We start from the raw sequence: 57,671 nt of genomic DNA, 5'->3' as shown, positions 1-57,671 counted from the left end.
TGAGCCGCTGCACTATACACGCCTGCACGCCCCAGTGGAAGACTCATGCGGTATATGCCACCCAGTCGAGTGAATAGCCATCTCGTCCACCGATGTTGGCGAGTAGCGTCGATCACGCCATCCAAGAACAACGTTGGCGCAAACCACGCTGTGCGTTCCTGCGCGAATGCCGCAGTGCGGTGACAGCAACTCACAACAGAGCCCCCCGGAGCGAACATGGCAATTCAGCAAGGCGCCACGGATACCTGGACCAAGTCCTCGTATTCCACGGGCAACGGCGCGTGTGTCGAGGTCAGGTCCCCCCTCGTGCGGAGCCTGGCCGTGCGTGACTCGAAGGTGCAGGACGGCCCGGTACTGGCCTTCCCCGCCGACTCGTGGAACGCGTTCGTGGCAGAGGTGAGCCGAGGGTCCTTCGACCTCGACTGATGCCTCTACCGTCTCGACAACTTCATAAGCACCACCGATGAGCCCTCTCGACTGACCGCCGTCTCAGCCGAGAGGGTTCGGTCTGCCGCCGGGCAACCGGCCGGACCGACTCCCGCCCCTCCGCCCGACTCCCACCAACCGCCCGCCCAACTCCCGCCACCCCTCCGACGAATCCTCAACGCCACTTCGTCCGCGCACGGTTCTCCACATCTGACGCTATGTCAGCTAGACCGGACGCATGACAGACGACGCGGCGCACACGGATGAAACGCGCAGTTCCCTCTACGCGGAACTCGCAGCCGTCGGCCCCTACGGAGCCGACCTCGGGCACGCCCTCATCACCATGGTCGAGCCCCACCCGGGCCGGGAGCGGGAGTACAACCGCTGGTACGAGGACGACCACTACATAGCCGGCGCGATGGCGATGCCCTGGATGTACGCGGGCCGCCGCTGGGTCGCCACACGGGATCTGCAACTGCTGCGCTACCCCGAGAAGTCCGCCGTCGCCGTACCGGTGACCGCGGGCTGCTATATCTCGACGTACTGGATCACCGCCGGCCGCTACGCCGACCACATGCGCTGGACCGTCGGCATCAACAAACGGCTGAACCGCGACCACCGGGTCTTCCAGGACCGCACGCACGTCTTCACGGCCTTCCAGGACCACCTGGCGACCGTCTACCGTGACGGCGCCCACGGCCCGCGTGATGTGCACGCCCTCGACCACCCCTATGCCGGGCTCGTCGTCGAGGTCGTCGACACGGACTCCCCTGAAAAACTGGCGCCTCTGCTCACCTGGTTGTGCGAGGACCACCTGCCGAAGCGGCTGGCGGACTCGGCCGCCGCCATGGTGACCGTGTTCGCGCCGACGCCCCTCCCCCTGGACCGGATGTCCTACGTCAAGCAGGTCGAGGGGGTGGGGACCCGGCTGACGTTGCTGTGGTTCCTCCAGAGCGACCCCCGTGACGTCTGGGACGACCGGTTCACGGACCTGGACACCGCGGTCACCGCCTCCGGCCTCGGCGAGGTCACCCTCGTCGCGCCCTTCATCCCCACCGTCCCGGGAACGGACCGCTACGTGGACGAACTGCGTTGAAACGCGGTGCACCGTACCGCCGTGCCTGTCGTGCCCGCCATGCCTGTCGTGCACGTCGTGCCTGTCGAGCCCGTCGGACACGGCGACACCGGCCACGTCCGGCGGGTCCGCACGGTCACGCCCGCAGATAGGCGAGCACGGCCAGCACCCGGCGGTGGGTTTCGTCCGCCGGGGGCAGGTCCAGCTTGGTGAGGATGCTGCCGATGTGCTTGCCGACGGCCGCGTCCGAGACCACCAGGGCCCGGGCGATCGCCCCGTTCGACCTGCCCTCCGCGACCAGGGCCAGCACCTCCCGTTCCCTCGGGGTGAGCCGCTCCAGCGGATCGCGGCGCCGGCGCAACAACTGCCGTACGACTTCGGGGTCGACGACGGTGCCGCCGTCCGCGACCTCGCCGAGCGCGTCGACGAACTCCTCCACCTGGCCGACCCGGTCCTTGAGCAGGTAGCCGACCCCGGTTCCGTCCCCCGAGTCCAGCAACTCGGCCGCGTAGGCGCGCTGCACGTACTGGCTCAGCACCAACACCGGCAACGTCGGCCGCTGTTCGCGCAGCCGCACCGCCGCGTGCAGGCCCTCGTCCTGGAAACCGGGCGGCATCCGCACGTCCGTCACCACGATGTCGGGTCCGTGCTCGGCGACCGCGGCGAGCAGTGCCCCGGCGTCGCCGACGGCCGCAACGACCTCGTGCCCGCAGCGGTTGAGCAGGCCGATGAGCCCCTCCCGCAGCAGCACACTGTCCTCGGCCAGCACTACGCGGAGCGGTCGGCCGCCTCGCTCAACTCGCAAGGAATCTCCACACTCAGCAGGGTCGGTCCGCCCGGCGGACTGGACAGGGAGAGTCTGCCATCGAGGACGGAGACCCGGTCGGCGAGTCCGGTCAGCCCGCTGCCGCCCTCCGCGTCCGCGCCGCCGCACCCGTCGTCGTGTACCCGCAGCAGCAGCCGTCCGCCGTCGTGTCCCCCGCTGACCCGCGCGCGCCGCGCACCGCTGTGCTTGCCGACGTTGGCGAGGGCCTCACAGACCACGAAGTACGCCGCCGCCTCCACCGCTTGGGGCAGCCGGCCGGGCAACCGCAGGTCCACGTCCACCGGCACCGCGCTGCGGTCGGCGGCGTCGGCGACCGCCGCCTCGAGGCCGAAGTCCGCGAGCACCTTGGGGTGGATGCCGTGGACGAGTTCGCGCAGTTCGGCGAGGGCCTTGCCCGCTTCGTCGTGCGCCTTGGCGAGCTGGTCGGCGAGCGGTCCGGGCGGGGCGTCCAGCCGCGCCAGGCCCAGCGCCATCGTCAGGGCCACCAGCCGCTGTTGGGCGCCGTCGTGCAGGTCTCGTTCGATGCGGCGCCGCTCGGCCTCGAAGGCGTCGACCAACCGGACGCGGGAGCGGGTGAGTTCGACGACCCTCCTCCTCAAGTCCCCCTCCCGGGAGATGATCAGGAAGCGAGTCAGCCGGGCCCGGGCGCCCGCCGCGAAACCCAGGACGTACAAGCCCAGCCCCAGCAGGAGCAACCCGAGTACGGCGCAACCGAACGCGGCCGGCCAGGTGGTGACCAGCCACAGCTTGAGCACCTTCGCCTCCCGGCCGTCGCCGACGGTGGCCATCAGCAGCGGGGTGGCGACCACCGACACCGGCAGCAGCAGGGCCCCGGTGACGACGAGCGCCTCCAGCGGCCACAGCAGCAGCGCCAGCAGCATCGCGTAGCCGAGTTCCTGCCACGTCGCCTGCTCACCCACACGGGTGGTGAACCAGCTCCGCAGCCCCGGCTCGGCCGGCACGCCATGCCCGTGCGGCACCGGGTCGCGGTCGGCCAGCCGCAGCCGCCACCGCTCCACCGACGCCACCGGCAGACCGACGAGCGCCGTGACCGCGAGCAGCGGCAGACCGACCAGCACCACCGCCAGGACGCCGCCGACGGCCACCAGGGACACGATCCCCACCAGCACGGCGACACCGGTCACCACACCCGTCAGCAGATACGCCACCGAGCGCCACGGCCACGGCGACAGCAGGTAACCCGGGCCGGACAAGGCCTGCCACACATTCCGAGGTCGCATGCGGATCACCGTAGAAGGCCCCTCGAACCGCCGCCATCCGCCCAGACGGTGGTCCGGGGGTATGCCTGGCCCTACCCCAAGTCTCCGTTCCGCCGCACTGCGCCGACGCACCGTCGCGCGATTTCGTTGAGTCGCCAACCGCGACCGACCCACCGACCTCAACGAACAAGGACACAGGGACACATGAGTGACAACGCGATCCACCTGCGCTCCGTGAGCAGACAGTACGGGTCCGGCGACGGCCCGGTGACCGCACTGGACCGGGTCACGCTGGGCTTCCCCCGAGGCACCTTCACGGCCGTCATGGGCCCCTCCGGCTCCGGAAAGTCGACCCTGCTGCAGTGCTCCGCCGGCCTCGACCGCCCCACCTCGGGCTCGGTCACGGTCGGCGACACCGAGCTGACCGAGCTGAGCGAGAGAAGGCTGACCCTGCTGCGCCGGGAGCGCATCGGTTTCGTGTTCCAGGCGTTCAACCTGCTGCCGTCGCTGACCGCCGAGCAGAACGTGGCCCTCCCGCTGCGCCTGGCCGGCCGGCGCCCCGGGAAGAGCCGGGTGCGGGAGGTGCTGCGGCAGGTCGGCCTCGACGGGCGGGAAGGACACCGGCCCTCGGAGATGTCCGGCGGACAACAGCAGCGTGTCGCCCTGGCCCGCGCACTGATCACCCGCCCCGAGGTCCTCTTCGCCGACGAGCCGACCGGCGCCCTCGACTCGGGGACCGGTCGCCAGGTGCTCTCGCTGCTCCGCGGCATGGTCGACGCCGAAGGGCAGACGATCGTCATGGTGACCCACGACCCGGTGGCCGCCTCCTACGCGGACCGCGTCGTCCTCCTGGTCGACGGACGCCTGGGCGGCGAGCTCATCGGGGCCTCCGCCAGTGACATCGCCGCCCGGCTGACCAAGCTGGAGGCCGTGCCGTGCTGAGCGTCGCCCTGCGCACCCTGCGCACGCGCTGGGTCACCTTCGTCGGCAGCTTCGTCGCGCTCGCCCTCGGCGTCTCCCTGATCGCCGTCATGGGCCTGGCCCTCGCCTCCTCGTTCGACGCGCCCGAGCGGAAGCCGGAGCGGTTCTCCGCGGCCCCGGTCGTCGTGAAAGGCGCGGACACACTGCGGGTGCCCACCAGCATCGGGGACCGCACCAAGAAGCTGGCGCAGCCGCGTCCGGTACCGGCGAAGACCGTCGCCGCCCTGCGGGAACTCGGCGCGGTCACCGAGGACCGGTCCTTCGCGGTACGGGCCGAGGGCGCATCCGGCGACCTGGTCGGCCACCCGTGGTCGACGGCCGCGTTCGCACCGTACGAACTGAGCGCCGGCCGCGCTCCGCGAGCCGCCGACGAGGTCGTCGTCACCGGCGACCGGACGGCCGAGGGCCGGCGGCTCCGCACCGGCTTCGGCACCGTGACGGTGGTCGGCGTCGTGCGCGACCTCGGCTTCGAGAACGCCGTCTTCTTCACCGACGCGCGCGCCGAGCAACTGTCGCCGCTCAGCACCCAGCTCGTCGTGGACGCCGACGCCACGAGGGTGCGCCAGGCGGTGGGCGACGGTTCCGGTGTCAGCGTCCTCACCGGGAGCGAGCGCCGGCTCGCGGACGCCGATCCCGACCGGGACAGCGAGGCCCTCGTCGCGATGAACGCCATGTTCGGGACTGCGGGCGGCGTCACCGGCTTCGTGTCGGTGTTCGTGGTGGCCTCGACGTTCTCCTTCGCGGTCGCCCAGCGGCGCCGGGAGTTCGGGCTGCTGCGCACCGCGGGCGCGACCCCGGGGCAGATCCGGCGCATGGTCCTCGCGGAGGCGCTGTTCGTCGGTGTGCTCGCCTCGGCCGCGGGCTGTGTGCTCGGCGACTACGCCGCGCCGTACCTCGCCGAGTGGGTCGTCGAGGGCGGCCTGGCACCGAGCTGGTTCACCATCGGCGACTATGACTGGCCGTACCACATGGCCTTCTGGACAGGACTGCTGGTGGCGCTGTGCGGGGTGGTGGCCGCGTCCTGGCGGGCCGGGAAGACCGGGCCCACCCAGGCGCTGCGCGAGGCGTCCGTGGACAGCAGGACGATGACGTGGGGCCGCGGGCTGTTCGGCGGGGTGTTGTTGCTCACCGCCGCCGTGACGCTGGTGCCGGCCCTGGTCACCGAGCCCGGCGACCTGCTGCACCGCAAGACCTACACCAGCCGACCGATGCTGCTGATCACCGCGGTCGCGCTGCTCTCGCCGATCCTGGTACGCCCGCTGACCCGGCTGATCGCCTGGCTGCCCGCCCAACTGCCCGGCGCCGGCGGCATGCTGGTGCGTGAGAACGCCGCAGCGGGCGTCCGCCGCACCGCCTCCGTCGCGGCTCCCGTCCTGGTCACGATCGCCCTGGCGGGCTCCCTGCTCGGGGCCACCGCGACGCTGAACGAGGCGAAGGCCACCGAGGTTCGCGAGCAGACCGCCGCCGACTTCGTCGTATCCCCGGCGGGCGATTCGGGTTTCGACGAGGCCACGGTGCGGCGTCTGCGCGAGGTGCCCGGCGCCGAGGTCTCCGCCACGTCGTCGAGCGCTGTCTACGTCCTCGAGGAGGGGGTGGCGCTCATCAGGTCCGACGCCCGCGCCGCGGATCCGAAGCTGCTCGCGGACACCGTGCGACTGCCGGTGACGGCCGGCCGGGTCGAGGATCTCGACGACGACTCGATCATCGTCAACGAGGAGTGGGAGACGGACACCGTCGGACAGCGGGTGGACGTGTGGCTCGGCGACGGCAGGAAGAAGTCGCTGCGGATCGCCGCGGTAATGGCCGTCGGCACCGGCGACAACGGCGTGTACGTCACCCCGGCCAACGCGCCGCACGCACCCGTCGACCGCATCGACGTCAGAGTCGGGGACGGCGCGAACGCGACCGCCGTGGCCGCCGCGCTGCGCAAGGCGGTGCAGACTCCCGGCGGGCGGGTGCTCACCAAGGACGAGTGGGTCCGGGCCAGTTACCCCGAGACCAACGGGAGCACCCGGCTCGGCTTCATGCTGGTCCTCGGCATCGCCCTCCTGCACACCGGCATCTCGCTCGCCAACACCCTGGTGATGGCGACCTCCGACCGGGTGCGCGACCTGGCGGTGCTGCGGCTGGCCGGTGCGACGACCTGGCAGGCGCTGCGGGTGGTCGCCGCCGAGGCTCTGACGGTCGTGGTGGTCGGCGGGGTGCTGGGGCTGCTGGTGGCGGGGCTCAACCTGCTCGGCATGTGGGGGGCGCTCGCTTCGCTGTCACTGTGGTCGCCGATCGTGGTGCCGTGGGCGACGGTCGGCTGGGTGCTGGGCGCGTGCGCGGTCGTCGCGGTGGTGTCGGCGGTGGGCCCGGCCGGGGTGGCTCTGCGGCGCACGGGCGTCGGTGTGGCGGGCGTCCGGGAGTGACCCGATGTTTTCGGCCCCGCGGGTTCCACCCCCGGACCGCACAGGGCCGGTACCGGCCTTCGGTCCCGTCCTCAACGGACGGGTGGTGGTGCGGAGTCGGCGAAAACCGACCGCGCGGACGCTACCGTGGATCTTTGCGGCAGCGGATCCCCGGGACTCGCCCTCGTCCCCGCACTTCCCACTTCCGCTCGACAGCCATATTCTGACGCTCCGTCAGAAGTACCCGCCAACGCCACCCCAACCGACCGTCCGGAGGCACGCGATGTCACTGCTGGCAGGGAAGACCGTCATCGTCTCCGGGGTCGGTGCCGGGCTCGGCCGGCAGGTCGTCGAGGCGGTGCTGCGCGACGGGGGCAACGCGGTGCTCGGGGCGCGCACGGAGGCGAACCTCGCCAAGACGGTCGCCGAGCTCGACCCGGACGGCGAGCACACGGCGTTCAAGGGGACCGACATCACCAACGAACGGCACTGCGACGCACTCGCGCAGTTCGCGTGGGAGCGGTTCGGGCGGATCGACGCGGTGATCCATGTTGCGGCCTGGGACAGCTACTTCGGCGGCCTGGAGGACGCGGACTTCGCCACCTGGCAGTCGGTCCTGGACGTCAACCTGCTGGGCACGCTGCGGATGACACGTGCCTGCCTGCCCGCCCTCAAGGAACGCGGCGGCTCCGTCGTCATCATCGGCACCCAGTCGTCGGTGGCAGCGCCGACCCAGGTGCAGCAGGCCGCGTACGCCGCGTCCAAGGGCGCGCTGACCTCCGCGATGTACTCGCTGGCACGCGAACTCGGCCCGCAGCGGATACGTGTCAACACCGTGCTGCCGGGCTGGATGTGGGGACCGCCGGTCGAGGCGTACGTACGGTTCACCGCGCACAGCGAGGGCGTCCCGGAGGAGGACGTCCTCAAGCGCCTCACCGACCGGATGGCACTGCCGGAGCTGGCCACGGACCGCGATGTGGCGGACGCCGTGGTGTTCCTGGCCTCCGACCGGGCCCGGGCGATCACCGGTCAGTCGCTGCTGGTGAACGCGGGCGAACTGATGCGCTGACCCGGCACGAGCGGCGGGGTGAGGGGTGGGCGACTCGGTGAACCGAGCGGCGACACGGCGAACCGAGGGGTGCCTCGATGAACCGAGGGGTGCCGCGGTGAACCGAGCGGCGATTCGGTGACCGAGGGATGCCTCGATGAACCGCTGGGCAGGCTCAGGCAGTCGACCCCGCTTTCCGGCCGTACGGGACCCGCATCCCGTCCGGCCCGATCCATCGGATGTATCCATCTGACGAAGTGCTCGCTCATGGTGTGCGCGTGGCCACGTTCGCGACAACCGCACGTATGGTCAAGAGCGAGTAAAATTGTTCTGACTTCTGATCTGTGTTCATATCCATGACCAAGAAAGGTCTTGACCGGCCGGTCTGACCGGCGGTTCAATCCCCCAAGTCCCCCGCTCCCGCACGGGGGCGCCGCCCAAATGTGCGTACTGGCGAAGTGCAGCCCGGTATCTGCAGGTTCAGAAGGCGGACCCCTGGAGGGGGCACATGAACGGTCTCGACTGGGCCGTCCTGATCGCGTACTTCGGTGTGATGACGGCGATCGGCATCTGGTCCCACAAGCGCGTGGACAACGTCAGCGACTTCTTCACCGCCGGCGGCAAGATGCCCTGGTGGCTCTCCGGCATCTCGCACCACATGTCGGGCTACAGCGCGGTGATGTTCACAGGCTACGCCGGCATCGCCTACACCTACGGCGTCACGTCCTACGTCACCTGGGCGCTGCCGATCGCCATCGGCATCCTCATCGGCGCCAAGCTGTTCGCGCCACGCCTGAACCGGCTGCGTTCACGGCTGCACGTGGCCTCGCCCCTCGAGTATCTGAAAGACCGTTATAACGTGCCGACTCAGCAGGCCTTGGCCTGGTCCGGCATCCTGCTGAAGATCGTGGACGTCGGTGCGAAGTGGGCCGCGATCGCCACCCTGCTCACCGTCTTCACCGGCGTCAGCCTCACCCAGGGCATCCTCATCACCGGTGGCATCACCGCGATCTACTGCACCATCGGCGGCCTGTGGGCGGACGCGCTCACCGAACTGGGCCAGTTCGTCATCCAGTTGCTGGCCGGTATCGCCATGCTGGTCATCGCGCTGAACGAGATCTCCAAGCAGGGCGGTCTCTCGCAGGCGCTGGACTCGCCGAAGCTGGACGGGCACTCGGACGGGTTCGCGGGCCCCTACCTGACGGTCTTCTTCATCGCGTACCTGTTCATCAAGCTCTTCGAGTACAACGGCGGCATGTGGAACCAGGCCCAGCGCTACATGGCCACGCCCAGCGCCAAGGAGGCCTCCCGCTCGGCCCTGCTGTCGGCGGTGTTGTGGTTCGTCTGGCCGATCATCCTCTTCATCCCGATGTGGCTGTCGCCGCTGCTGGTGAAGGCCGAGAAGCCGGACGGGTCCGACGCGTACGGGCTGATGACCGAACAGCTGCTGCCGCACGGGCTGCTGGGCCTGGTCGTGGTCGGCTTCTTCTCGCACACGATGGCCATGTGCTCCTCCGACGCCAACGCGATCGCCGCCGTGTTCACGCGGGACGTGGTGCCGGTGCTGTCGAAGGCGGCGCGGGGGTGGAACACCCGGACCGGGCTGATTGCGGGGCGGGTGACGACGGTCGTCTTCCTGGGTCTGTCGATGGCGGTGGCGACACAGGTCAACTCGCCGACGTTCAAGGACATCATCACGGTCGTCATCAAGTGGGTCGCCGGCCTGATGGGCCCGATCGCGATCCCGTTCATCCTGGGTCTGCTGCGACCGTTCCGAAAGTCCGGCCCCACCGCGGCTCTGACCAGCTGGGGCGCCGGTCTGCTGGCGTTCTTCTTCATCAACTACAACCTGGACTTCTCCCAGCGCACGGATGTGAAGCTGGAGTACCAGGTCGCCCTGCCGATGGCCATCTCCCTCGTCCTGTTCATCCTGATCGGCCTGATCAAGCCGGAGGACACCCCCGAGCGGGACGCGATCATCGAGAAGATCAACACGGACGACGACGGGGCGATGGCCGCGGCCATCCCGTCGCCGGCCGGCACCGTGGACGGCGGGACCGTCGGAACGGGGACCGGAACCGGTAGCTCGGTCAAGGACTGACGGCAGGCCGGGGGGTGGGGCGGGCAGGGCGGTTCGCCCCCCTCACCCTCGCGGATACCGAGCCAGCCACCCCGGAGAGGACGCACCCGGCCCGTGCAGGGCCGGGCCCTGGGTCATCTCCATGGCGTAGTCGTCCGCCAGCAGCAGCACCGTCGCCCGGCCCTCCAGCTCCGCCAGCCAGGCGGGCGGCAGGGCCGTCTCGCCGTGCAGGGCTCCCAGCAGGGCACCCGTCAGGGCTCCCGTGGCGGCGGAGGGCCCGCCGTGGTTGACCGCGAGCACCATCCCGTGCCGGACGTCCTCGCTCACCAGCCCGCAGTACACCGCCACCGCCAGGGCCCCCTCCGCCGTGCCCGCGCCGGCCAGCTCCTGCACGCGGGACGCGGTGGGCATGCCCTGCCGCACCGCCCCGAGGGCGTGCTGCAGCGCGTCCGCGACGGGCTGCTGCCCCGGTCGCTGCCCGAGCATCGCCAGCGCCCGCTGCACCGCCGCGTCCAGACTCTCCCCGCGCGCCAGCCCGTGCAGGATCACCGCGTACGCCCCCGCCGCGAGGTACGCCGTCGGATGCCCGTGCGTCTGCGCGGTCCCCTCCACGGCCAACTGCATCACCAGCTGCGGCTCCCACCCCACGAGCAGCCCGAGGGGCGCCGCCCGCACCACGGGCTCGCCCCCGGACTCGCAGGGGTTCTTGGGCGCGTCCAGAGTGCCCATCACACCGTCGGAGAGCCCCTGCAGACAGGCCGGGTCCGGGTCGCGGCGCGCGTACAGCCACTCCTCGCGGGCCAGCCACCCGTCGTCCTTGCGGCGCTCGTCGGGACCCCAGTCGGTCTGGGTGGCCGACCAGCGGCGGTAGGCGCGGTGCAGATCGGTCGGCGGGTGCCAGGCGCCGGTGTCGCGCCGCACCTGCGCCCGGATCAGCCCGTCGACGGTGAACAGCGTCATCTGGGTGAGGTGAGTGACGGCACCGCGCCTGCCGTAGGCGGGAGCGAGATCGGTGAGCCCCCCGGCACCGCACTGCTCCCGGATCGCCTCCAGGGACAGCCCGTTCAGGGGTGCGCCTAGCGCGTCGCCGAGGGCCGCGCCGAGCAGCGTCCCACGCACCCGGCTGCGGAAGTCCTGTTGTTCGGCACGCCCCCAGACGGCACTCGCCGCAGCAGCCACCACGCCACCCTCCTCCCGCCCGTTGTCCGGCACCTACCGCACCCGCGGCGCTCACCGGCGCCCACGGCCTCCATCAGCACCGCACACCGGCGCACACCGGCGTCGTCCGTCCAGCACTGTAATCGAACAGAGTCGATGGGTTGAGAGCCGCGGAACGGTATCCCACAGGTCGGCCGGGCATCACACCCGCACAGCCGTGAGCAGTCGTTACGGCGGTTCGCCGAGAGCGGTTCGAGACGGGAACGTGACGACCCGGTGTCCGGCCGGGCCCATTATCGACGGATGAGTCGTGCTGTCTCCGCCGCCCTCGCGGCCGTCCTGGCGACCACCCTGTCGGGGGCGGCGTCGGCAGCCCCGGCACCCGGGGACGACGGTGCCCTGCGCATCGAGGCCCCGGACGTCTACTACACGCAGATGTCGGACCCCACACGGGCCGCGATACCGCTCGCGGTCGACACCGGCGGTGTCGCCGTCCCGTCCGTCGTCCTCACCGTGGACGCCTCCGACGTACGGGGAAAGGTCCGCCTGCACCCGAAGGGGTCCTGTGCCCAGGGGAGCGGTGACGTCATCACGTGTCGTCTCGGCCCGAGCCGGCTCCGCGACGGACTGGTCGACCTGGAGGTCTTCGGGGCCGACAAGGCGGCCGCGCCCGGTACGCGCGGCACCCTCCGGCTCACCGCTGTCGCCTCCGACGGCAGACGGGCCGAGGCCGAGACGGTGATGGTCGCGGGCACCCCGGAGCTGTGGGACAAGAAGATCGCCATCAAGGGCGCCGCGGCGGGCAGACCCGTAGAGCTCTGGACGGGTGTCCTCAACCGCGGACCGATCGCGGCGACCGGCTTCGGCATCGTGGTGTCCACGGACGCCCGTCTCCGGCTCGCCCGCGCCTACCGCAACTGCCGCTACACCGCGACGGACCCGACCCGCGCGTACTGCTACTTCGACAGGCGCATCGAGCCCGGCCGGGCGTTCGCGTTCACCGGGCCCTTCCGGGTGAGCGGCGGGCAGTCGCTGACCAAAGCCCTGGTGTACACCCAGCTCTTCGCGCCGGGGCAGGACGCCGGACCGTACTTCGACGAGCGCCGGTTCACCGTCCGCGGCAGCGGTCCCCCGCTGGCCCTGACCCCGACCTCGCCCAAGGGCTTCACCGGGCGCTCCGACGTGGTGAGCATCGAAACGGATCAGAAGGTGGACGTCCAGGCGGTCGGAGGCGATCTGCGCGGCAAACCGGGCGATGTCGTCCGGATCGACGTGGGTGTGCGCAACACCGGCCCCGGAAGCATCGAGAGCAGGTACCTCCGCTACGAGATCATCCCGCCCGGGGGCACGACGCTGATCCCGCCGCAGAAGCCGTCACCGGACCCGGACGGCGAGTTGGAGTACAACCCCTGGGTGTGCCAACCGTGGCGTGCGGGCGAGAAGCGCTACACCTGCTGGACCAAGAATCTGCCGCCCGGCGCGGAGGCGGTCCAGACGCTGGGTTTCCGCATCGACGAGACCGGCTCCGGGGATCCGGGCCGGGTGGCCGTCGTCCTCAAGAAGCCGTATGCGCAGCGCGACCCCGACGAGGACGACAACGTGGCGCTGATCACGGTGAACGGCGACGCCGCCGAGGACGGAGCCGGTCCCCTGGGGCTCGGTCTGACGACGGGCCTGACGGCGGCGGGTGTACTCGCCCTGGCAGCGGCGACCCCGTACGGCATCCGCCGCCTTCGCGGACGCGCCGGCCGATGAAGATCTTGGTGGGGGCTGTCCGGCGGGAGGGACATGACGGGTTTCGGGTTTCCACCCCGCGATGCGCGGCTTCCTCGGCAGGACCGCATGATCCGGGGCACGCTCAACGGTCGTCGAGCAGCCCGGCGTCGTGGGCGAGTACGGCGGCCTGGACGCGGTTGGCGCAGCCGGTTCGGGTGAGGATCCGGCTGATGTGCGCCTTGACCGTGCCGGCACTGAGATACAGCCGATCCGCGATCTCGGCGTTGGACAGCCCTGCCCCCAGCAGCCGCAGCACATCCCGTTCGGCCGGGGTCAGTTCTTCGGTCCTGCGCAGCGCGGCCTCGGTGTCCCGACCGGACTGTACGTGCCGTTCGAGCAGTTGCCGGGTGATGCTGGGCGCCAGGACCGGTTCGCCCTTCGCGGCGAGCTGCACGGCGCGGATCAGCTCGGTGGGCCCGGTGTCCTTCAGCAGGAAGCCGCTCGCCCCGGCCCGCAGGGCGCGCGTCACACGCGCCTCCTCGCCGAACGCCGTCAGCATCACGACGCAGGTGCGGGGCGAGATACGGGCGATGTCCTCGGCGGCCGCGATTCCGTCCCTGACCGGCATCTGGATGTCGAGCAGGGCGACATCGATGTCCTGGGCACGGCACGCCGCGGCGGCCTCCCGGCCGTCGCCCGCCTCGGCGACGACCTTGATGTCCTCGGCGTTCTCCAGGATCAGCCGGATGCCCACGCGCATCAGCGCCTCGTCGTCGGCAACCAGAACTCGGATCATCGGCTCATCTTAGAGCCGCCTCCGCCAGCAACACGACGAGGAAGAACACCGTCGGCAGGACCACGAGCACTGCTACGCAGCCCGATCCGAGGACGCGCGGCCAGGTCAGGATCTCGTCGGGCAGTGGGGCTCGTGCTCCCCTTTGTTGCATGGCGCCGAGCTGAGGGCGGGCTGGGTCCGGAACGGGTTCGGCAGAGGTCCCCGGCGGAGCGGAGGCCTCCGGGGAGCGGTTCCCGCGGACCGGCAGCCAGGCCGCCATGCGGAATCCACCGTCGGTCAGGGTGCCCGCCTCGAACGTGCCGCCGAGCAACGAGATCCGCTCCTGGCATCCGGCCAGCCCGCTGTGGCTCCCCCCGTGGGAGCGGCCCCCCGCGGGGGGCGGCGCATTGGTGACGGACACCTCGATCCCACTGCCCGAGTCCCTGACCTCCACTCTCGTGGGCGCACCGGACGCGTGCTTGAGCACGTTCGTCAGCCCTTCACGGACCACCCGGTGGATCGCCTGACGCGTACGGAGCCCCAGCTCGGCCGTGTCGGGGACGGACCAGTCCAGCTCGACCGCGCTGCCCGTCCGCCGGGATTCCATCACCAGAGCGGTGATGTCCGTAAGCGTTCCTCGCTCCTCCCCGGCAACCGTGTCCGTCGGGTCAGTCATGTCCTTCAGGTCCTCGCGCCGCAGGACGCTGAGGATCTCGCGGAGTTCCTCCATGGCCGTACCGGTGGTCGTGCGCAGCAGCTCGGCCTGTTCGACGAGGGCGGGCGCCTGCCGCCCGACAGTGACTTCCAGCGCTCCGGCGTGCACCGAGATCAGGCTCAGCCGGTGGCCCAGGAGATCGTGCATCTCGCCCGCTATCCGGGCCCGTTCCTCCAGCCGGGCCGCAGCGGCGGTCAGCGCCCGGGTCTGCTCCAGATAGGTGTTGCGTTCCCGCAGCAGGCTGACCAGGGGCCGCCGCTGCCCCAACAGGGTCCCGGCCAGGGCGGGAAGCAGCAGAAGCAGCACCACCGAGACACCGTTCTCGGCCAGTGCCGACAGCAGGTCCCCGGACCGGACCGGGGCAAGGGCGACGGTCAGCACACCGATGCCGGCGCCGGCCACCCCGACGACCCGCCACGCACGCCGCGGCGGTGCGATCCGCCGGGTGGCGGACAGCACGACCAGCGGCACCACCGCCAGTGTCCACACGTTGTCACCCACGACCAGCGGAGCGGACCCCACAACCGCGGCAACCGGCCGGCCGCGCCGGGCCGGGACGAGCAGCACCGCCCACAACGCCTCGGCAACGGCCGACACCGGCCGATGCGGAGGCACCAGCAGCAGCGGCACCAGACAGAAGGCTGCTGCCAGGGCGCAGAAGAGTGCCTCGACGACGACCGTACGACGCTCGGCGCCACGCACCGCGGCCCAGCCCTCGGCCACCTCACGGCGCAGCCGCCGTGGCGCAGCGGTCAGCGTCTGCCTCAGCCCTGAGGGCGAGCGCGACAGCGCTATGTCGTCGGGTGCCTGACTCATGATCTCCCTTGCCACGCCTTGGCGGGTCTCTCCGGAGGAACGGTAACCAGGCCGGCGGTCGCCGCACGGTGGGCCCCGGGCGTCATCCGACCGGCCGCAGACCCAGGTCCGCCCGCAGTGCGGCCACGTCCACCTGATGGGCGGCCAGCAGCCGTACGACCGCGCCGCCGTCCCCGGCGTCGGTGCCCGCCGCCGACTCGTCGAGCAGCGCGGAGAGCAGGTGGACCGTACCGACCGTGGGCGAGCCGTGCTCGGCGGCGGAGAGCTGCGCCACCGTCCGCACCCGTTCGGCAGCGGCGGACCGCGGCACTTCGTCGCTGCCGGAGCCGGACGGGAGCGCCGAATCCGAAGAGACGGAAGCCGAGGAGACGAGGGAATCCTGCCGTACGCCATGCCGGCGCAGCAGCTGCGCGGCCGAGTTGACGCCCGCCAGGTCCGGCGGAAGCGGGCTCCCGGCAACGGCCAGGGCCCGGTCCAGGGCCAGGATCCCCAACAGCAGATCCACCGGCTCGACCTCGGCGCGCCCGCACCGTATCGCCTGCCGGGCGGCCTCGAGGTACACCGCGAACACCATCGGCGAGCCGTTCGCGGTGCTCCCCATCAACCACGAGTACAGCCCCCGTGTGACACGGTTACCGCTCTTGCCCACCACGCCGGCCTTCCGCAGCATGGTGACGCCCTGGGACTCCGGCCTGTCGGTCCCCGCCCGTGCGGCGGCGTCCAGCCGGTCGAGCGCGGACGCCGCGGCGGTGGTGTCCAGCCTCTCCAGCGTCAGAGCTTCCCGTGCCCTGCTGTCCGGCACCTCCAGCAGGGCGCGAGCCACATGCCGGCAGCGCACGGCCACGGTCCCCTCGGCGCGCGCCGCCTTGAGCGCCGACAGCAGACAGGCGCGCAGAGCGGAGCTCATCCCGGGCAGCTTCCGACCCCCCTCCGGGGCGCCTCCACGCGCAGCGAGCCCGAACCGCCACACAGCTTCCCGCCAGACGGCGTCGACCTCGTGCCGATCGGCTCCCGCCCCGTCCTCAGCCGCAGTCGCTTCCCCGGGCTGGACGGCCACGCCCTCATCGTCACTGACCCAGTCGACGCCCGCCCGGCCGGAGATGAGACCACTGAGCGAACCAGCCTTCCGCATCCCCGGGGCGATCGCCTCACCGGCATCGGTGTCCCCCAGCACCAGCTCCCCCAGCACGGTGTCGGTGCCCACGACCGACAACTCGCGCTTGACCGCACGCCGCACGCTCAGCACGAGCAGGTTCACGACGTCCGGCTCGAACTCCGTGGTCGCGCCCATGTCCGTGCCGTCGGCGTTTGCTCCGGCCGTCCCTCGCTGTTCCATCAACGTTCCCCCTCAAAGCCCGGTGGCCTGGTCACCGACAACGCTAGGCGTACCGCTGCTGCCACCGCGTCGGCCGACCGGCCAGACTCCCGGTCCGATCGGCGGACCTCTCGGGGGGCGGTATGGGAACTGATGCCGATTCACCCGAACCGTTCGTCCCCACGCCCCGCCGGGCCGACCGACCGGGCAAGCCCCGGTGGCCGGCCAGGCGTGGCCGGCCAGGCGTGGACGTCGTCGCGGGGTCGGCTTGTCGTTGCGGGGCGGCTCAGTCCAGCAGCGGCAGCAGTTCCGGCAGGTGCCCGTCGGATGACGCTGCCGCGCGCTGCCGCTCCTCCGGGACCTCGCCGTAGACCGTCGTCCGCGGTTTCGCCGGGCGACCTGCCGCCTCCGCCACCGCGATCAGGTCCTTGACGGACTTGTACGAGCCGTAACTCGAGCCCGCCATCCGGGAGATGGTCTCCTCCATCAGCGTGCCGCCCAGGTCGTTGGCGCCGGAGCGCAGCATCTCCGCCGCGCCTTCCGTGCCCAGCTTCACCCAACTGGTCTGGATGTTGGGGATGTGCGGGTGCAGGAGGAGGCGGGCCATGGCCGTGACCGCGCGGTTGTCGCGGAGCGTCGGGCCGGGGCGGGCGATGCCCGCCAGGTACACCGGGGCGTTGGTGTGGATGAACGGCAGGGTCACGAACTCCGTGAAGCCGCCGGTCTGTTGCTGGATCCGGGAAAGCGTGCGGAAGTGGCCGAGCCAGTGGCGGGGCTGGTCCACGTGCCCGTACATCATCGTGGAGGAGGAGCGGATGCCCAGTTCGTGGGCTGTCGTCACCACCTCGATCCAGGTCGCCGTCGGCAGCTTGCCCTTGGTCAGCACCCAGCGGACCTCGTCGTCGAGGATCTCGGCCGCCGTGCCCGGGATGGTGTCGAGGCCGGCCTCCTTCGCCGCCGTCAGCCACTCCCGGATCGACATACCCGTCCGCGTCGCGCCGTTGACCACCTCCATCGGCGAGAAGGCGTGGACGTGCATGCCGGGAACGCGTTCCTTGACCGCCTTGGCGATGTCGAAGTAGGCGGTGCCCGGGAGGTCGGGGTGGATGCCGCCCTGCATGCACACCTCGACCGCGCCGACGTCCCAGGCCTGCTGGGCGCGGTCGGCGACCTGCGCCAGGGAGAGGGTGTAGGCGTCGGCGTCCGTGCGGCGCTGCGCGAAGGCGCAGAAACGGCAGCCGGTGTAGCAGACGTTGGTGAAGTTGATGTTGCGGGTGACGATGTACGTGACCTCGTCGCCCACCGCCGAGCGGCGCACCTCGTCCGCGATGCGGGTCAGCGCGTCGAGCGCCGGGCCGTCCGCGTGGAGGAGGGCCAGCGCCTCGTCGTCCGTCAGGCGGGTCGGGTCGTCGGCCGCCTGCCGCAGCGCCTGCCGTACGTCGGTGTCGATGCGTTCCGGAACCATGCCGGGTGCCGCGGCCTCGCGCAGCGCCTCCCAGTCGCCGTAGACGGCGTCGAAGTCGTCCCGCCGGTCCCCGGTGCGGCCCTCGGTGTCGATGGTGCGGTGCAGATCGGTACGGCCGGACGAGGACGAAGTGAACGCCTCGTCGGGCTCCTGCCACGGGTGGCCCTCGACCACCGCGTCCGGACGGGCGAGCCCGGTGGCGGGGTCGGCCAGCGCGGTGACGTGCGGCAGCAGCCGGGGGTCCAGCCACGGCTCGCCGCGCCGCACGAACTCCGGGTAGACGCACAGCCGTTCCCGCAGCTCGAAGCCGGACGCGCGGGACTGCTCGGCGAGCTGCTCGATCCGTGGCCAGGGCCGTTCGGGGTTGACGTGGTCGATGGTGAGCGGGGAGACCCCGCCCCAGTCGTCGATACCGGCGCCGATCAGCCGCCCGTACTCGGCGTCCACCAGGTTCGGCGGCGCCTGGAGGCAGGCGGCCGGGCCCATGATGTGCCGGGCGACGGCGACCGTGGCGACGAGCTCGTCCAGCTCCGCGTCCGGCATCCCGCGCATCGCCGTGTCCGGCTTGGCGCGGAAGTTCTGGATGATCAGCTCCTGGATGCCGTGGTAGGCACGGGATATGCGGCGCAGCGCGAACAGGGACTCGGCGCGCTCCTCGTAGGTCTCGCCGATACCGATGAGGAGTCCGCTGGTGAAAGGGACGGAGGACCGGCCGGCATCCTCCAGCACCCGCAGCCGGACAGCGGGTTCCTTGTCCGGGGAGCCGTAGTGCGGGCCGCCCGGCTCGGACCACAGGCGGGTGGCGGTGGTCTCCAGCATCATGCCCATGGACGGGGCGACCGGCTTGAGCCGCTGGAAGTCGGTCCAGGACATGACCCCCGGGTTGAGGTGGGGCAGCAGCCCGGTCTCCTCCAGGATCCGGACGGAGATGGCCCGCACGTAGGAGATGGTGTCGTCGTAGCCGTGCGCGTCCAGCCATTCGCGGGCCTCGGGCCAGCGGTCCTCCGGCTTGTCGCCGAGGGTGATCAGGGCTTCCTTGCAGCCGAGCGCGGCGCCCTTGCGGGCGATGTCGAGGACTTCGTCCGGGGACATGAACATCCCGTGGCCGGCGCGGCGCAGTTTGCCGGGGACGGTGACGAAGGTGCAGTAGTGGCACTTGTCCCGGCACAGCCGGGTGAGCGGGATGAAGACGCTCTTTGAGTAGGTGATGACGCCGGGACGGCCCGCCGCCGCCAGGCCCGCGTCCCGTACCCGGGCTGCGGACGCGGCGAGGCCCTCGAGGTCCTCACCGCGGGCCTGGAGGAGCACCGCCGCCTCCGTGACGTCGAGGGCGACGCCGTCACGGGCGCGTTTGAGGGCGCGACGCATGGAGTTCACGGTGGGGCCGGTGTGGCCGTTTCCGGAGGTCGCGGAAGTCGTCATCCTTCGAGCATACGGGTGCGGTGATCAGGCAAAACCGTGATCTATGACTCGCCGTCCGGGGTCGCAGACCGCATTACCCGCGCCACGAGCGAAACCACGGGCGTCGGTGGCGCTCCTTCGCCTACTTGGATTCGACCCGTCCGAGCGGACTGGGCGCGCCCGTCAGCGCGTCACACGCCGCCTGCCAGGCGGGATCGCCCGGGTAGAGCGCGGTGCGGAGATAGGCGCTGGTGAGGTGCTGGATCACGGCCACCCGCTCGGGGTTCTCGTCCGTGGTCTCGGCGACGTCGTATCCGGAGACCCCGCCGAGCCCGTGCCCCGCGTCGAACAGGGTGACCAGGGACTTGGGGCCCGGGGAGAGGAAGTACGGATCGGCGTGCCAGTCCGGGCCGTTGACCGTCAGGTGGGCGGAGTCGTCCTTGTCGCCGGCGACCACGAGGGTGGGCGTCGCCATCCGGGAGAAGTCGGTGGTCAGGAAGAACGGCCAGTTCTCGACCACGGACGGGGTCAGGGCGTCACCGCCCCTGCCGGGCGCGGCGAGCAGGACGCCCGCTTTGATCCGGGGCTCGGCCAGGTTCACTTCGGTTCCGTCGTCCGGATCGGTGAGCCGGGCTCCCAGCAGCAGGCTCGCGGTGTGCCCGCCCATCGAGTGCCCCGCCACGGCGACGCTGCTCCTGTCCAGGCGCCCGAGAAGCTGCGGGACGGCGGCCTCGATCTCGTCGAGCCGGTCCAGGACGTGCGTCATGTCCTCGGCCCGCGACCGCCAGTACAACGGCGCCTCAGGGCTGCCGGGGTCCAGGCTCAGCGTCCTCGAGCTCAGGTGGGTCGGCTGGATCACCACGAATCCTTGCGCCGCCCAGAAGTTGGCGAGGGGAGCGTAACCGTTCAGCGAGGAGAGGTGGTTGGAATAGCCCTGACCGTGCGAGAGGAGGATGACCGGAAGGTCGCTCCCGGTCACGGGCGCGGAGACCCTCATTTCCAGGTCCACTGCCCGGTCGGGAGCCGGGAGCACCACCGGAGCGACCGAGAGGACGGGGGCGGGGGAGGGGGAGGTGAAAGCGTCGGCGGCGTTCGTCGATTCAGTCATGATGCACATGTCCATTCAATGGTCTTTTCCGCTCAATGGCCTTTTCCGCCGGGCTCGTTCGGGCGGCGGCAAGGAAAGGGCGGCGTTGTCCGAAGAGCGCTCGGCTTCAGCCACGCACAAAAGCGGAACGCTGTTCCGATACGATACGGATCAGCGTTCCGCTTTGTCAACGACCGTTGGACCAGGGGCACTCACAGGTACCGCGCGTACTCGTCCAGCACCCGCAGGACCTCCTCCTCCCCCGCCGGAGGCAACTGAAGGACGACCTCCTCGATCCCGAGGTCCGCGTAGTGGGACAGCTTGCCGGGGCTGGGTACCACGGCGTAGGGCACGACCTGGAGCGCGGACGGGTCGCGGTCCGCCTCCGCCCAGGCGGCGCGCAGCACGGGCAGTGACTCCGTCAGACCGCGCCCGCCGATCGGCAGCCAGCCGTCCGCGTACTCGCTGATGTGCGCGAAGAGTTTCGGCCCTGCCGCGCCGCCGATCAGCGTGCGCGGCCCCACCACCGGCCCCCGTGGCTTCTGCGCGGGCTTGGGATGGGCGTGGCTGGCCCGTACGGAGAGCCCGGACGGACCCTCGTAGGCGGTCGGTTCCTCCGCCCACAGCGCCCGCATCAACGCCAGCCGCTCCCGGACCGACTCACGCCGCACGCGCCAGTCGACACCGTGGTCGGCGGCCTCCTCGACGTTCCAGCCGTAGCCGACACCGAGCGTGAAACGACCGCCGGAGAGGTGGTCGAGGGTGGCGACCTGCTTGGCGAGGTCGATGGGGTCGTGCTGGGCGACGAGGGTGATGCCGGTGCCGAGGCCCAGCCGCTCGGTGACGGCGGCCGCCTGACCGAGGGCGACGAAGGGGTCGAGGGTACGGCCGTACTCCCGCGGCAGTTCCCCTCCGGCGGGGTACGGGGTGGTGCGTTCGACGGGGATGTGGGTGTGCTCCGGCAGATACAGGCCGGCGAAGCCGCGCTGCTCCAGCTCGCGTGCGAGCCGCGACGGGGCGATCGTCTCGTCGGTGAGGAAGATCGTGACGGCTATGCGCATGGGCGGCCTTTCCGATGGGGCTCCTGACGGGCGCCTCGACGTGGTTCTTCTTCCTACCTGGAGCGGGCTCCAATGTCCATACCGACCAGTCGGACTGACATGAGGGAGCACAGGCCCGGGAGGGCAGGCCCCGAGGCAGTCCCGGAGGCAGTCCCGGAGGCAGTCCCGAGGGCAGTCCCGAAGGCAGTCCCGGAGGTTTCCCACCCACTCCGGAAAGGTGCCGATTCCCTTGCCGTACACGCGCGTTCACGACCCCGTACGACGCTGTACCACGGCCACACGCATCACACCCACCCCCCAGGAGCAGCAGCATGTGCGAGGACGAGACCGGGATCCGCAGACGCGCCCTGTTCGTGACGGGAGCCACCGCGGCGCTTACGTTGGGCACTGTGAGCTTCGCGAGCGGCGCGGGCGGCGCCGGATCCCCGTCCGAGAACGAGCCCGGCGGCCGGTCCGGCGGTGAGGCGGGCGACGGCTCCGGCCGGGAGACGAGAACGGTGCGCGGCACACTGCCCCCCGGCGCCCCGGACTTCGTGTACCTGCCGGTCGAGGTCCCGGACGGCGTCCGGGAGATCCACGTCGCGTACACCTACGACAAGCCGTCCGTCCCGGCCGGCACCCCGGGCAACGCCCTGGACATCGGCATCTTCGACCAGCGCGGGACCGAACTCGGCGGACGGGGTTTCCGCGGCTGGTCGGGCGGGGCCCGCACGGAGTTCTTCATCAGCGCGGACGACGCCACCCCCGGCTACATCCCGGGCCCGGTCCGCGAGGGCACCTGGCACATCGCGCTCGGCCCGTACACGGTGGCGCCGCAGGGACTGCCGTACGAGGTGACGATCACGCTCACGTACGGGGAGACCGCGCCCACACCGCAACCGGTCCACCCGCCCGAGCGGGCGAAGGGCCGCGGCCGGGCCTGGTACCGCGGCGACTGCCATCTGCACTCCTGGCACTCGGACGGCCGCCGCACCCCGGCCGAGATCGGGGCCCTCGCCCGGGCCGCCGGCCTCGACTTCATCAACACCTCCGAGCACAACACGCACTCCTCGCATGCGCACTGGGCGGACGTCGCGGGCGACGACCTGCTGGTCATGCTGGGCGAGGAGGTGACGACCCGGAACGGTCACGTGCTGGCGCTCGGCACGGCCCCGGGAACCTTCATCGACTGGCGCTACCGCGCCCGCGACAACCGCTTCGGCAAGTACGCGCAGAAGATCCGCTCGGCGGGCGGTCTCGTCGTACCCGCGCATCCGCACGCCACCTGCATCGGCTGTGGCTGGAAGTTCGGCTTCGGGGAGGCGGACGCGGTCGAGGTGTGGAACGGCCCGTACACGCCGGACGACGAGGTGTCGCTGGCGGAGTGGGACAACCTGCTGGTGGCGGCGGTTCGTTCGGGGCGGCGCGACTGGCTGCCCGCGATGGGCAACAGCGACGCGCACCGCGCCCCCGACCCGGTGGGCGCCCCGCAGACAGTGGTCCTGGCGGACGACCTGACCCGCGAGGCGATCCAGGAGGGCCTGAAGGCGGGCCGCTCGTACGTGGCCGAGTCTCGCTCGGTCTCGGTCTCCTTCACCGCGTCGGGTCCCCGGGGCGAGCACGCGGGCATCGGCGAGCGGCTGCCCGTCGACCGGGAAGCGCCGGTGACGGTCCGTCTGGAGGTGACGGGCGCCCCGCGCTGCACCGCGCGTTTCGTCACGGACCAGGGCCTGCTCTTCACGAGCGAGGTCATCCCGGTGTCGGGCGCGGCGACCGTGGAGTGGCGCACGACGGCGTCGTACGCGGCGTACGTGCGCGCGGAGCTGCGCCACGAGGCGGCGATCTCGTCCCTGCCGGGGGCGTTGGCGGCGTTCACCAACCCGGTCTTCCTGGGCGGGTAGGCGGAGCGACCCGGGCGGGAATCCCGCTCGGGCGCGACGGCAGGGGGAGGGACGCGGGTGAGCGAGTTCGTGAGGTGGTGGCCCGGGGCCGCGCTCTGTTACCGGCCCTGTAGCTTCACCGGCAACGGACGGGAGAGCACATGTCGCGCTTCGACGAAGTCAAGTACCGGGCCATTACTACGTTCCAGCGGCGGATCGCCAACCCGATCACCCGACGGCTGCCCTTGCAGATCCTCCTGGAGACCACCGGGCGAAGTTCCGGGCTGCCGCGCCGGACGCCGGTCGGCGGTCGCCGCATCGGCGACTCGTTCTGGCTGGTCTCCGAGTACGGCGAAAAGTCCCAGTACATACGCAACATCCAGGCGGACCCGCGGGTGAGGGTACGCATCCGGGGTCGCTGGCACTCCGGCACTGCTCATCTCCTCCCCGAGGACGACGCCCGAGCCCGCCTGAGAACTCTGCCCCGCCTGAACAGCACGGCCGTCCAAGCGTTCGGTACCCAACTGCTGACCGTCCGGGTGGATTTGACGAGCTGAGCGGACCGATCCGAGGAGCCGGGTGCAACGATCCGAGGAGCCGGATGAATCGATCTGAGGCGCCGGCGCCTGAACCAGGCACCATGAACCGGGCTCCCCGCGGTGCGCTGCGGGGAGCCCGGCAGACACGATCCGGCAGACGGTGCCGGTCACAGGACGGAGTCAGGACATGACGGCAGCCGCGCTCGACTGGGCGGTAGACCAGATGTGCGTCACCTTCACCCGGGGCCTGGAACCCGCCGAGGTGGGCGGGCCGCTGCTGTGGCCCGCCGCGCCTGCCCGGCCGACCCGTCCCATCCCCACATCGAACTGCTCCAGTAGGCAGACCCATCGTGAGCCGACATGCCCGCAGCCGGCGGCAACCACCCGATCGATACTCCCCCTCGACATACAACCCTCAAGATCGGAACGACAACAGCTACTGAGCTGGCCGGGCTGAGCTGGAGCATCGTGGGGCGCACACGGGCTTGCGGCTTGCCTCGGACATATGCAGGAGCGACCGACTGCGCCCTCGTCGGTCAATGCGCCCCCTGGAACGGCTTGTTTCGGCCTCGTCGGGCGGGTTGGGTGGAACCTGCAGCGGGTACGGCCGGGGGGCGGTTGACGGTGCGGCACGCGCTGTCCGAGTCGTCACCGGCACACAAGCGCCCTCACTTCCCGGCCGACGCATGTGCACTGGGAACATGCCATGGATGGGCGCCGCCGCGCGGGGATCGTGCGTCCAGGCATGGAGCGGGGCTGTGATGTAGGGATCTCGGCTGAGGAGGGCCCAGGTGACCGTCCCGGACACCGTTCCAGCCATGCCTGCCAGTACCGCCGGAACCACCAGGGCCAGGGTGACCGCCAGGGCCACCGGGGCCGGGACGTCCACCGGGGTCGCCAGGGCCACCGGGGCCGGGACGTCCACCGGGGCCGCCAGGGCCAGGGCGTCCGCCGGGCCCACCAGGGCCGGGGCCGGCGCCGGGGGCGCCAGGGTCCCCGCGCCGCCGACGGCTGCCGAGCCCTCGTGTCCGTCATGGCTGCGATGCCCGCCGTGACCGGACGCCCCGCGCCGCCTCCCCTGGCGGGAACACGTCCCGGTTGCGGGCCGGCCCGGATCAGATGACGTCGGCCTCGGGCACGACCGGGCCGGTGCGCCGCTGCGGGCCCGTGCGCCGCTGCGGGCCGGTCGCACACCTTCGGTCGCACACCTTTCCCCCAGCACGTCATTCCTCAAGGCTCCCGAGCTTCTCCCGGTACCAGCGGACGGCAAAAAGAGGAAAAGGACATGGCGAACTCCAGGCTCAACATTCCGTTTCCCCACCGTGTCAGCCCCGATCTGGAAAGGGCCCGGCAGCACGGACCGGTCTGGGCCCGCGAGACGGGGATGGTGACCGGCGACGCGGCCGCGGCCTACTGGGAGGCGCTGCTGCTGCCGGAGCAGGCCGGTTTCTACTGGCCGTACGCCGCCGGCGAGGACATCGAGCTGGCGGTGGACTTCATGACCTTCTACTACTTCTTCGACGACCAGTTCGACGCCGAGTTGGGAAGGTCGGTCGCCGAGGTCAGGCGCGTCATAGGGGATTTGGTGGAGGTCACCCGCGGGATCGCACACCGGCGTTTACACGTGCCGATCGTCACCGCTTTCTCCGATCTCTGGCGCCGGGCGACGGAGGGAATGTCCCCGCTGTGGCGTGAGCGCTTCGGACGGAACTGGCGCGACTACTTCTACGGGTACGTCTCCGAGGCCGTCGACCGGCACCTCGGTACAGCGCACCAATGGGACACGTATCTGGCTGGGCGCCGCTACAGCGTGGGCGCCCAGACCTCCACCGACCTGTGCGAGCGGTTCGGTCACTTCGAGGTGCCGGAGGAGGCCCTGGCCCACCCTCACCTCCAGGTGATGCGCCAGATCATCTGTGACGTGCTGGCCATGAGCAACGACCTGCACTCGTTCGAGAAGGAGTCGGCCCTCGGCGAGACCAACAACTTCATCCAAGCCGCCGGCCGCACCCGGCGGCTGCCCACCGACGCCGCGGTGGCGCACGTCCGTGCTGAGGGAGAACGGCTGCTGGCCCGTTTCGCCGAACTGGAGCGCGAAATACCACGCATCGTGGACGCCCTCGGCCCTGCCGAGCACCGCCGCAGCGTCACCGCCTACGTGGACGCCCTCAAGGCGAGCCTGCGTGGCTACGACGCCTGGGGCAACGTCACACCGCGCTACCGCGCCGAGTACAGCCGGCCCGGTTCGGCACTCGCCCACGTGGAGGACCTGACTCGCAGCCGAACCTGACGGAGCCACAAAGAACCGACAAGCACCCGGGCCCGACCAACAGCCGGGCCCCGCCCCAGACGGAGCCCCTGGACCCGCCCAACAGCCCAGCCCACCCAGACGGAGCCCCCGAACCCGACAAGCAACCGATCCGACAAGCACCGGCGCCCGACCACCAGCCGGGCCCGGGCCTCACGGAGCCCTCGGGGCCGGGCGGCGGTCCGGTGATCCGGGGTCCCCCGTCAGCCGGGCCAGACGATCGACTGGAGTTCGCTGTACGCGTGCAGGGCGTACGAGCCCACGTCCCGCCCCACCCCGCTCTTCTTGAAGCCCCCGAAGGGCGCCTCCATGTTGCGGCCGACGGTGTTGACTCCCACCCCGCCGGCGCGCAGCCGGCCCGCGACACGGAAGGCGCGGGCCACGTCGCCGGACCAGACGTAGTCGATCAGGCCGTAGTCGCTGTCGTTGGCGAGTTGCACGGCCTCCTCCTCGTCGGAGAACGGGAGCACCACCACGACCGGGCCGAAGATCTCCTCGCGGACCACCCGCATATCGGCGGTGCACTCGGCGAGGAGCGTAGGGGCGACGTAGAACCCGCGTTCGTACGGCGGCCGTTCGCCGCCCGTGACCACGTGCGCGCCTTCCTTGCGGCCGAGTTCGACGTACGACTCCACCCGGTCGCGGTGCGCCGCGGAGATCACCGGACCCACCACCGTGCCCGGCTCGCGCGGGTCGCCGATCTTCAAGTATCCGGCGTAAGCCGCCAGTTGCTCGACCAGCCGCTCGTACACCCCGCGCTGCGCGATCACCCTGGTCGGCGCCGTGCAGATCTGCCCGCTGTAGAAGGAGAACGTGGTGCCGATGCCGCGTACGGCGGACGCGAGGTCGGCGTCGTCGAAGACGACCGCCGCCCCCTTGCCGCCCAGTTCCATCAACTGCCGTTTCATGCCCCGGCCGCACACCTCGGCGATGCGCTGCCCCACGGCCGTGGAGCCGGTGAAGCTGACCATGTCGACGTCGGGCGAGTCCACCGCCGCCTCGCCGGCCTCCGGGCGTGAACCGCTCACCACGTTCACCACTCCGGGCGGTGCGCCCGCCTCCTGAAGCGCCTCCGCCATGCTGTAGACGGAGAGCGGGTTCTGGGGGGCGGGTTTCACCACCACCGTGTTGCCCATCGCCAGCGCCGGTGCGACCTTGCCGGCCGGGTTCGCCCAGGGGTTGTTGTACGAGGTGATACAGGTGACCACGCCGACCGGCCGGCGGACCGCCAGGGCGCCCATCACGGCGGCCGCGCCGAACGGCCCGGCCTCGTTGATCTGCGGCGGCAGCGGCTGCTCGACGGGTTCCACGCGCGCGTACCGGCGGAACCGGGCCGCGCCGACGCCGACCTGCATGCCGCGTGCCGTCCCGGTGGTCGCCCCGGTCTCGGCCTGGGCGAGTTCGGCGTAGGGAACCAGGTTCCGCTGGATGATGTCGGCCGCGCGGGCGAGGACGGCGGCCCGCTCCTCGGGCGGGGTCCGCGACCACGGGCCGAAGGCCTCGCGGGCCGCCGCCGCGGCGGCGTGCACCTGCTCCCGCGAGGCCTCCGGTGCCCACCCGACGACGGCCTCGCTCGCCGGGTCGATCACCTCGTAGTGCCCGCCGTCGGGCTCGGTCCACGAGCCCCCGATGAACAGCCGCTGCCCCTCGGGGCGGCCGTCGCCGCGTCCGGGCGCCACGGGACTCACCTCGTGCTCACCGTGCGCGTGTCCCGTCCGGAGCGCAGCACGCGGCCCGGTACGGCGCCGGTCACCACGTCGTCCCGGATCGCCTCGACGCCGTTGACCCACACGGCCCGTACGCCGATGGCCTTGGAGTCCAGCCGTGGGCTGTCTCCCGGCAGGTCGTGCACCAGGGTGGCCTTTCCGGCGTCGATCCGCTCCGGGTCGAAGAGGACGAGGTCCGCATGAAAGCCCTCCTGCACGTGTCCGCGGTCGCGCAGACCGAACAGCCGGGCGGGGTCGTCGGTGAGCATCTTCACCGCCTGCTCCAGCGGAACCAGCTTCCGCCCACGCAGACAGTCCCCGAGGAAGCGGGTCGTGTAGGGGGCCCCGCACATCCGGTCGAGATGGGCGCCGGCGTCCGAGCCGCCGAGCATGACGTCCTCGTGCCGCCAGGTCTCGGCCCGCAGGGCCCAGGAGTCGGGGTCGTTGTCTGGGGGCATCGGCCACAGCACGGTGCGCAGGTCGTCCGCCGCGCAGATCTCCACCAGGCATGCGAAGGGGTCCTGGCCGCGTTCGGCGGCGATGTCCTTCACCACCCGTCCGGTCAGGCCCTCGTTGGCCGCGCTGTAGGTGTCGCCGATGACGTACCGTCCGAAGTCCGCCAGGCGCCGGAAGACTCCCGCCTCCTTGGAGTCGGCGCGTCGCAGCATCTCGGCGCGTACCGCGGGGTCGCGGAGTTTCGCGATCCGCTCGGGCACCGGCAGGGCCAGGATCGGCCCCCAGCCGGGGATGAGGTTGAGCGCGCAGAAGGTGCCCAGCGACATGTTCATGGGGGTGAGGATCGGCATGGTGAGGGCGACGATCCGGCCACCGGCCTTGCGGGCGCGTTCACTTGCGGTGAGCTGGCGGGGCACGCGTTCGGGGACCGCGGCGTCGATCGTCAGGACGTTCCAGTTCAGGGGCCGGCCGGCCGCCGCGGTCATCTCGACGAAGAGGTCGATCTCGTCGTCGCTGAACTGGTCGAGGCAGCCGGCCACGATGGCTTCGATCTGGGTTCCCTCGTGTTCGCCGACGGCCCGGGAGAGAGCGATGAGTTCGGCGGGCCCGGCGTGCCGGGAGGCGACCGGTTTGCCGTCGCCGTCGGAGTGCGAGGTCGACTGGGTGGTGGACAGACCCCAGGCGCCCGCGTCCATCGACTCGCGCAACAGCCGTACCATCGCGTCGAGTTGCTCCGGAGTGGGCTGCCCGCCGACCGCGTCCGGTCCCATGACGTGGCGGCGCAGCGCGCAGTGCCCCACCATGAAGCCGGCGTTGACGGCGATCCGGCCCTCCAGGGCGTCGAGGTAGTCGCCGAAGGAGTGCCAGTTCCAGGGCGCGCCCTCCTCCAGGGCGACCAGGGACATCCCCTCCACCTTGGACATCATCCGCCGGGTGTAGTCGGCGTCCTCGGGCCGCTCCGGGTTGAGCGGCGCCAGCGTGAAGCCGCAGTTGCCGCCGGCGACCGTCGTCACGCCGTGGTTCAGCGACGGGGTCGCGTACGGGTCCCAGAACAGCTGGGCGTCGTAGTGGGTGTGCGGGTCGACGAAGCCGGGGGCGAGGACGAGTCCGGCCGCGTCCTCGGTGGTCCGGGCCTCCTCGGTGATCTTCCCGACGGCGGCGATCCGGCCGTCGCGTATCCCCACGTCGGCGGTGAAGGCGGGCGCGCCGGTGCCGTCCACGACGGTCGCGCCCTTGATCAGATGGTCGAGCATGGCGGCGTACCCCCTGTCTGGAAGCAGGCTCAGGCGGCCTGGCGGAAACGGGTCGTACGGTGCACCGGGTCGGTGTCGATCTTCGGGATGACGTGCTCGCCGACCAGCCGGATCGTCTGGAGCGTGTCCTCCCGGGAGATCCCGACCGGCAGGCCGAAGCTCAGCTGGTCGGCGCCCGCCTGCTCCCAGCGCTTGCACTGGGTGAGCACCTCGTCCGGGTCGCCGCAGATCAGCAGCTCCTCGGCGATCATGAGTTCGATGATCTCCTCGGAGTACTCGGGGAGCGTCTCGGGCCAGACGGGGAAGCCCTCGGGGCGCGGGAAGGTGTCGTGGTAACGGAAGAGCAGCGACGCCAGGTAGTGCAGCCCGCCGCCGACGGCGATCCGGACCGCCTCCGCGTGCGTCGGCGCGCAGATGGCGGTCGAGGTCACCATCACGTTGTCGTTGACGAAGTCCCCGATGGGCTCGGCGTCGACGATCGCGGTCTTGTACTGCTCCAGCACCCATTCCATGTCGGAGACCTTCTGCACACTAAACCCGAGCACCCCGAGTCCCTTGCGCGCGGCCATCGCGTACGAGGGCGGGGAGCCGGCCGCGTACCACATCGCCGGGTGGGACTTCCCGTACGGCTTGGGGAGCACCTTGCGCGGCGGGAGCGACCAGTGCTTGCCCTGGAAGCCCTGGTACTCGTCCTGGAGCCACATCTTGGGGAACTCCGCGATGGTCTCCTCCCAGATCTCCTTCGTGAAGTTCATGTCGGTGATGCCGGGGAGGAAGCCGAGGATCTCGTGGCTGCCCGCGCCGCGGCCGCTGCCGAACTCGAAGCGGCCCTCGCTGAGGTGGTCGAGCATGGTGACCTTCTCGGCGACCTTGACCGGGTGGTTGACCTGGGCGAGCGGGTTGAAGATCCCGGAGCCGAGGTGGATCCGCTCGGTCGCGTGTGCCAGGTATCCGAGGAAGACGTCGTTGGCGGAGAGGTGGGAGTACTCCTCCAGGAAGTGGTGCTCGGAGGCCCAGGCGTACTTGAAGCCGGACTTGTCCGCCTGGATGACGTACTCGGTCTCCTCCATCAGCGCCTTGTGCTCCGCGAGCGGGTCGGTCTCGGCCCGCTTGCCGACGTATCCCTGTACAAAGAGCCCGAATTCCAAGGAGGTTCACCGTCCCCGAGAGTCTTCGTCCGACCGTCCGCAGCGGCCGCTCCAGCGCCCGCCCGAGGTTTCTGACACATCGTCAGATTCATCTGCGGCCGACTGTTGCACCACGGGCATGCACCGTCAATAGCTGACACTGAGTCAGATAATGCTGACCCCGGCCAGCCAGCCGCCGTCGATCACGAACGGCTGTCCCGTGATGTAGGCGGAGTCCTCCTGCGAGGTCAGGAACAGCACCAGCCGCGCCACCTCCTCCGGCTTCCCGATCCGGCCGAGCGGCACCACCTTGCGGTACAGGGCGTCGATCCCCCGCGCGGCCTTCTCGGAGTCGGCCTCCGGGTCCAGCAGGGCCGGGTTGCTCATGGCCGTGTCGATCGCCCCCGGGCAGACCGCGTTCACACGGATGTTCCGCGCGGCCAGCTCCAGCGCGGCCACCCGGGTGAGCCCGATGATCGCGTGCTTGCTCGCGCTGTACGCGCCCACGTACGCCATCCCCGTGAGCCCGGTGTAGGAGGCGGTGTTCACGATCGTCCCGCCGCCGGCCGCCGCGATCTCGGGAGCCACGGTCTTGATCCCGAGGAACACCCCGACCTGGTTGACCTGGAGGATCCGCTGGAACTCGTCGAGCGGTGTGTCGACGAGGGAGTTGAAGCGCAGGATCCCCGCGTTGTTGACCAGCCCGTCGACACGGCCGTACGCGTCCTTCGTCGCGGCCACCGCGGAGCGCCAGTCCTCCTCACGGCTCACGTCGAGGTGCACGTACAGCGCCCCCAACTCCTTGGCGAGCGCCTCACCCTGGTCGTCGATCACATCGGCGACGACGACCCGGGCGCCTTCCGCCACGAACAGCCGCGCCTCCTGCTCGCCCTGCCCGCGCGCCGCCCCGGTGACGATGACGACGCGCCCGTCGAGCTTGCCCATTGAAGTCTCCTCAGGCGTTCAGGAGGGGCGCGACCTCCGCCCCGAAAACGGTGATCTGGTCGATGAGTTCGGCCCGGCTCCGACTGCGGAACCGCACCTGGATCTGGTGCACGCCCATCGCCCGGTACGCCCGCAGCGACTCCGCGAGCGCTTCCGGAGCACCGGTGAGCGTGCGCCGGCCGACGTCCCAGGCCGGCTCGCCCACGTAGAGCGGTTCGGCGATGGCCCCGACGGTGAAGGGGCCCTCGACACCCGCGCGCTCCCGAAGCTCCCCGATCCGGGCGATCTGCGCGGGCAGCCGGTCACGCGGGTCACCCTGCGGCAGCCAGCCGTCACCCTTGAGCGCGGCCCGGCGTACGGCCGCGGGCGAGGAGCCGCCGACCCAGAGGGGGATGGTCCGCTGGGCGGGCCGGGGCCGCTGCCCGAGCCCCTCGAAGTCGTAGAGCTTGCCATGGTGCTCGGGGAACTCCTCCGGCCCGAGCGCCGCCCGCAGTGCTTCCATGGACTCGTCGAGCACGGCCCCGCGGCGCTCGAAGTCCACCCCCAGCGCCTCGAACTCCTCCGGCACGTGCCCGGCACCGACCCCCAGGATGAGCCGCCCGCCCGCCAGGTGGTCGAGGGTCGCGTACTGCTTGGCGGTCAGCAGGGGGTGCCGCAGGCCGACGACGGCGACATGGCTGAGCAGCCGTACGCGCTCGGTCACCCCCGCGAGGAAGGACAGCGTGGCCACCGGGTCGTACCAGACGGTGCCCATGGCCGGGGCCAGCCGCCGGGGAATCGCGACGTGATCGCAGCTCGCGAGGTACGCGAACCCGGCGTGATCGGCGGCCCGGGCTATCTCGACGAGGTCGTCCGGCCCGCCGTCCGCCTCCCAGCCCTCCGCGTAGAGGGTGCTCTGCGACTGCACGGGAAGCTGCATCCCGTACCGCAGCGCCGGTCCGGGGTCCGTCCGGTGGGGGCTCAAGCGGCACCCCCGCCCGGTCCGGCCCACAGCCCGTCCTCCGTGAGCCCCAGCAGCTCGATCGCGTTGCCCCGCACGATCCGCTCGACGACGTCCGGGTCCAGGTGCCCCATCTGGGCCTCGCCGACCTCACGCGACTTCGGCCAGGTGGAGTCCGAGTGCGGGTAGTCGGTCTCGTACAGGACGTTGCCGACCCCGATGGCGTCCAGGTTCCTCAGGCCGAAGGCATCGTCGAAGAAGCAGCCGTAGATGTGCTCGGCGAAGATCTCGGACGGCGGCCGGTGGACCTTGTCGGCGACGCCGCCCCAGCCGCGGTTCTCCTCCCACACCACGTCCGCGCGTTCGAGGATGTACGGGATCCACCCGATCTGCCCCTCGGCGTACATGATCCGCAGGTTCGGGAAGCGCTCGAGCTTGCCGCTCATCAGCCAGTCGACCATCGAGAAGCAGCAGTTGGCGAAGGTGATGGTGGAGCCGACGGCGGGCGGGGCGTCCGGCGAGGTCGAGGGCATCCTGCTGCTGGAGCCGATGTGCATGGCGATGACGGTGCCGGTCTCGTCGCAGGCCTGGAGGAACGGATCCCAGGCGTCCGTGTGGATGGAGGGGAGCCCCAGGTGCGGGGGGATCTCGGAGAAGGCGACCGCCCGCACCCCGCGCGCGGCGTTGCGCCGTACCTCCTCGGCCGCCAGCCCGGCGTCCCACAGCGGTATGAGGGTGAGCGGTATCAGCCGCCCCCGGGCCTCGGGGCCGCACCACTCCTCCACCATCCAGTCGTTGTAGGCCCTGACGCCGAGGAGCCCCAGCTCACGGTCCTTGGCCTCGGTGAAGGTCTGGCCGCAGAAGCGCGGGAAGGTGGGGAAGCAGAGTGCGGACTGGACATGATTGACATCCATGTCGGCCAGGCGGTCCGGGACGCTGAAGGACCCCGTCCGCATCTGCTCGTAGGTGATGACCTCGAGCTTGATCTCGTCGCGGTCGTAGCCGACGGCGGTGTCGAGGCGGGTCAGCGGGCGGTGCAGGTCCTCGTAGACCCACCAGTCGCCGATGGGGCCGTCGTCGCCCGGGCTGCCCATGATCGGGGCGAACTTGCCGCCCAGAAAGGTCATTTCCTTCAGCGGCGCCCGGACGATCCGGGGTCCGATGTCCTGGTACTTCGACGGGAGCCGGTCCCGCCAGACGTTGGGTGGCTCGACCGTGTGGTCGTCCACCGAGATGATCTTCGGGAAGGTCGCCGTGGTCTCCATGCTCTGCACGGTAGCGCTCATCTGACGGTCCGTCAGCTCCCTGGGAGGCGGGGTGCGCCGGGGTGCGCGAATGCGTGGACGGCGTGCAGAGGTGTGCGGAGGACGTGCCGAATGACGCAAGCCCTTGTGAGCACGGCGCGTTGACCTGTGATCGCCGTCTCCCACGGCTGACGCATCCGCCGTGCGCAAGGCAAACTGTGCTAGTGCCGCGGCAGGCAACGTTTGCCCGTCAAGGAACGGCGTCCGGTGCGTGCTCTGGGGGTACCCCCTGCTCGAAGAGCTTGGGGGAGTGCCGGCCGGAAGTCCTCGTACTGGACGTACTTGGGCTTCGGCCGGTGCGGCGAGAGGGCGTGCCGGGCGTCGCGACGGGGCGAACGTTGCCTGTTGGGGCACTGGTTGCAGTGACGGGTGCGGTTGGGGGCAGCGATGGACGGTGTACCGCGAGGACCGGGGCAGGGTGCCGCCGAGGAATCGGCCGCGCTGCGCTTCGGCGTACTCGGCCCCGTACGCGCCTGGCGCGGAACGGAGCCTCTGCCGACGGGCTCCCCGCAGCAACGCGCCCTGCTGGCGGCCCTGCTGCTGCGCGAGGGCCGCACGGCGACCGCCGCCGAACTGATCGACGCGCTCTGGGGCGACGAACCGCCCTCGCAGGCGCTCGCGGCGGTCCGCACCTACGCGTCCCGGCTGCGGAAGGTCCTGGACCCCGGCGTCCTGGCCAGCGAGGCGGGCGGCTACGCGCTGCGGCTGCCGCCCGGGGCCACGCTGGACCTCGTACGGGCCCGTGAACTGGCCTCCGACGCGGAGAAGGCAAAGGCCTCCCAGGATCTGTGCCGGGCCCGCGAGTTGCTCAACCACGCGCTGGACCTGTGGGACGGGGAGTCGCTGACGAGCGTGCCCGGCCCCTACGCGGAGGCCCAGCGCACCCGCCTGGAGGAATGGCGACTGCAACTCCTCGAAACTCGGCTGGAGATGGACCTGGAGCAGGGCTGCCACGCGGAGTCCGTCTCGGAGTTGACGGCGCTGACCGCCGCGCACCCCCTCCAGGAACGCTTCCGGGAACTGCTGATGCTGGCGCTGTACCGCTCCGGACGGCAGGCGGAGGCCCTCGCCGTGTACGCGGACACCCGCCGACTGCTCGCCGACGAGCTGGGCGTCGACCCGCGCCCCGGCCTCAGCGACCTCCAGCAGCGGATCCTCCAGGCGGACCCGGCGCTGGCGGAACCGTCCGCCCCGCTCGTGGAACCGGCCGCGGCCCCGGTCCGCCCCGCCCAGGTCCCGGCGACCGTCCCCGACTTCACGGGCCGGAAGTCTTTCGTGAAGGAGCTGAGCGACGTCCTGGCGTCGGCCTCCTCGCCGCAGGACCAGCCCCGGGTCATGGCGGTCTCGGCCCTCGCGGGCATCGGCGGCGTCGGCAAGACGACCCTCGCGGTGCACGTGGCCCACCAGGCACGCGGCGCCTTCCCCGACGGCCAGTTGTATGTGGACCTGCAGGGCGCGGGCGCGCGGGCGGCGGAGCCCGAGACGGTGCTCGGGGCCTTCCTGCGCGCCCTCGGAACGGCCGACTCCGCGATCCCGGACTCCCTGGAGGAGCGGGCGGCACTGTACCGGTCGGTGCTGGACGGCCGCCGGGTCCTGGTCCTGCTGGACAACGCCAGGGACGCGGCGCAGGTACGCCCGCTCCTGCCCGGTACGGAAGGGTGCGCCGCCCTGGTCACCTCCCGGGTCCGGATGGTGGACCTGGCGGGCGCCCACCTCGTCGACCTGGACGTGATGTCACCCGAGGAGGCGTTGCAGCTCTTCACCCGGATCGTGGGCGAGGAGCGGGTCTCGGCCGAGCGGAAGGCGGCACTGGACGTGGTGGCCGCCTGCGGCTTCCTCCCGCTCGCGATCCGCATCGCGGCCTCCCGCCTGGCCGCCCGCCGCACCTGGACGGTGTCGGTCCTCGCGGCGAAACTCGCGGACGAGCGCCGTCGGCTCGACGAGCTGCAGGCCGGAGACCTCGCCGTGAAGGCGACCTTCGAACTGGGCTACGGCCAGTTGGAACCGGCCCAGGCCCGAGCCTTCCGCCTGCTCGGCCTCGCGGACGGCCCCGACATCTCCCTCGCCGCCGCGGCGGCCGTACTCGACCTTCCCCTGGAGGACACGGAAGACCTCCTGGAGTCCCTCGTCGACACCTCCCTCCTGGAGTCGGCGGCCCCCGGCCGCTACCGCTACCACGACCTCGTACGGCTCTACGCGCGTTCCTGCGCCGAACGCGACGAACAGCCACCGAGCGAGCGGGAGGCGGCCATGTCGCGGTTGCTGGACTTTTACCTGGCTTCGGCGGCGGAGGTCTTCGCGATCGAGCGTCCGGGCGACCGCCTCGTGGATCACCTGGAGCCGACCCAGTACGCGGGCCTGCGGTTCAGCGACCGCAAGGAGGCCCTCGACTGGCTGTACTCCGAGGCCAACTGCCTGCTGGCGTGCGCCAGACAGTCCTTCGCCACCGGGAGACTGCGCCGGGGGGTGGACCTGCTGTGGGCCGCCAAGGACCTGGGTGAGTCCGGGGCGAACTCCAAGCAGTACGAGTCCACGGCGATCGCGGCCCGGGACGCCTCACAGGCGGCGGGCGACTCCTACGCCGAGGGGCGCGCCCGAACGTCCTTGACCAACGTCCATCTGGTGGCGGGGCGTTACGCCGAGGCGGACGACGAGGCCCGTCAGGCGGCGCTGCTCTCCGACGCTGTCGGCGACTCGACGTCCCTGTACTGGGTCAGCAATGATCGCGGCATCATCGCGTTCATCCAGGGCCGCAACATCGACGCAGAGCAGCATCTTCTGTCGGCCATCGAGGGATCGCGAGCCGACGAGAACCATCCTCTCGAGGCCAGCGCCCTGTGCAACCTCTCCCGCGTCCATCTCGCCATGGGGCACACCGCCCATGCCATCGCCCTTGCGGAGCAGGGGATCGACATCTACGACCGGATGGGCCTGACCGTGCGTCTCGCCAACGCCAGATACGCCCTGGGTCTCGCTCTCACCGAGGCCGAACGGATCTCCGAGGCCCTGGACGAACTGACCGAGGCACTGCAGATGTTCCAGCTGAACCGTCAGCGCCTCTGGGAAGGAACGACCCACTTCCGCATCGCTCAGGCACACCTCTCGGGCAGGCGTCCGGCGAAGGCGGCTCAGCACGCCGAACAGGCGCTCGCGATCGGCTGCATCGGCGGAGACCGTATGCGCGCCAACGTGCTGACCGCGCTGGGCGGTTCGCTCGACGGTCTCGGTCAGACCGACCGCGCACGTGCCTGCTGGCGCGAAGCCCTCGCCCTGTACGAGCAGTTGAACGCACCAGAGGCGGACGGGGTGCGCCGGCTGCTCACGCCGGTCACCGCCGCCTGAGATGGGCCGCAGGGGCGTTCATCGAACGTTTATGGCCTGCTGCCACTCTTCAACACATCGACCCGTCGCGTCGGGGGGCAGACGGATCGCCAGGCCGCTGGACGCCGCAAGCGGCCCTGGGGCGCCCGTTCGGCAACCCACGGGGGAGTTGCTGAACGGGCGCTCCTGTCGAGCAGACCTTCAAGAAAAACAGGAGTGACCATGAGCGACGTCAAGAACGAAGACGTCTCCCTGCTGGACAACCACGCACCCGCCCCGCCGGCCGAGGACGGCGTCGTGGCCATGGACAACCACGCACCCGCCCCGCCCGCCGAAGACGGCGTCGTCGCGATGGACAACCACGCACCCGCCCCGCCCGCCGAAGACGGCGTCGTGGCCATGGACAACCACGCACCCGCCCCGCCCGCCGAAGACGGCGTCGTCGCGATGGACAACCACGCACCCGCCCCGCCCGCCGAAGACGGCGTCGTGGCCATGGACAACCACGCACCCGCCCCGCCCGCCGAAGACGGCGTCGTCGCGATGGACAACCACGCACCCGCCCCGCCCGTGGCGGAGGACATCTGAGACTTCCATCCCAACGGGGATCGGCCGCGGCGGCGCGGAGGGGGAGCCGCCGCGGCCGAGGTGCGTCAAGAGGAAGATCCACGTCAGCACACCGGTTGCGCCGGCGGACCACCACACACCCTGACCAAGCAACACCCATGGGGCCGAGCCCGAGCCGGCCTCGTCCCGGAGGCCGGCCGGCGTCAGAGGTCCGTGCGGCGGGAGCGCAGTTCGCCCTTCACCACCTTCCCGCTCGCGTTCCGCGGCAGCTCCCCCACGAACTCCACCGTCCTCGGCACCTTGTAGTTCGCCATCTCCCGGCGGGACCAGGCGATCAGGTCGTCCGCGGTGAGTGAGGAGTCCGGACGGCGGACCACGTACGCCGCCCCGACCTCTCCCAGCCGGGGATCGGGGACGCCGATCACGGCCACGTCCGCCACGTCGGGGTGCAGGCCGAGCACCTGCTCTATCTCCGCCGGGTAGGCGTTGAAGCCGCCGACGATGAACATGTCCTTCAGGCGGTCGGTGATGCGGAGGTTGCCCGCGGCGTCCAGGACGCCGATGTCGCCCGTGCGCAGCCAGCCGTCCGGGCCGAGCACCGCCTCGGTCGACGCCTCGTCCTCGAAGTAGCCCCGCATCACGTTGAAGCCGCGGACCAGGACCTCACCCTGGGAGCCGGGCGGCAGCGCCGAGCCCGCGGGGTCCACCACCCGGACCTCGGTGCCCGGGATGGCGCGGCCCGACGTCGCCGCGATCACGGGTGGTTCGTCCCCGCGTCGGCACATCGTGACGATCCCGCTCGCCTCCGACAGGCCGTACGCCGTCAGGACCGTCCCCACGCCGAGCTCCGTGCGCAGCCGTTCCACCAGCCGCAGGGGGACCACCGCCGCGCCCGTCACCACCAGGCGGAGGGCGGAGAGGTCGTAGCCGTCGCGTGCGGGGTGGTCGAGGAGGGACTGGTGCAGCGTCGGCGGGCCGGGGAGGACCGAGATGCGTTCCGCCGCGATGTTGGCCAGGACCGTGTCCACGTTGAAGACCGGCTGCGGGATCATCGTGGCGCCCCGCATGAGGCAGGCGAGCACCCCGGCCTTGTAGCCGAAGGTGTGGAAGAACGGGTTCACGATGAGGTAGCGGTCCCCGGTGCGCAGGCCCGCGAGGTCGCTCCAGATCTCGTACGCGCGCAGCGTCTGCCCGTGCGTGATCATCGCGCCCTTGGGCCGGCCCGTCGTGCCCGAGGTGAAGATGATGTCCGACAGGGACGACGACTCGACCGCGTCGGCCCGGGCCCGTGTCTCCGCCTCCGGCACCGCGTCGCCGCTCGCCAGGAAGTCCTTCCAGGTGCGGAAGTCCTCCGGTGCGTCGTCCGCCAGGACCACCACCTGTTCGAGGCTCGGAAGTCCGGGCAGCGGCCCGCGGCCCTCGCCCTCCGACGCGGCCCTCCGCAGCGACGCCACGTACGACGTCCCGAGGAACGTGCCCGTCACGAACAGCAGCCTGGCCCGGCTCCGGTGCAGTACGTACGCCGCCTCCACGCCCTTGAAGCGGGTGTTCAGCGGGACCAGTACGGCGCCCGCCGACACCGCGCCCAGGGAGGAGACGATCCAGTCCAGGGTGTTCGGGGCCCAGATCGCCACCCGGTCGCCGGGCCGTACGCCGTTCGCGACGCAGGCCGCCGCCGCGCGCTCCACGCGCGCGCCGAGTTCCGCGTAGGTGATGCGGGTGCGGCCGTCCACCACCGCCTCGAGGGAGGCGTACCGCGAGGCCGCCGACCGCACCAGTCCCGGTATGCCGCCCCACTCCAGGTCTCCGCGCACCGTACGCCTCCCGACCATCCGCGTTCCGATCGGCCGACCGGTTCCGACCGGCCGACCGCAGTCCGGACCCACTAGCTGACTACCCGTCAGATTAGCGCTAGCCTGACGCACTGTCAGCTCCCGGCCACCGCAGCGGAGGTGGGCATGCCCGCGCCCCTCAAGGACGCCACTGCCATCGTCGGCATCGGTCAGACACCCTTCGCCAAACGGCTCCCGGAGTCGGAGAAGACCCTCGCCTGCCGGGCGGTCCTGGCCGCGCTCGAGGACGCGGGCATCGCGCCGGAGGAGGTCGACGGTCTCGCTTCCTACACCATGGAGGAGACCGACGAGGTCGAGCTGGCGAAGGCCATCGGGCTCGGTGACCTCACCTTCTTCAGCAAGGTCGGCTACGGCGGCGGCGGTTCGTGCGCCACCGTCGCCCACCTCGCCGCCGCGATCGCCACGGGTCAGGCGAGCGTCGGTGTCGCCTGGCGGTCGAGGAAGCGGGGGTCCGGACCCCGGCCGTGGAAGAACACCACCGTCCAACTGCCCACGCCCGCCCAGTGGACCCGGCCCTTCGGACTGCTCCGCCCGGCGGACGAGATAGCCATGCTCACGCGCCGCTACATGCACGAGTACGGCGCCACCCGTGACCACCTCTTCAACGTCGCCCTCGCCTGCCGCAACCGCGCCAACCAGAACCCCGCCGCGATGATGTACGAGCGGCCCCTCACGCGCGACATGTATATGACCTCGCGGTGGATCAGCGAGCCCCTCTGCCTGTTCGACAACTGCCTGGAGACGGACGGGGCGTTGGCCTGCGTCATCGTCTCCGCCGAGCGGGCCCTGGACTGCCGCAGCAAGCCCGTCTACGTCCACTCCACCGCCCAGGGCCTGCCCGCCCAGCACCACGGCATGGTGAACTACTGGAACGACGACCCGCTCACCGGACCGGCCTGGACCACCGCCCGACAGCTGTGGAAACAGGCCGACTTCGGGCCCGAGGACGTGGACGTGGCGCAGATCTACGACGCGTTCACCGCGCTCATACCGCTGTCCCTGGAAGGGTACGGGTTCTGCGCCAGGGGGGAGGGCGGGGCGTTCACGGAGGGCGGGGCCCTGGAGATCGGCGGCCGGCTCCCGATCAACACCGGTGGCGGGGGCCTGTCCGAGGCCTACGTCCACGGCTTCAACCTCATCAACGAAGGGGTGAGGCAACTGCGCGGCACCAGCACGGCACAGGTACCGGACGCCGCCACCTGCCTGGTCACGGCGGGCGAGGGCGTGCCCACCTCCGCTCTCCTGCTGAGGAGTTGACATGTTGACACCGGTCGTCGACGAGGACGGCGCCCCCTTCTGGCGGTACGCCGCGCAGGGCGAGCTCAGGATCCAGTCCTGCGCGGACTGCGGCGAGCTCCGCTTCCCGCCCCGCCCCTGCTGCCCGCACTGCCGGTCCTTCGACAGCGAGTGGCGCAGGACGAGCGGGCGGGGCCGGATCTGGTCGTACGTCGTCCCGCATCCGCCGCTCCTGCCCGCCTACGCGGAGCAGGCTCCGTACAACGCGATCGTCGTCGAACTCGTGGAGGCGCCGCGCGTCCGGCTCGTCGGGAACCTCGTCAGCGGACCCGACGCGCCCCTCAACTCCGTGGATCCGCGGAGGATCCGGGTCGGTGCCCGCGTCCAGGCCGTCTTCGGCGAGGTGGCCGGCGTGATCGTCCCGCGCTGGGTGCTGGAGCGGCCGTGAGCGTGCGGATCGACACCGACAAGGACACCGGCGTGGCCGTCGTGACCCTCGACCGGCCCGAGAAGCTCAACGCCATCGACCTCGACACCGCGGACCGGCTCAGGCGGGCCTGGCGGGAGTTCCGGTTCGACGACACCGTGCGCGCGGTCGTCGTCACCGGGGCCGGGGAACGGGCCTTCTGTACCGGCCTCGACCGGAGCGTCACGGTGGAGCAGCCCAACTCGCCCTACATGGTGGACGACCCGCTCAGCTCGGTCGGCCCCAAGGCGGGCGACCTGTGGAAGCCGGTGATCGCCGCCGTCAACGGCATGGCCTGCGGTGGGGCCTTCTACCTGCTGGGCGAGGCGGAGTTCGTCGTCGCGGACGAGTCGGCGACCTTCTTCGACCCGCACACCACCTACGGCATGGTCAGCGCGTACGAGTCCGTCTCCATGGCCCAGCGGATGCCGTACGGGGAGGTGGCGCGGATGGCGCTGATGGGCACGGCCGAGCGGGTCTCGGCACGGCGGGCGTACGAGGTCGGGCTGGTCTCGGAGATCACCGCTCCCGGCGGCGCGCTGACCGCCGCAGTGGACTGCGCCACGGTCATCGCCTCCTGTCCGCCGGCGGCCGTACAGGGCACGGTACGGGCGCTGTGGACGGCCCGGGAGGCGGCACGGGCACATGCGACCGCCCAGGCGCCGCAGCTCATCAGCCTGGGCAACCTGCCCCTGGACGAGCAGGCGGCCCTGTTCGAGGAACGCCGCAAGGGCTTCCGCCTGCGCTGAGCGAGGCCTGGCGACAAGCCGTCCGACCCCACACGCTGACGGGCAACCCCACACCAGACGGGCGCCCCCACACGCGACGGCAGGTCAGGCCGTGCGAGCCGTCCCGGTTCCCTTCTCCGCGTCCAGGGCGTACACGCAGCGGTCCTTGCTGCACGCGTACACCACCCCGTCCATCACCACCGGCGAGCCGGTGATCTCGCCGCCGGTGGCGAGCTTCCAGCGGAGCCGGCCGTCGTCGGCCTTGAGGGTGTACAGGAGGTGGTCGGTGGAGCCGAAGTGGATGCGGCCCTCGGCCACCGCGGGCGCGCCCACGATGTCGCCGCCCGCCTGGAAGCGCCACTTCGGGGTGCCCGTGACCGCGTCCAGCGTGTAGAGGCCCTTGCCGCTGCCCACGTGGACGTGGCCGTCCGCGACCAGCACGGGCTCGATGGAGGCCCGGGCCTCGGTGGCGATGCGCCAGCGGTCGCGGCCGTCGGCGGAGTCGAGGGCGTAGACCGTGCCGAGGTAGTCGGCGAGGTAGATGCCGCCGCCCGTGACCGCGGGCCCGGGCGCGAAGGTCGGCGCGCACAGGAAGACCGCGGGAGCCTCGAAGTGCCAGCGGACGTGCCCGCTCGCGACATCGATGGCGAGGACGCGGGTGCCGGCGGAGACGTACACGCATCCGTCGGACGCCTCGGTGATCCGGACGGGTACGCCGCCGCAGGAGGCCGCGTCACCGATCGGGTAGGACCAGCGCTCTTCACCCGTTCGGGCCTCCAGGGCCCGCAGTCTCGCGTCCTTCCAGACGTACACCGTGCCGTCGTGCACGGAGGGCCCCGCTTCGGGAGCCTCGAAGTCGGTCTGCGCGCCGGTGATCTCCCACAGCTTCTGGCCGTTCGCGGCCTCGTAGGCCTGGACGCCGCCGCCGCGCGTACCGGTGACGACGGTGCCCCGGTCGGCGCTCAGCGAGTACACCCAGGCGTCCGCGGGCAGCCGCCACAGGTCGCCACCCTCGCGGGCGTCCAGGGCGATGAGGGTGGGGCCGTCGGAGGCGTGGATTCGGCCGTCCGCGACCGCCATCGACCAGGCGACGTCCCTCGTCTTGAAGCGCCGGCGGCCGGTGGCCACGTCCAGCGCGTGCACCTCGAAGGAGGTGACGTAGACGAGATCGCCGGCGACGGTGGGCGTGCCCCAGACGTCGTTGGACATGCGGAAGCGCCACGGTCGCCAGGCCGCGCCCGCGTCGGGGGCCGGCGGGACGCCCGGTACGGCCGGGTCTGCGCCGTTCACGCCCGCCCGGGGCCGCGACCAGGAGGCGGCGAGTCCGGCTTCCGGAGGGGGCGCGTCCACGGCGGCGGCGCGGGCGTCGGCCACCCGCGGTCCGGGCCCGATCGGCACCTGCGCCCCGGCCAGCCGAACCGGACCCGTGTCGGGTACGCCCCCGTGCCCGGCGGGCAGGGCGGCGGGCCGCGGCGGCTCCAGGGGTGGCGGCGGTACGGCGGGCAGGGCGGCGCCTCGGCCGCCGCTGCGCGCCTGCGTCGACGGCGACGACCTGGTGGCCGGACGTCCGCCGCGGCGCGTCTCGATCAGGCCCACCGCCCGCTCGGGCAGCCAGGCCGAGGCCGTACCGCTGTCGTCGGAACCGGAGCCGAAGAGGTGGGGGGCCAGCTGGGCCTGGAGGTCGGCGGGGTTGGGCCGGGCGGTGGGCTCCATCTGCATGCAGGACTCGATGAGCGGACGCAGCTCCTCCGGGAGCCCTTCCAGGTCAGGGCCCTCGCGCAGCAGCATGAAGACGGTCTCGACGGGGTTGGCGCCGTGGAAGGGGGCGTGGCCGGTGGCGGCGAAGACCAGCATCGAGCCCAGCGAGAACACATCGCTGGCGCCGGTCACGCTGCGCGAGTCCTTGGCCTGCTCGGGCGACATGTAGGCGGGTGTACCGACCGCGACATTCGTCATCGTCAAACGAGTGTTCGACACGCCGGAGGCGATACCGAAGTCGATCACGCGCGGCCCGTCCTCGACCACGAGGACGTTCGACGGCTTCAGGTCGCGGTGGACCAGTCCGGCGCCGTGGATGGACTGCAGCGCCTCCGCGACGCCCGCCGCGAGCCAGCGCACCGCCTGGGCCGGCAGCGGCCCGCACTCGGTCACTATCTCCTCGAGCGAGGGCGCCGGTACGTACGCGGTGGCCAGCCACGGCACGGCGGCCCGTGGGTCAGCGTCGACCACGGCGGCCGTGTAGAAGCCGGAGACCGCCCGTGCGGCCTCGACCTCACGCGTGAAGCGGACCCGGAAGAGCTGGTCCTCGGCGAGCTCCGTCCTGACGGTCTTGATCGCCACGCGCCGGCCCGAGGCCGAGCGCGCGAGATAGACCAGCCCCATGCCGCCCGCGCCGAGCCGTCCCAGCACCTCGAACGGTCCGATCCGCCGCGGATCGTGCTGCGTCAGCTGATCCACCACTGCCCTGCCACCTCCCCGTACAGGCCGTGCACCCACGATTTGACCACGGCCCCGTGCAGCGTCTCACCACCCGGTCGGGGTGACGGAACACACCCCTGATTCTTCCTGTCCGGGGCACCGGTTGCGAACCCGTGGGCGGAACGGGGCGCGTCCGGACAAAACAACCCTCCGACCGGACGCACCTCGCCCGCACGGATGGCACCCCCGGCGGATTCGGACCAGAAGCCGACATGGATTTCGTATGAGCACAGTAATTTCGAATCGTCACACTGGACCCACCGCGACGGCAGGCCACAGCAGGCACGCGCTGACGGCTCCCGCTTCGACCACCGCGGCCCCCGACCGCCACGGTCCCGAGGCGCCCATCGCCGAGCAGGTGCTGGCCCCGACCTGCACACGCCGCTCACGCAGGTCCGGGCCACCGCCGAGCAGGTGCCCGGCTGCGCCGGAACCCCGCGGAGCGCAGGTGCCTGCGGAGACGCCCGTATCCCCGAAGCGCGGGTGCCTGCCGGATGCCCGATCCCCCCACGAAGCGCAGGTGCCCCGTCACCTCAGGTCAACACCACCGGCGTCCTCTGCAACACCGCGAACTCCGCTCCCTGGTTGTCGCTCACCACCGCCATCCGCCCGTACGGCACCTCGAAGGGGTCCACCCGGACTCGGCCGCCGAGGCGGGTCACCGCCGCCACCGCGGCCTCGCAGTCCGCCACGCCGAAATGGACCAGGAAATGCGGCGGCATCTCGGCCGGGAACACGTCGGAGACCCGGCGGCGGCAGCCGATCACGGTGTCCGGCGTGGGCTCGGACCCGGCGGGCGACCACATCCGCACCCCCGCTCCGCCGTCCAGCAGGTCCAGTGCGCCAAAGCCGAGGACCCGCTCGTAGAAGGCGTCGACGACGGTCTCCTCGCGCGCGTACACCTCCGTCCACACGACGGAGTCCGTTTCGCGCCACTTCTCGAACCCGGCGCATGCCCCGCCTTCCCACAGGCCGAAGACGGCACCCTCGGGGTCGGCCACCAGCGCCAGCATGCCCTGGGTGCCGACCGGCACGGGGCCCGTGACCAGCTGTCCGCCCTCCTGGCGGACACGCTCGGTGAGCGCGGCGAGGTCCGGGGTGGCGAAGTACACCGTCCAGACCGTGGGCATCCGTCCGTCGCGCTTGGGCGCGAGGGCGGCGACCGTCCGGTCCTCGCTGCGGGCGACCAGATACTCGCGGTAGTGATACTCCCTGTAGCCGGCCCTGCGAATGCCGTATTCGGTATGCGTCTCCTTGTCGAAGGTCCACCCGAAAAGCTCTCCGTAGAAGCGTTTGCCCGCCTCAACATCAGGGAGCATCGCGTCGGCCCAACAGGGCACGCCTTCTCTGAATACGGCCATGTGGTCAAGCTAATGGCCTTTCCGCCGCCGCGCCCGCGGTGGGCGCACTCCCCATTTGCAGTCGGCCGAATCGCGCTCCGATCACCCCTCGGTAAGCTGACGGCATGACAGGACAAGTGCGTACCGTCGACGGCCGCGTGGCCGGTCGGCGCGGGCAGGCGACGCGGCAGAAGCTGCTCGACTGCCTCAGCGAAATGCTCAGCTCGTCCCCTTACCGGGACGTGAAAGTGATCGACGTCGCCCGCAAGGCGGGCACTTCGCCGGCGACCTTCTACCAGTACTTCCCCGACGTCGAAGGCGCGGTACTGGAGATCGCCGAGCAAATGGCCGCGGAGGGCGCCGCTTTGACGCAGCTGCTCGAAGGGCGCTCCTGGGTCGGCAAGGCCGGCTGGCAGACGTCGCAGGACCTCGTCGAGGGGTTCCTGGACTTCTGGCGCAAGAATGACGCGATCCTGCGGGTCGTGGATCTCGGTGCCGCCGAGGGCGACAAGCGGTTCTACAAGATCCGGATGAAGATCCTCAACTCCGTGAACAACTCCCTGGTGGAGACGGTCAAGGAGCTCCAGGCCAAGGGCAGGGTCGACAAGGACCTGAGCCCGCCGGCGATCGCCGGTTCGCTGGTCGCGATGCTCGCGGCGGTGGCGTCCCACCAGAAGGGCTTCACGTCCTGGGGCGTCAAGGCGGCCGAACTCAAGCCCAACCTGGCGCTGTTGGTGCATCTGGGCATCACCGGCAGAAAGCCGACCAAGTGACCGAGTAGTTACGCCCCGCAGCATCAGGTTCCCCCAGTCCTGTCATACAGGCGGCAGTTCACTTACGTGGACTGCCGCCTGCTGCGTTTCCGGGCGGTGTGCGGCTCTGGGGCTTCCTGTACGGATCTGGAAGATCGGCGCGGTCCGCGCGTTCGATCTTGCGACGTACGGCGTGAGTTTCGAGGTTTCCGTGAGCAGTGCGCCTGAGTCACTCTCCGGTTGCCTGAGTGGCATATGTGGTTGATGGTGGTGTCATGGGCCGAGCGTGCGGAGGGCCGGTTGCTCGGCCCTCCCCACAGCGCTTGCGCGCCCCCCACCCTCTCTCCGGCTCACCGCTGAGTAAGGCGGAACACCCGTATCTCGCGGTCGACCCGCGCCTGGTACGTCGCGTACGGCGGCCAGATCTTCAGGGCCTCCCGCCAGGCGGCGGACCGCTCCTCGCCCTGCAGCAGCCGGGCCCTGACCGGGATGTCCCGCCCCTTGAAACTGATCTCGGCGTCCGGGTGCGCGAGCAGGTTCGCGGTCCAGGCGGGGTGCGCCGGGCGGCCGTAGTTGGAGCCGATGACGATCCAGGTACCGGCCGGCTCCGGCAGACAGGCCAGCGGTGTACGGCGCGGCTGCCCGCTCCGCGCACCGGTCGCCGTGAGCACGACCCCGGGCAGCATCTGCGCGCTCAGCTGCACCCGGCCGCGGGTGAACCGGTGCACGGCGAGATCCATGGCGGGGACGACGTAGGGGGCGTACCGGGCGAAGGACGGTGACGACGCCACCTTCTGCAGCAGACGCTTTCCGGGCGGCATCACACCCTCACCTCCGCACCGTGTCCGGCCGTGAACAGTCCCGCGGCGTCGGCGGCGTGCGCCCGCAGCCGGTGCCCCGGCCCGAACAGCAGCTCGTCCCCCGCCGCCCGCTTGAAGTACAGATGGGTCTCGTGCTCCCAGGTGAAGCCGATGCCGCCGTGCAGCTGGATCGCCTCGGCGGCGGCCGTCCGCAGGGCCTCGAGCGCCTGCGCCAGGGCCAGCCCGCCCACGCGTTCGCCACCGCCGACCCCGGCGGACCAGGCAGCGTAGTAGGCGGCGGAGCGGGCTGCCTGCACCTGGACGTAGACGTCCGCGAGCCGGTGCTGCACGGCCTGGAACGACCCGACCGCCCGCCCGAACTGCTCCCGCTGCCGTACGTGCTCCACCGTCCGTTCCAACGCCCGGTCGGCGGCTCCCACGGCCTCGGCGGCGAGCACGGCGGCTGCGGCGTCCCCGGCGGCTGCCAGTTCCCCCGGAACGGCCGTCGCCGCGTCGTCGTCGCCCAGCAACTCGGCGACCACATGGCGCAGTTCTATCCGGGCCCGGGGCCGTGTCTCGTCCAGCGCCGTCTGCCGTACGCGGACGAGGCCCGCCGCGTCCGCCCGTACCAGGAACAGTGGCGTCCGCGAGCGGGCGAAGCCCCCGGTGTGCGCGGCCACCAGCAGCAGCCCGGCACTGTGGCCGTCCAGCACCTGGTCCGCCTGGCCGTAGAGCCGCCAGCCGTCGTCCGTCCGCCGGGCCTGCACCCCGCCCGCGCGCCCGCCGCCCGCCCAGTCGCCCCGGTTGTCGTCGGCCAGGGCCAGCGCGGTGGCGAGTGCCGTGCCCGGTACCGCGAGCGCGGCGGTCAGCTCCCCCGCTGCCAGCCGGGGCAGGAGTTCGGCCCGCTGCCCCTCGGTGCCCAGGGCCCGTACCAGCGGTGCGGTGAGGACCGCCGTGGCAAGCAGGGGCGAGGGAGCGAGTGCCGCGCCGAGTTCCTCCGCGGCGAGGGCGAGTTCGGTGATGGTGCACCCCACGCCGCCGTACGACTCGGCCAGCGCGAGCCCCGGCAGTCCGAGCTGCCCGGCGAGGGCGGACCAGAGCGCGGTGTCGTATCCGGCGGGTGTCAGTACGGCGGCCCGCACCTCTTCCGCCCCGCACCGCTTCAGCAACAACTCCCTTACCGTGCGCCGGATGTCCAGCTGCTCGGCGGTGAGGTTCGTGTCCATGGGCGCGCGCTCCTGTTTTTGTGGCTCGGTTCGCCTCCGGGTCGCCCGTGTCGGTGTCGAGACGCCGACGCGCCCCTTCGGCTCACTCGCCGACCGGCCGCGGATCTGACGGTGCGTCATATTAGGACGGTCTCCCGCGGATGCACAGAGCCGTGACGCCCTTCCGCCGGGACCTCCCTCCCACCCCGCATCTAATGTACCGTCAGATTCCATGACTCCTGGTGCTCCGGGGAACCGCAAGGTCGCCGTGGTCGGCGTCGCACTGTCGGACTGCGGCCGGGTGGACGACGCAACGCCCTACGCCCTGCACGCCCAGGCCGCCCGCCGGGCGCTCGCCGACGCGGGGCTCGGGCGCGAGGCGGTGGACGGGTTCGCCTCGGCGGGCCTCGGCACGCTGGCGCCCATCGAGGTCGCCGAGTATCTGGGCCTCCGGCCGACCTGGGTGGACTCCACCTCGGTGGGGGGATCCACCTGGGAGGTGATGGCGGCGCACGCGGCGGACGCGATAGCCGCCGGCCGCGCCAACGCCGTCCTCCTCGCCTACGGCTCCACCGCCCGCGCCGACCTCAGGGCGGGCCGCCGCACCGCGAACCTGTCCTTCGGGGCCCGCGGCCCCCTGCAGTTCGAGGTCCCGTACGGGCACACCCTGATCGCAAAGTACGCGATGGCGGCCCGTCGCCATATGCACCAGTACGGCACCACCTTGGAACAGCTCGCGTCGGTCGCCGTGCAGGCCCGCGCCAACGCGGCGGCGAATCCCGAGGCGATGTTCCGCACCCCGATCACCGTGGACGAGGTCCTGTCGGGTCCCGTGATCGCGGACCCCTTCACCAAACTCCACTGCTGCATCCGCTCGGACGGCGGTGCGGCGGTGCTGCTGGCCGCCGAGGACCTCGTACGGGACTGCCGTACGCGACCGGTCTGGGTCCTCGGCACCGGCGAACACGTCTCCCACACGACGATGTCCGAGTGGACCGACTTCACCGTCTCGCCCGCGGCCGAGAGCGGACGCCTCGCCTTCGGACGGGCAGGGGTGCGGCCCGAGGAGATCGACCTGGCCGAGATCTACGACGCGTTCACCTACATGACACTGGTGACGCTGGAGGACCTGGGGTTCTGCGAGAAGGGCGAAGGGGGCGCCTTCGTCGAGCTCGCCAAAGGCCGGCTGACGCTCACCGGTGAGCTGCCTGTGAACACGGACGGGGGCGGACTGTCCGCCCAGCACCCGGGCATGCGGGGCCTGTTCCTGCTGGTGGAGGCGGTACGCCAACTACGCGGCGAGGCCGGCGACCGCCAGGTCCGCCGGGCGGGCGGCCGGTTGCCGCAACTCGCCGTGGCCTCCGGCACGGGCGGCTGGTTCTGCTCGTCGGGAACGGTGGTACTGGGGCGAGGCTGAGGGCCCGTCGGCGGCAGGCCGCAGGCCGCAGGCCGCAGGCCGCAGGCCGCAGGCCGCAGGCCGCAGGCCGCAGGCCGCAGGCCGCAGGCCGCAGGCCGCAGGCCGCAGGCCGCAGGCCGCAGGCCGCAGGCCGCAGGCCGCAGGCCGCAGGCCGCAGGCCGCAGGCCGCAGGCCGCAGGCCGCAGGCCGCAGGCCGCAGGCCGCAGGCCGCAGGCCGCAGGCCGCAGGCCGCAGGCCGCAGGCCGCAGGCCGCAGAGGATACTCGGCCCATGGATCACGATCTCGACGCGCTGTTGCGGACGCAGAAGGTGTGGGACACGGAGCTGCCGGAGTTCGACCCGTCGGTCGCGCCGGAGGAACCGCTCGCGTTGTTCGCCGAGTGGTTCGCCGCGGCGGTGGCGGCCGGGCAGACCGAGCCGCACACGATGGCGCTGGCGACGGTCGACGAGGAGGGCGCGCCGGACGTGCGGACGGTGATGCTGCACGGGGCGGACGCTTCCCACGGCTGGTCGTTCGCGACGCACTCGACGAGCCGCAAGGGCCGTCAGCTCGCGGCGGACCCCCGCGCGGCGCTGCACTTCTACTGGGCGGCGCAGGCCCGCCAGATCCGGCTGCGCGGCACGGTCGCCACCGACTCGGCGACCGCGAGCCGGGCGGACCTGCGGGCTCGTTCCCTGGGCGCGCTGGCGTCGGCCCTGGTGGGTCGCCAGAGCGAAGTCCTGTCGTCACTCGACGAGTTGCACAGCGCGTCCGACGCGGCCTGGCAGCGCGCCCAGGAGGAACCGGACGCGGCCGCCCCGAGCTGGACCCTGTACCACCTGCACCCCACGGAGGCGGAGTTCTTCCAGGGCGACGCCCGCAGGCGGCATGTACGCCTGAACTACCGCAAGGTGGGGGGTGTTTGGCGCAGGGAGTTGCTGTGGCCGTGAGGCCGGGGCGGCTGCGGGGTTCACCTTCGGTGGACTTCACCTTCGGTGGAGTTCACCTTCGTTCCGCGGGTCACGGGTCCGCGGGTTCCGGGTCCGTCGCCAGCCGGGCGTGCAGATGGACGTCCCGGAAGGCGTCCTTGCGCCCAGCCTCGAACATCGCCCCGCGGAGGGTGCCTTCGTACGGGAAGCCGCAGCGGTCGGCGACCCGGCAGGAGGCGCCGTTGCCGAGGGCGTGGCCCAGTTCCAGCCGGTGGAGCGGGAGTTCGGCGAAGGCCCAGCGAGTGGCGAGGGTGAGGGCGCGGCGGGCGGCCCCCCGGCCGCGGGCCTCCGGCAGGACCCAGTAGCCGACGCGGGCGTTGCGCATCACCGGGTTGATGTCGTTGACGCCCATGTGGCCGAGGACCGCGCCGCTGTCCGCGTCGGCGATGCAGAAGGAGGCGCTGCCGCCCTGTCGCCGGTCCTCCTCCCGGGCGAGCAGCGTGTCCCGCGCCGCGGCGAGGTTCTCGACCGCCGTCAGCAGGGTGTTCCAGCGCAGGAACTCCGGATCGGTCAGGCCACGCAGCCAGGCTTCGGCATCCACGTCGGACGTGGGGTCCCACGTGCGCAACAGCACTGTGCCGTCGGACAGTTCGGGCAGCGGGCGGATGGTGTGGGGCTCACGCAGATCGGCCATCGGCCCATTGTTTCGCTACGGTCGGACGGGCCGGAACACCGGGACGACGGCCCCCTCCTCTCCGAGGGCCCGGAAGGCCACCTCCAGTCCCATCCCGACCCGCAGATCCTCCTCCGCGCACTCCACCACCTCACTCATCATCCGGGGCCCCTCCGCCAGATCCACCACGGCCGCGACGTACGGCACCCGCTCGCCGAACGGCGGGAGGTCGTTGCGGTGGACGACGGACCAGGTGTAGAGCGTGGCGCGCCCGCTCGCGGGCTCCCAGCCCACGTCGTCGCTCCAGCAGAAGGGACAGAACTCACGCGGGTAGTGATGGGCCCGGTCGCAGGCGCCGCACCGGCGCAGCAGCAGCATGCCCGCGGCCGCGGCGTCCCAGTAGGGCCGGGTGAAGGTGTCGATGTCCGGCAGGTCGAACCGCGTCGCGCGGTGGGCGCCGCTCACTGGAACAACCCGAACACGTCGTCGAGCGACCACGTCTGCCACGACATCGTGAACAGCGCGACCACCGAGATGAGCGCCATCATCGAGTTCTGCCCCTGCTCGGCCCAGTCGTGGATCATGAGGACGAGGTAGAGCAGATTGAGCAGCAGCCCGCCGACCAGGGCGACAGGGGTGAGGAATCCGCTCACCAGGCCGAGTCCGAGGGCGAGTTCGGCGTACACGACGACATACGCCATGGTCTGCGGCCGGGGCGCGACGACCACGTCGAAGCCGCTGCGGACGGCGTTCCACCGGTGCTTGGCCGCGACGTCGGCGGCCCAGGCGATCCCGGTCCCCCGCTGGAACCACCCTTTCTTGTCCTTGTGCCGCCAGCTCTCCAGCCACCACAGCCCGAGGCCGATCCGCAACACGGCAACCCACTCCGCCCCGCTGAGCCAGACCGTGTCCATGCGGCAGCCTCCCGTCGCCCGTCAGGCCAGTATCTGACGGTACGTCAGTTCAGCGGACGGGCGCCACGAGCGCAAGAGGCGTACGCCACCGACACCACACACTTCTCCGCCGGCCGTGATCGATTCGCAATGGTTTCCCGGCTTGACCGAGACCCACCAAGTGAACCGGCGGTTACGCTCCCGCTCATGGCTGACTCCCCCCACTCGTCATCCTCGGGGCACCCGCTCGTGCCGCTCCAGAACGACCGTCCCGTGTATGTCGTCGGCGGCGGTCCCGGCGGGCTGTCCGCGGCGTACGCGCTGCGTGCCCAGGGCGTACGGGCCGTCGTGCTGGAGAAGACCGAGCACGTCGGCGCCTCCTGGCGGAGGCACTACGACCGGCTCCGGCTGCACACCACCCGTCGGCTGTCCGCACTGCCGGGCCTGCCGATGCCGCGCAGGTTCGGACGCTGGGTGTCCCGCGACGACGTCGTGCGCTACCTGGAGAAGTACGCCGAGCACCACGAACTGGAGATCGTCACCGGCGTGGAGGTCACCCGCATCGAGCGCTCCGGCGAGGACTGGGTGCTGCACGCCACCGGCGGCCGGGAACTGACCGGCAGCGCGGTGGTCGTCGCCACCGGCTACAACCACACGCCGAACATCCCGGACTGGCCGGGCCGCGACACCTTCACCGGAGAGTTCCTGCACGCCGGCGAGTACCGCGAACCGACCCCGTACGCCGGCCGCGACGTCCTCGTCGTCGGCGTCGGCAACACGGGCGCGGAGATAGCCGTCAACCTGGTCGAGGGCGGCGCTTCCCGGGTGCGTCTGTCCGTCCGCACCGCGCCCCACATCGTGCGACGCTCGACGGCCGGCTGGGCCGCCCAGTACACGGCCGTCCTCGTGCGGCGGCTGCCGGTCGCGCTCGTCGACCGGCTGGCCAGGCCGATGGCCCGGCTCAGCGTCCCCGATCTGTCCGCACTAGGGCTGCCGCGCCCGGACAGCGGGCTCTACTCGCGCGTCAAGGAAGGCGCGATCCCCGTGCAGGACGTCGGCCTCATCGACGCCGTACGCAAGGGGAAGGTCGAGGTCGTGGCCGCCGTGGAGGGCTTCGAGGACGGGAAGGTGCTGCTCGCGAACGGCGAGCGGATCGGGCCGGACGTCGTGATCGCCGCGACCGGGTACCGGCGGGCGCTGGAGGGCCTCGTCGGGCACCTCGGCGTACTGGACGAGCGAGGGAAGCCGGTGGTGCACGGGGCACACAGCCCCAGGAACGCGCCCGGGCTCTACTTCACCGGCTTCGCCAACCCGATCAGCGGGACGCTCCGCGAGATCGCGCTCGACGCACCGAAGATCGCGAAGGCGGTGGCACGCAACACGTCGCGGGCCTCCCGTCCCGCCGCGCGCTGAAGCGTGCGTATCTGCATGCGCATAGGCGCCTGCAGATACGCGTCTGCCGAACCGCTCTCACATGGCTGGTGCCTCAGGTTGAGCGAGGCCGACGAACACCCGGCGTCTCGCTCAACCTCAGGTTTCGGGCCACGGAGAGGCCCCCGTATCCCGGCAGATCTCAACCCCCGACTCTGCTCAGGGCTGGTGACGACCGTCTTCGAGTCCCATTAGATGAACTCCTACGGGATCCAACGACGAACCACCTGCGGCACACTAGTGTCCTGCGCCAGAAATCCGTCGGTAGATCTGTCTCGTCTCGACGGTCGGATCCCCGGCCGCCGATCAGGCGCGTTGACCGTCGGCGGCTCAGCCGGAACCGCCTAGGAACTTCCGGCGCAGGACACTAGTTCACCGCGAGCACGGAGGTGTTGTTCGTGATGTCCGGATCGAAGGGGAACCCGCTGTTCCCCCAACCGGGATGGATGCTGACGGCGCCGGTCGTGCCGGGCAGGACCGTGTCGATGCGCAGCGTGAAGGCGTACGGGCGTTGCGTGTTCTCCAGCACCCAGTACGGCAGGTCGCAGTCGTATCGCGGGGCGCCCGTCCGGCGTGGGTAGTAGCCGCCGCCCAGAGTGCGCGGTTCACAGCCCGAGGGGACCCCGGTGACGGTGGTGCCCTGCGGCACGATCAGCCTGACCACGGCGACGGCTTCGCCGGAACCGAGGTTGCCCAGCCAGCCGGGGCCGTTGTTCTTGAAGGTCAGCGGGGCGGTGACGGTGGTGCCCGCCGCGCCCGAGACCGCGGCACCGGTCACCGCGAAGTCCGCGGTGTTGTCGACGGCGAAACCGGCCACCACGTAGTTGTCGTCGTCGGAGATGTCGGTGGCTCCGCCACCAGGCTCCACGCTGAGGTCCAGCCGCTCGCCCATGGCGTGCCCGGCGAGCACGACCCGGAGCGGCGCGGGGAGCGCGAAGGAGTCGCCCGGCTCCAGCACCTCGTCGAAGGCGCAGGTCACCTGAGTCATTGGCGCCTCGTCCGTACCCCCGATCCCGGTGTACGAGCACTCGTCGTACTTCGTCGGGAACTCCAGCCCGTAAGACGCGAACATCTTCAGCGTGAAGCCGTTCGCGGCCCCGTTCCCCTTGTTGGTCAGGGCTAACGGCACGGTCTCGGTGGTGCCCGGCTTCGCACCCTTGACCGGTGCGACGTCGGCGAGGGCGAGGTCGGGCCCGGCCGCGATGGTGACCGTGGTGTCGAAACTCTCCCGCGGCGCGGTGAGCGTGCCGTCCGGGCCGCCGACGGCCGTGGCCTCGTAGGTGATCCGTCCCTGCGCCCCGGCCGCGACGCCGTCCGCCGCGCGCACCGCGAGGTGGATCTGCTCGTCGTAGTCGGCCCCGATGGTCGGTACTTCGGGAACGCTGCACACCGCGGTCGTCCCGCTCGGCGCGCAGTTGTCGGGCCAGGTCACCTCGGCGACGCCGGTGAGCCCCGAGATGTCCACGGTGAGGCGGCCGTCGGTCACCGTGAAGTTGTCGTTGTCGTGGTACAACCCGAGGTCGAGCGATCGGGTCTGCGGCGGCCCGCCGTCCACGCCGAGCGGCAGGCTCAGCTCGGAGGGCGCGTCGACCCACAGTTGGTCGGTCTCATCGGCGAATGCCGGGACGGCCGGCGTCAACGCCAGCAGACCGGCCGCCGCGGTGACACAGGCTCCGAGGCGCGCGGTGCGCCCGACGGAGACAGGTCTCATGTCTTCCCCCACAGGCTCGGTGGACCCAAGGTCCGGTGAACTCGGTCCCGTTCACGCGTCGGGTTGTCCGACGCCTTGAGGTGGACGGTCAAGGGTGCGGAACGGTTGTACCGAATTCGCATATCGATGCGTCAAGTACCTCTGGAATCACATTACTTACCGGTCAGTCAAAACTCTGTGCAGGACCGTCCGGATGCACCACAATGCTCGCTCTGAACACCATTCACTTCACACTCGCCTGTACCGCTTACGACGGAGGACGCACGTGGCACGTGAAAGACAGGTCTCCGCGAAGGACTCCGACTCCGGAAGAGCTCCCGCAAGGCTCTCCCGACGCGCGATGCTCGGCGGCGCCGCCGCGACGGGTGTCGTCACCCTCGCCGGCGTGGGCACCGGCACCGCCTCGGCCGCGGCGGCCCGGGAGGCCGACGTCGTCGTCGTCGGCGCCGGGCTCGCGGGGCTCACCGCGGCCCGCGACATCGCGGCGGCCGGCAAGTCCGTCGTCGTCCTGGAGGCCCGGGACCGCGTCGGCGGCCGGGTGGTCAACCTCAAACTGGCCAACGGCGGAGTCACCGAGGGCGGCGGGGAGTTCATCGGCCCCACCCAGGACCGCATCAAGGCGCTCGCCGACAGCCTGGGTGTGGAGACCTTCCCGACGTACAACACCGGCAAGAACCTGCTGTACAAGGACGGTACGAAGACCCCGTACGCCACCGACGGCCTGCTCGGCTCGGTACCGCCGATCGACATCGCGGGCCTCGCCAACGCCGCCGCCGTGCAGGCGATGCTCGACGACATGGCGACCAAGGTGCCGGTGGACGCGCCCTGGACCGCGGAGAAGGCCGTCGAATGGGACGGCCAGACCTTCGAGACCTGGCTGCGGAAGAACGCCGTGATCCCGTCGGCCAAGTTCCTCTTCGACGTGGCCTGCACCTCCATCTTCTCGGCCCAACCCCGCGAACTCTCCCTGCTGTTCGTGCTCTCCTACATCGCCGGTGCGGGCGACGCGTCCAATCCCGGCACTCTGGAACGCCTCACGGACACCGCGAACGGCGCCCAGGAGCTGCGCTTCGTCGGCGGTTCGGGGCTCATCCCGCAGAAGCTGGCGGAGTCGCTGGGCAACAAGGTGGTGCTCGGCGCTCCGGTGCGCTCCATCGCCTCCTCCGGCGGCAAGCTGACCGTCACCGCGGACGGCGTCACCGTCACCGCGCGCCGGGTCGTCGTCGCCGTCCCGCCGCCGCTGGCCTCCCGCATCCAGTACGACCCGCTGCTGCCGGCCCTGCGCGACCAGCTCACCCAGCGCCTCCCGATGGGCTCCATCGGCAAGGCGATCGCCGTCTACGACACCCCGTTCTGGCGCGCGGACGGCCTCAACGGCCAGATCGTCAGCGACACCGGCACGGTCCGCTCCACCTTCGACAACTCCCCGCCGGACGCCTCCTACGGCGCCCTGATGGGCTTCATCGAGGCAGATGAGATGCGCACGCTGGACTCCGCCTCCGTGGACGAGGTCAAGGCGGCCGTCCTCAAGGACTACGTCACCTACTTCGGCGACAAGGCCAAGACCCCCACCTCGTTCGTCCTGCAGCGCTGGAACAACGAGGCCTACTCCCGCGGCGGCCCCGTCGCCTACGCCCCGCCCGGCGTCCTCACCCAGTACGGCAAGGCCCGCCGCACCCCGGTGAACGGCATCCACTGGGCGGGCACGGAGACCTCCGGCTACTGGAACGGCTTCATGGACGGCGCGGTACGGTCCGGCGAGCGGGTGGCGAAGGAGGTCCTGGACGCGCTCTGATCTCTTCGGCGACTCCGGAGTGGGGGGGGGGGGGGGGGGGGGCCCCCCCCCCCCCCCCCCCCCCCGCGGGCGGCGGGGGGGGGGGGGGGGGGGGGGGGGGGGGGG

Annotated in this window: 44 protein-coding genes; 20 read left to right on the top strand and 24 right to left on the bottom strand. The window is 71.4% G+C overall.

Going from position 1 to position 57,671, the window contains the following annotated elements:
- The first annotated feature begins 216 nt into the window (after positions 1–216).
- Both EF387_RS04310 and EF387_RS04305 read left to right on the top strand, forming a co-directional pair.
- Positions 217–426, top strand: a complete 210-nt coding sequence (locus EF387_RS04310) for a DUF397 domain-containing protein (RefSeq protein WP_128375121.1) — start codon at positions 217–219, stop codon at positions 424–426.
- Between the two features lie 238 nt (positions 427–664).
- Positions 665–1,522, top strand: coding sequence for a hypothetical protein (locus EF387_RS04305; RefSeq protein ID WP_128375120.1), 858 nt, complete (start codon positions 665–667; stop codon positions 1,520–1,522).
- 115 nt (positions 1,523–1,637) lie between these two features.
- Here the strand turns inward: EF387_RS04305 and EF387_RS04300 are convergent, their stop codons facing one another.
- Both EF387_RS04300 and EF387_RS04295 read right to left on the bottom strand, forming a co-directional pair.
- Positions 1,638–2,270 (bottom strand): response regulator transcription factor, encoded by a 633-nt coding sequence (locus EF387_RS04300; protein WP_128375249.1) that lies wholly within the window; start codon positions 2,268–2,270, stop codon positions 1,638–1,640.
- Positions 2,270–3,568: a sensor histidine kinase gene (locus EF387_RS04295; RefSeq protein WP_202918139.1), complete on the bottom strand. Its 1,299-nt coding sequence runs from the start codon at positions 3,566–3,568 to the stop codon at positions 2,270–2,272. The genes EF387_RS04300 and EF387_RS04295 overlap by 1 nt, the downstream gene beginning before the upstream one ends.
- A gap of 183 nt (positions 3,569–3,751) precedes the next feature.
- Between EF387_RS04295 and EF387_RS04290 the strand changes: the two genes are divergently transcribed.
- The 4 genes from EF387_RS04290 to EF387_RS04275 all read left to right on the top strand — a co-directional run bounded on the left by EF387_RS04290 (position 3,752) and on the right by EF387_RS04275 (position 10,067).
- Positions 3,752–4,489 carry an ABC transporter ATP-binding protein gene (locus EF387_RS04290; protein WP_128375119.1) on the top strand — a complete coding sequence of 246 codons (738 nt, stop codon included), beginning with the start codon at positions 3,752–3,754 and terminating at the stop codon, positions 4,487–4,489.
- Entirely contained in the window at positions 4,483–6,939 is a 2,457-nt protein-coding gene (locus EF387_RS04285) for an ABC transporter permease (protein WP_128375118.1), read from the top strand. Before EF387_RS04290 ends, EF387_RS04285 begins: the two co-directional genes overlap by 7 nt.
- A 262-nt stretch (positions 6,940–7,201) precedes the next feature.
- Positions 7,202–7,987, top strand: a complete 786-nt coding sequence (locus tag EF387_RS04280) for an SDR family oxidoreductase (RefSeq protein WP_128375117.1) — start codon at positions 7,202–7,204, stop codon at positions 7,985–7,987.
- A gap of 487 nt (positions 7,988–8,474) precedes the next feature.
- Positions 8,475–10,067 (top strand): sodium:solute symporter family protein, encoded by a 1,593-nt coding sequence (locus tag EF387_RS04275; protein ID WP_128375116.1) that lies wholly within the window; start codon positions 8,475–8,477, stop codon positions 10,065–10,067.
- A gap of 42 nt (positions 10,068–10,109) precedes the next feature.
- Here EF387_RS04275 and EF387_RS04270 read toward each other — a convergent pair whose 3' ends face one another.
- The gene (locus tag EF387_RS04270) at positions 10,110–11,225 is read right to left on the bottom strand and encodes an ADP-ribosylglycohydrolase family protein (protein WP_128375248.1); all 1,116 of its coding nucleotides are present in this window, start codon (positions 11,223–11,225) and stop codon (positions 10,110–10,112) included.
- A gap of 282 nt (positions 11,226–11,507) precedes the next feature.
- Between EF387_RS04270 and EF387_RS04265 the strand changes: the two genes are divergently transcribed.
- A complete protein-coding gene (locus EF387_RS04265; protein ID WP_128375115.1) occupies positions 11,508–12,959 on the top strand; it encodes a hypothetical protein in 1,452 nt (483 codons plus the stop codon).
- 103 nt (positions 12,960–13,062) lie between these two features.
- Here EF387_RS04265 and EF387_RS04260 read toward each other — a convergent pair whose 3' ends face one another.
- The 6 genes from EF387_RS04260 to EF387_RS04235 form a co-directional block, all read right to left on the bottom strand.
- Positions 13,063–13,716, bottom strand: coding sequence for a response regulator (locus EF387_RS04260; RefSeq protein WP_128375114.1), 654 nt, complete (start codon positions 13,714–13,716; stop codon positions 13,063–13,065).
- 4 nt (positions 13,717–13,720) lie between these two features.
- Entirely contained in the window at positions 13,721–15,226 is a 1,506-nt protein-coding gene (locus tag EF387_RS04255; protein ID WP_128375113.1) for a sensor histidine kinase, read from the bottom strand.
- Between the two features lie 82 nt (positions 15,227–15,308).
- A complete protein-coding gene (locus EF387_RS04250) occupies positions 15,309–16,562 on the bottom strand; it encodes a Clp protease N-terminal domain-containing protein (protein WP_128375112.1) in 1,254 nt (417 codons plus the stop codon).
- A 265-nt stretch (positions 16,563–16,827) separates the two neighbouring features.
- Entirely contained in the window at positions 16,828–19,428 is a 2,601-nt protein-coding gene (locus tag EF387_RS04245) for a bifunctional FO biosynthesis protein CofGH (protein ID WP_128375111.1), read from the bottom strand.
- Between the two features lie 121 nt (positions 19,429–19,549).
- A complete protein-coding gene (locus EF387_RS04240; RefSeq protein ID WP_128375110.1) occupies positions 19,550–20,515 on the bottom strand; it encodes an alpha/beta hydrolase family protein in 966 nt (321 codons plus the stop codon).
- 191 nt (positions 20,516–20,706) lie between these two features.
- Positions 20,707–21,555 (bottom strand): TIGR03619 family F420-dependent LLM class oxidoreductase, encoded by an 849-nt coding sequence (locus tag EF387_RS04235; RefSeq protein ID WP_128375109.1) that lies wholly within the window; start codon positions 21,553–21,555, stop codon positions 20,707–20,709.
- 311 nt (positions 21,556–21,866) lie between these two features.
- Here EF387_RS04235 and EF387_RS04230 point away from each other — a divergent pair, with 311 nt between their 5' ends.
- From EF387_RS04230 to EF387_RS04215, 3 genes are all read left to right on the top strand, one after another.
- Positions 21,867–23,435 carry a CehA/McbA family metallohydrolase gene (locus EF387_RS04230; RefSeq protein ID WP_128375108.1) on the top strand — a complete coding sequence of 523 codons (1,569 nt, stop codon included), beginning with the start codon at positions 21,867–21,869 and terminating at the stop codon, positions 23,433–23,435.
- 140 nt (positions 23,436–23,575) lie between these two features.
- Positions 23,576–23,971 (top strand): nitroreductase family deazaflavin-dependent oxidoreductase, encoded by a 396-nt coding sequence (locus tag EF387_RS04225; protein ID WP_128375107.1) that lies wholly within the window; start codon positions 23,576–23,578, stop codon positions 23,969–23,971.
- A gap of 1,267 nt (positions 23,972–25,238) precedes the next feature.
- Positions 25,239–26,243 carry a terpene synthase family protein gene (locus EF387_RS04215; RefSeq protein ID WP_128375106.1) on the top strand — a complete coding sequence of 335 codons (1,005 nt, stop codon included), beginning with the start codon at positions 25,239–25,241 and terminating at the stop codon, positions 26,241–26,243.
- A gap of 221 nt (positions 26,244–26,464) precedes the next feature.
- Here EF387_RS04215 and EF387_RS04210 read toward each other — a convergent pair whose 3' ends face one another.
- The 6 genes from EF387_RS04210 to EF387_RS04185 all read right to left on the bottom strand — a co-directional run bounded on the left by EF387_RS04210 (position 26,465) and on the right by EF387_RS04185 (position 33,953).
- Complete coding sequence (locus EF387_RS04210; RefSeq protein WP_128375105.1) at positions 26,465–27,940, bottom strand: aldehyde dehydrogenase family protein; 1,476 nt, start codon at positions 27,938–27,940, stop codon at positions 26,465–26,467.
- Between the two features lie 5 nt (positions 27,941–27,945).
- Positions 27,946–29,676: an N-acyl-D-amino-acid deacylase family protein gene (locus EF387_RS04205; RefSeq protein ID WP_128375104.1), complete on the bottom strand. Its 1,731-nt coding sequence runs from the start codon at positions 29,674–29,676 to the stop codon at positions 27,946–27,948.
- Between the two features lie 29 nt (positions 29,677–29,705).
- Complete coding sequence (locus EF387_RS04200) at positions 29,706–30,824, bottom strand: LLM class flavin-dependent oxidoreductase (RefSeq protein WP_128375103.1); 1,119 nt, start codon at positions 30,822–30,824, stop codon at positions 29,706–29,708.
- Between the two features lie 144 nt (positions 30,825–30,968).
- On the bottom strand, positions 30,969–31,748 hold the full coding sequence (locus EF387_RS04195; RefSeq protein WP_128375102.1) for an SDR family NAD(P)-dependent oxidoreductase: 780 nt from the start codon (positions 31,746–31,748) through the stop codon (positions 30,969–30,971).
- A 10-nt stretch (positions 31,749–31,758) separates the two neighbouring features.
- Positions 31,759–32,667: an LLM class F420-dependent oxidoreductase gene (locus tag EF387_RS04190; protein WP_128375247.1), complete on the bottom strand. Its 909-nt coding sequence runs from the start codon at positions 32,665–32,667 to the stop codon at positions 31,759–31,761.
- Positions 32,668–32,708: 41 nt separating this feature from the next.
- Complete coding sequence (locus EF387_RS04185; RefSeq protein WP_128375101.1) at positions 32,709–33,953, bottom strand: amidohydrolase family protein; 1,245 nt, start codon at positions 33,951–33,953, stop codon at positions 32,709–32,711.
- 426 nt (positions 33,954–34,379) lie between these two features.
- Between EF387_RS04185 and afsR the strand changes: the two genes are divergently transcribed.
- Positions 34,380–37,334, top strand: a complete 2,955-nt coding sequence (gene afsR / locus EF387_RS04180) for an SARP-family global regulator AfsR (protein WP_128375100.1) — start codon at positions 34,380–34,382, stop codon at positions 37,332–37,334.
- Between the two features lie 201 nt (positions 37,335–37,535).
- A complete protein-coding gene (gene afsS / locus EF387_RS49675) occupies positions 37,536–37,901 on the top strand; it encodes a regulatory protein AfsS (protein WP_338058081.1) in 366 nt (121 codons plus the stop codon).
- Positions 37,902–38,083: 182 nt separating this feature from the next.
- Here the strand turns inward: afsS and EF387_RS04170 are convergent, their stop codons facing one another.
- Positions 38,084–39,694, bottom strand: coding sequence for a FadD3 family acyl-CoA ligase (locus EF387_RS04170; protein WP_238431325.1), 1,611 nt, complete (start codon positions 39,692–39,694; stop codon positions 38,084–38,086).
- 144 nt (positions 39,695–39,838) lie between these two features.
- On the opposite strand from EF387_RS04170, the gene EF387_RS04165 reads away from it, so the two are divergent.
- The 3 genes from EF387_RS04165 to EF387_RS04155 are packed head-to-tail and all read left to right on the top strand — an operon-like array spanning position 39,839 to position 42,184.
- A complete protein-coding gene (locus EF387_RS04165; protein ID WP_128375098.1) occupies positions 39,839–40,990 on the top strand; it encodes a lipid-transfer protein in 1,152 nt (383 codons plus the stop codon).
- Position 40,991: 1 nt separating this feature from the next.
- Positions 40,992–41,417: a Zn-ribbon domain-containing OB-fold protein gene (locus EF387_RS04160; protein WP_128375097.1), complete on the top strand. Its 426-nt coding sequence runs from the start codon at positions 40,992–40,994 to the stop codon at positions 41,415–41,417.
- Positions 41,414–42,184, top strand: coding sequence for an enoyl-CoA hydratase/isomerase family protein (locus EF387_RS04155; protein ID WP_128375096.1), 771 nt, complete (start codon positions 41,414–41,416; stop codon positions 42,182–42,184). Before EF387_RS04160 ends, EF387_RS04155 begins: the two co-directional genes overlap by 4 nt.
- A gap of 84 nt (positions 42,185–42,268) precedes the next feature.
- On the opposite strand, the gene afsK is transcribed toward EF387_RS04155, so the two are convergent.
- The gene (gene afsK, locus EF387_RS04150; RefSeq protein ID WP_128375095.1) at positions 42,269–44,623 is read right to left on the bottom strand and encodes a protein serine/threonine kinase AfsK; all 2,355 of its coding nucleotides are present in this window, start codon (positions 44,621–44,623) and stop codon (positions 42,269–42,271) included.
- Between the two features lie 551 nt (positions 44,624–45,174).
- The gene (gene kbpA / locus EF387_RS04145; protein ID WP_128375094.1) at positions 45,175–46,002 is read right to left on the bottom strand and encodes an AfsK-binding protein KbpA; all 828 of its coding nucleotides are present in this window, start codon (positions 46,000–46,002) and stop codon (positions 45,175–45,177) included.
- Between the two features lie 116 nt (positions 46,003–46,118).
- Between kbpA and EF387_RS04140 the strand changes: the two genes are divergently transcribed.
- Positions 46,119–46,754: a TetR family transcriptional regulator gene (locus tag EF387_RS04140; RefSeq protein WP_128375246.1), complete on the top strand. Its 636-nt coding sequence runs from the start codon at positions 46,119–46,121 to the stop codon at positions 46,752–46,754.
- Positions 46,755–47,083: 329 nt separating this feature from the next.
- Here the strand turns inward: EF387_RS04140 and EF387_RS04135 are convergent, their stop codons facing one another.
- Both EF387_RS04135 and EF387_RS04130 read right to left on the bottom strand, forming a co-directional pair.
- Positions 47,084–47,554, bottom strand: coding sequence for a nitroreductase family deazaflavin-dependent oxidoreductase (locus EF387_RS04135; RefSeq protein WP_128375093.1), 471 nt, complete (start codon positions 47,552–47,554; stop codon positions 47,084–47,086).
- A complete protein-coding gene (locus EF387_RS04130) occupies positions 47,554–48,759 on the bottom strand; it encodes an acyl-CoA dehydrogenase family protein (protein WP_128375092.1) in 1,206 nt (401 codons plus the stop codon). The genes EF387_RS04135 and EF387_RS04130 overlap by 1 nt, the downstream gene beginning before the upstream one ends.
- Positions 48,760–48,970: 211 nt before the next feature.
- Here EF387_RS04130 and EF387_RS04125 point away from each other — a divergent pair, with 211 nt between their 5' ends.
- Positions 48,971–50,155 carry a thiolase C-terminal domain-containing protein gene (locus EF387_RS04125; RefSeq protein ID WP_128375091.1) on the top strand — a complete coding sequence of 395 codons (1,185 nt, stop codon included), beginning with the start codon at positions 48,971–48,973 and terminating at the stop codon, positions 50,153–50,155.
- 269 nt (positions 50,156–50,424) lie between these two features.
- Complete coding sequence (locus EF387_RS04120) at positions 50,425–51,084, top strand: pyridoxine/pyridoxamine 5'-phosphate oxidase (RefSeq protein ID WP_128375090.1); 660 nt, start codon at positions 50,425–50,427, stop codon at positions 51,082–51,084.
- A 70-nt stretch (positions 51,085–51,154) separates the two neighbouring features.
- Here EF387_RS04120 and EF387_RS04115 read toward each other — a convergent pair whose 3' ends face one another.
- Genes EF387_RS04115 through EF387_RS04105 form a run of 3 tightly spaced genes read right to left on the bottom strand, consistent with a single transcriptional unit; the run spans position 51,155 to position 52,650 of the window.
- Entirely contained in the window at positions 51,155–51,757 is a 603-nt protein-coding gene (locus EF387_RS04115; RefSeq protein WP_128375089.1) for a GNAT family N-acetyltransferase, read from the bottom strand.
- A 15-nt stretch (positions 51,758–51,772) separates the two neighbouring features.
- Entirely contained in the window at positions 51,773–52,201 is a 429-nt protein-coding gene (locus EF387_RS04110) for a Zn-ribbon domain-containing OB-fold protein (protein WP_128375088.1), read from the bottom strand.
- Positions 52,198–52,650, bottom strand: coding sequence for a DoxX family protein (locus EF387_RS04105; protein ID WP_128375087.1), 453 nt, complete (start codon positions 52,648–52,650; stop codon positions 52,198–52,200). Before EF387_RS04105 ends, EF387_RS04110 begins: the two co-directional genes overlap by 4 nt.
- Before the next feature lie 186 nt (positions 52,651–52,836).
- Between EF387_RS04105 and EF387_RS04100 the strand changes: the two genes are divergently transcribed.
- On the top strand, positions 52,837–54,042 hold the full coding sequence (locus EF387_RS04100; protein ID WP_128375086.1) for a flavin-containing monooxygenase: 1,206 nt from the start codon (positions 52,837–52,839) through the stop codon (positions 54,040–54,042).
- A gap of 385 nt (positions 54,043–54,427) precedes the next feature.
- Here EF387_RS04100 and EF387_RS04095 read toward each other — a convergent pair whose 3' ends face one another.
- Positions 54,428–55,771: a COG1361 family protein gene (locus EF387_RS04095; protein WP_128375085.1), complete on the bottom strand. Its 1,344-nt coding sequence runs from the start codon at positions 55,769–55,771 to the stop codon at positions 54,428–54,430.
- Positions 55,772–56,036: 265 nt separating this feature from the next.
- On the opposite strand from EF387_RS04095, the gene EF387_RS04090 reads away from it, so the two are divergent.
- A complete protein-coding gene (locus EF387_RS04090) occupies positions 56,037–57,566 on the top strand; it encodes a flavin monoamine oxidase family protein (protein WP_420802523.1) in 1,530 nt (509 codons plus the stop codon).
- Positions 57,567–57,671: the final 105 nt, after the last annotated feature.

Origin of the sequence: Streptomyces cavernae (genome assembly GCF_004023625.1) — a bacterium.
In the GTDB taxonomy this organism is placed as follows: Bacteria; Actinomycetota; Actinomycetes; order Streptomycetales; family Streptomycetaceae; genus Streptomyces; species Streptomyces cavernae.
Note: the sequence above shows the minus strand (reverse complement) of the source record. Positions and strands in the feature narration are given on the sequence as shown.

Excerpts from the sequence above, each read along its gene's own strand:
- EF387_RS04310 (WP_128375121.1), top strand. The coding sequence starts at position 217 with ATGGCAATTCAGCAAGGCGCCACGGATACCTGGACCAAGTCCTCGTAT.
- EF387_RS04305 (WP_128375120.1), top strand. The coding sequence starts at position 665 with ATGACAGACGACGCGGCGCACACGGATGAAACGCGCAGTTCCCTCTAC.
- EF387_RS04295 (WP_202918139.1), bottom strand. The coding sequence starts at position 3,568 with ATGCGACCTCGGAATGTGTGGCAGGCCTTGTCCGGCCCGGGTTACCTG.
- EF387_RS04290 (WP_128375119.1), top strand. The coding sequence starts at position 3,752 with ATGAGTGACAACGCGATCCACCTGCGCTCCGTGAGCAGACAGTACGGG.
- EF387_RS04280 (WP_128375117.1), top strand. The coding sequence starts at position 7,202 with ATGTCACTGCTGGCAGGGAAGACCGTCATCGTCTCCGGGGTCGGTGCC.
- EF387_RS04275 (WP_128375116.1), top strand. The coding sequence starts at position 8,475 with ATGAACGGTCTCGACTGGGCCGTCCTGATCGCGTACTTCGGTGTGATG.
- EF387_RS04265 (WP_128375115.1), top strand. The coding sequence starts at position 11,508 with ATGAGTCGTGCTGTCTCCGCCGCCCTCGCGGCCGTCCTGGCGACCACC.
- EF387_RS04260 (WP_128375114.1), bottom strand. The coding sequence starts at position 13,716 with ATGATCCGAGTTCTGGTTGCCGACGACGAGGCGCTGATGCGCGTGGGC.
- EF387_RS04255 (WP_128375113.1), bottom strand. The coding sequence starts at position 15,226 with ATGAGTCAGGCACCCGACGACATAGCGCTGTCGCGCTCGCCCTCAGGG.
- EF387_RS04250 (WP_128375112.1), bottom strand. The coding sequence starts at position 16,562 with ATGGAACAGCGAGGGACGGCCGGAGCAAACGCCGACGGCACGGACATG.
- EF387_RS04245 (WP_128375111.1), bottom strand. The coding sequence starts at position 19,428 with ATGACGACTTCCGCGACCTCCGGAAACGGCCACACCGGCCCCACCGTG.
- EF387_RS04240 (WP_128375110.1), bottom strand. The coding sequence starts at position 20,515 with ATGACTGAATCGACGAACGCCGCCGACGCTTTCACCTCCCCCTCCCCC.
- EF387_RS04235 (WP_128375109.1), bottom strand. The coding sequence starts at position 21,555 with ATGCGCATAGCCGTCACGATCTTCCTCACCGACGAGACGATCGCCCCG.
- EF387_RS04230 (WP_128375108.1), top strand. The coding sequence starts at position 21,867 with ATGTGCGAGGACGAGACCGGGATCCGCAGACGCGCCCTGTTCGTGACG.
- EF387_RS04225 (WP_128375107.1), top strand. The coding sequence starts at position 23,576 with ATGTCGCGCTTCGACGAAGTCAAGTACCGGGCCATTACTACGTTCCAG.
- EF387_RS04215 (WP_128375106.1), top strand. The coding sequence starts at position 25,239 with ATGGCGAACTCCAGGCTCAACATTCCGTTTCCCCACCGTGTCAGCCCC.
- EF387_RS04205 (WP_128375104.1), bottom strand. The coding sequence starts at position 29,676 with ATGCTCGACCATCTGATCAAGGGCGCGACCGTCGTGGACGGCACCGGC.
- EF387_RS04195 (WP_128375102.1), bottom strand. The coding sequence starts at position 31,748 with ATGGGCAAGCTCGACGGGCGCGTCGTCATCGTCACCGGGGCGGCGCGC.
- EF387_RS04190 (WP_128375247.1), bottom strand. The coding sequence starts at position 32,667 with ATGCAGCTTCCCGTGCAGTCGCAGAGCACCCTCTACGCGGAGGGCTGG.
- EF387_RS04185 (WP_128375101.1), bottom strand. The coding sequence starts at position 33,953 with ATGGAGACCACGGCGACCTTCCCGAAGATCATCTCGGTGGACGACCAC.
- afsR (WP_128375100.1), top strand. The coding sequence starts at position 34,380 with ATGGACGGTGTACCGCGAGGACCGGGGCAGGGTGCCGCCGAGGAATCG.
- afsS (WP_338058081.1), top strand. The coding sequence starts at position 37,536 with ATGAGCGACGTCAAGAACGAAGACGTCTCCCTGCTGGACAACCACGCA.
- EF387_RS04165 (WP_128375098.1), top strand. The coding sequence starts at position 39,839 with ATGCCCGCGCCCCTCAAGGACGCCACTGCCATCGTCGGCATCGGTCAG.
- EF387_RS04160 (WP_128375097.1), top strand. The coding sequence starts at position 40,992 with ATGTTGACACCGGTCGTCGACGAGGACGGCGCCCCCTTCTGGCGGTAC.
- kbpA (WP_128375094.1), bottom strand. The coding sequence starts at position 46,002 with ATGGCCGTATTCAGAGAAGGCGTGCCCTGTTGGGCCGACGCGATGCTC.
- EF387_RS04135 (WP_128375093.1), bottom strand. The coding sequence starts at position 47,554 with ATGCCGCCCGGAAAGCGTCTGCTGCAGAAGGTGGCGTCGTCACCGTCC.
- EF387_RS04130 (WP_128375092.1), bottom strand. The coding sequence starts at position 48,759 with ATGGACACGAACCTCACCGCCGAGCAGCTGGACATCCGGCGCACGGTA.
- EF387_RS04125 (WP_128375091.1), top strand. The coding sequence starts at position 48,971 with ATGACTCCTGGTGCTCCGGGGAACCGCAAGGTCGCCGTGGTCGGCGTC.
- EF387_RS04120 (WP_128375090.1), top strand. The coding sequence starts at position 50,425 with ATGGATCACGATCTCGACGCGCTGTTGCGGACGCAGAAGGTGTGGGAC.
- EF387_RS04115 (WP_128375089.1), bottom strand. The coding sequence starts at position 51,757 with ATGGCCGATCTGCGTGAGCCCCACACCATCCGCCCGCTGCCCGAACTG.
- EF387_RS04105 (WP_128375087.1), bottom strand. The coding sequence starts at position 52,650 with ATGGACACGGTCTGGCTCAGCGGGGCGGAGTGGGTTGCCGTGTTGCGG.
- EF387_RS04100 (WP_128375086.1), top strand. The coding sequence starts at position 52,837 with ATGGCTGACTCCCCCCACTCGTCATCCTCGGGGCACCCGCTCGTGCCG.
- EF387_RS04095 (WP_128375085.1), bottom strand. The coding sequence starts at position 55,771 with ATGAGACCTGTCTCCGTCGGGCGCACCGCGCGCCTCGGAGCCTGTGTC.